The organism is Actinomadura livida (assembly GCF_014648675.1).
In the GTDB taxonomy this organism is placed as follows: domain Bacteria; phylum Actinomycetota; class Actinomycetes; order Streptosporangiales; family Streptosporangiaceae; genus Spirillospora; species Spirillospora livida.
In genome coordinates this window covers 364646-422316 of the sequence record NZ_BMRO01000006.1, presented here as the reverse complement: position 1 = coordinate 422316, position 57671 = coordinate 364646, and the positions used below count along the sequence as shown (strand labels likewise).

The window sequence follows — 57671 nt, the reverse complement described above, 5'->3', positions numbered from 1 at the left end:
CGCGCGCCCCTCGTTGATGTGGAAGGTCCCGGCGAACGCCTCCTCCGGCCGGACGGACGGGTCGCGCAGCCGCGGCAGCCGGGAGAGCACCATGTTCACCTTCAGCTGCGACCCCTCGGGCCCGTCCCCGTCCCCGTATCCGGCTTCGCCCGGCATGTTGACCAGCACCCACCGGGCGGAGACGGCGTGCTCGGCGCCCTCGGCGTCCCGGAACGCCACCTCGCCGGACGGGTCGACCGCCAGCACCTCCATCCCCGTCCGCAGCTCCGCGCCGGCCGCGCGGGCGGCGCCGGCCAGCGCCCCGCTCACCGCGCCCATCCCGCCGACCGGCACGTTCCAGTCGCCGGTGCCGTTCCCGATGACGTGGTAGAGGAAGCAGCGGTTGGCCAGCAGTGACGGATCGGCCGGATCGGCGAAGGTGCCGATGAGCGCGTCGGTGAGCACCACCCCGCGTACGGTGTCGCCGGCGAACCGCTCGTCGGCCACCTCCCCGATGGGCCGCTCGAACAGATCTCGCCAGGCGCCGGCGTCGTCCACGACGGCCCGCAGCCCGGCCCGGTCGCACAGCGGCTCCAGCAGCGTCGGCGCGACCCGGGCCGCGACCCGCCCGGCCGTCCCGTAGAACCGCCGCCACGCCTCGGCGTCGGCGCCGAGGGACGCGGCCGTCCGCGCCTCGTCGCCGTTGTCGATCAGCAGCCCGCCGTCGCCGACCGGCGTGTACGACGCGTACCGCCGTCCCCGCAGCTCGATCTTCAGCCCCAGGTCGCGGACGATCCGCGACGGCAGCAGGCTCACGAGGTAGGAGTACCGGGACACCCGCGCGTCCACCCCGGGGAACACCCGCGCCGAGACGGCCAGCCCGCCCAGGTGGCCGAGCCGTTCCAGCACCAGCACCCGCCGCCCGGCCCGGGCCAGGTAGGCGGCCGCGACCAGCCCGTTGTGCCCGCCGCCCGCGATCACGACGTCGTACATGCGCTCAGCCAATCACAGCGGGACGAGAAACGCGTTGGCCGCTGCGCGCCCGGGCGGGATCATGGGGCGCGTGAAGATCCGTCTCGCGTGGGGTGTGGTGGCCTCTGGCCTCGCCGCCTGGGCGGACCGGCCGTCCGGGCCGGTCCGGCTGCCGTGCGGGGCCGACGCGCGCCCGGGGGAGCCCGTCGCGCTCGGACCGGAGGACGCCGCCGAGGCGGACGCCGCGCGCGCCGTCGCCGAGCTCGCCCGTCTCGTCCGGGCCGGGGGAGCGGTCGCGGCGGGGGCCGGCGTGGACCTCGGGGCGGGCTTCCGGTCCGCGCGGCTGGACGGGGCGCGCGGCGACCAGCGGGACGCCGTCCTGGCCGCGCTGCGCGTCCTCGGCCTCCGCGGCGCGGGACGCCTCGGCGACCGGGCCGGGTTCCTCGTGGCGCTGTTCGGGCCCGCGGTGACCAGGCGCGTGGGCGCGGCGGCGGCGCGCGCCGTCGAGGAGGAGCGGTGGGCCGCGCTGCGGCTGGCGGTGGCGGCCAGCGACGTGCTCGGCCCCGAGCAGCTGGAGCGGATCCTCGCGGTGGACGCGCCGCGGGACGTCGACGCCGTCCCGGGCGACCTGCCGTCCGTGCTCGCGCAGCACCTGCGGCGGGTGCTGGAGCCGCTGCCGCGCCCCCGCAGGCTCGACCTGCTCCTCGACCTGTGGGCGCGGGTCCTCGACCACCACGCCGGCCTCGCCCGGCGGAGGCGGCGGCTGGCGACGCAGAGCAGCCGGGACCGGGTCGCCGCCCTGCGCGAGCGGCGCCGCCACCACGATGACGAACGCGTCCTCGTACGGCTCAGGACGGCCCTGGGCGGTATGGCGGAGATCTCGCTCGCGGACGCCGCGCGGTGGACGCCGGGTGCGGACTACTGGCGCGAGCGGCTCGACTGGATCCTCCGGGACGCGCTCGGCGCCACGGCCCTGCTGCGCACCGCGGCCGCGGTCGGCGACCACGGACCGCACGACGGCCTGGCGCGCTCGGCCGCCCTGATCAGCGCGGCGGCGGCGCAGGTGGACGACGCGGTCGCGGCGCACGCGGCGCGGCGCGTGCCCGGCCGCACCGGCATTCCGGCCCGTCCGGCGGCCCACGTCCGGGACCTGCACCGCAAGCTGTCCGGCGACGCGCCGAGAGACGCCGGGTTCGCCGCCTACGTCCGGCCCCGCCTCACCTCCGCCCGCGCCTACGGCCTCGTGGTCATCGAGGACCTTGCGCGGATCATGGACGAAATGATCGGCACCCAGGACGAGCCGCTGCGGACGTGGGCGGCCGCCGGACTGCGGGACTGGCGGGACGCGACCGGATACCGGCGCGCCCCGCACGAGTGGGCCGGCATCCCGCCCTGGTCCGGGCCGCTGCTGGACGGCGCCGAGCCCCTCTACGCGCGGCTCGCCGCCGGGCGGGACCCGGCGGACGCGGAGCTGGTCGGCGATCTGCTCTGGTACGCCGACCTGGTCGACGCGCTCGCCGAGCTGCACGGGCACGACCGGGCGCGGGGCGTGCCGGGGACCGGGGCGCCGTGGCTCGACCACGACCCGGAGCCGGACGCCGAGCCGCCGCCGGCCCCGCGGACGGACTCGGTGACCGGCGCCGTCTCGGGCGCCGGGCAGCTCACCGCGCTCGGCGGCGTCCCGCCGCGCGGCGCGAAGACCTGGGCGGAACTCGTCGGCGGCCTGCTGGCCGGGACCGCGATCGCCGAGGCGCTGACCGGCGGCTTCGCCGTCCCGCCGGTGCTGCTCGCCCGGGACGGCGAGGCCGTGCCGGGCGCGGGCGTCCGCGTGAAGGTGGCGCGCGGTGCCCGCGACCTGGCCGAGTGGTCCGACTACATGGGCAACTGCATCGCCGACCCGTACTACCTGGAGTACGGGGCGAAGGGCCGCATCGCCTTCATGGGGCTCTACGACGCGCACGGGATGCTGGTCGTCAACGCCGAGCTGGCCCCGCTGCGCCCCGCGTCGCGCGGCTGGCGGGTCAACGAGATCGCGGCGAGGTTCAACGCCGACCCGGACCAGGAGCTCGCGCGGCGGTTCCGCGACTGGGTCGCCGCGATTCCCGGCCCCGGCGGGGAGGGGCCGGCCCCGCCGGACGAGCTCCCGCCCGCCCGGCCCGCCCGGCGCCGCCCCGCGCCGCGCGTGGTCGAGGACGCGGGGCCGCCGCTGCGGACGCTCGCGCGGCGCGCCCTGGACGACCTCGCGCCCGGGACGCTCGACGCCTACGCCGCCGTCGCCGCGACACCGCCGGACGCCGCGCCCGTCCGGCTCCGCCGGCTGGGCGCCGCGCAGCTGGCCGCCGCCGTCCGGCGGGCGCTCGACACGGGGACGGCCGACCTGACCGGGCTGTGGGAGGCGACGGGCCGCCGCCCCCTCGCGACCGCGCTGGACGCCCTGGACCCGGCGCTGCGCGACCGCTTCGACCAGCTGCGGCTCCTGCTCGGCGAACCGCCGCTGCCGGGGCAGCTGCGCAGGCTCGTCCGGCTCCCCGTCCTCGCCGACGCCTACACCCTCGACCTCGCGGGGCGCCGGACGCGCCGGGCGATCGGCCGGCTGGCCCGCGCGGACGACCCGGTCATCGCCCGCGCCCTCGCCCGCCGCGCGACCGAGCCGCTGCTGTGCGCCCTGATCGTCGCGGTCAACTGCGACGCCCCCGGGACCGAAATGGCTCCCCTGACGGCGCCGCGGGGTATCCGGGTGCCCGGCTACCCCGCCACCGACCTCGAGAACGAGGACGGCCCGTGGCGGCGCGCCCTGCCCGCCGCCCGCGAGCTCGGCGCCGACACCGCCGTCTTCTGGGACGAGGTCGCCGCGCACGGCCTGCGCGTCCCCGCGTCCTGGCTCGCCTCAGGCGGCTGGCCCGCACTCTGGTCCCGCGCCCACACCCACCGGCACTGACCCGCTCCCGCCGGATCCGGCGGGAGCGCGGGCAACCGTTCGCGGGGTCTCGGCGGTAGTAGTCGGCAGGAACCGTTCAGGAGGTCGGATGCGGGAGAGACCGGACTACGCGGCGTACGTGACGGAGCGGTCGCCGCGGCTGCTGAGAACGGCCTACCTCACCTACCGCTGTTCTTCGGCGTTCACGGTCCCTCTGGTCGACAAGGGCTTCCTGAGAGGCGGCGGCTGCGGGGCGAACGACGGTGCGTCGGCGTACCTGCGGACCACTCCGGGAGTCCCGGTCGCGTTCGAGGTGGTCGCGCTTCCGCTCCCCGTGACGCCGCAGGGACCGGAACGGCCCTGGATCGCGGCCGAGCTCGACCGGTTCCTGGCCGGGTTCCAGCCGGTTCCGGGGAGCTGGAGCGTCCGGGCCTACAGCGGCGAATGCACGAGCGAGACGTGCGCGGACCCGCCCGACGGCCGGGCTACGGGCGGCGGAAGATCGTGATGGAGTGGCCGACGTCGCCGATCGGCTCGGCGGTGGCGATCAGGGGGGTCAGCCGCGGGTCGGACTTGGCGATCAAGGTGTTCGACACCACCAGCAGCCCGCGGACCCGGCCTGGCGGGACGGTGAGCGGGTCCGACGCGCGGATGCCGTAGTAGGAGGGGACGCCCTGGCCCTTGTAGGCGAGCCAGACCTTCTCGCCCGCGTGCCGTTCCCGGAGGCGGTTGGCGAGGCGGCGGAGGTCCTGGCCCCAGTCGACGTTCGAGTCGTGCAGGTGAAGGTGGGTTTTGGCCGGGCCGCCGAACGCCTCGTTGGAGTAGGGCAGGTAGTACGGGTACGTCCGCAGCGAGCTGACCGCTGTGAACAGCACTAACGCGCCCGCGATCGCCGGTGTCCAGCGCCACCGGACGGCGGCCAGGCCGGCCGTCGCCACCGCGAGGAACATCGGGAGGAAGACGGCGTAGCGGACGCCGAGGTCGCGGTCGCCGGTCATGGCCGCGGCCAGCAGCACGGCGGCGGGCAGCAGCACGTACGGCGCGGCGGGGCGGAGCCGCGGCACCGCGAGGAGCGCGGCGCCGCCCGCCGCCCACAGCGCGAGGGTCCCGAGCGGCGTCTTCACCAGCAGCGCGGCGGGGAGGTAGTACCAGAGGGAGCCCTGGTAGACCCGGCCGAACAGGAAGCCGGTCCACTGCAGATCCTCGAAGCCGAACTGGACGCGCATCCCGTCCCGGAACGGCGCCGGGAACGGCAGCAGGCCGGCGGCGAGCCCGCGCAGCCCCCCGATGGACGGCACGTCCGCCGGTGCCGTCCAGCGCAGCCGCGGGTCGACGGCCAGGTAGCTCGCCCACACCACCGCGACCACGAGCACGGTGATCCCGGCGGCCGACGCGGCGCAGGCCGCGAGGAGGCGGCGGCGGGAGACGGCGCGTTCCCGTCCCGCCGACCACACCGAGAGCGCGGCCAGGCCCAGCAGCAGAGGGATCGCGGGCAGCGCGCTCATCTTGGTCGCCACGGCCGCGCCGAGCGCCAGGCCCGCGAGCGGAAGGCAGAGCCGCGGCCGCCGCCGCGCCCGCCACAGCAGCCATGCCGCCGTCAGCAGGAACCCGGCCATCGGCACGTCGAGCGTGGCCAGCGACCCGTGCGCGATGACGTCGGGGGAGAAGGAGTACAGGGCGAGCGCCCCGAGCCCGCCGAGCGGCCCGGCGAGGTCGCGGGCGAACGCGAAGACGACGAGGCCGAACAGCAGCGTCAGGACGACGACCGGGAGTCGCGCCGCCAGCAGCACCCGCTGCGCGTTGTTGCCGGAGCCGTACAGGAAATGCCGTCCGGCCGCGTACTGGCCGCCGGTGTAGGCGGCGTCGAGATGCGCCCCGCTGAGGGCGACCCCGACGCCGATGAGCAGTTTGCCCAGCGGCGGATGCTCGGGGTTGTAGCGCAGGTCGTGCTCGTACACGTAGTACGCGCCCGTCCCCGCGTACACCGGCTCGTCGTTGGTCGGGGACTGCCGCGCGGCGGCGGTGAGCATCGCCGCCGCCATCTGGGCCAGCAGCACCGCGGCGGCGAGGGCGGTCAGCCACCGCCGGTACCGCCGCAGCGCTCCGAAACGGCCCGCCGGCGTCTCGCGCGGAGACGCCGGCGGGTGCCCCTGCTCGGTGGACAGCGAGGTCACGCCACCACTTTCGCATCGGGACGGTTCACGTCACGCCCACATCAGGTCACCACGGCGTCAAGCCGATCGCGGCGGAGGCCGGGGAGCCGTCGTGCACGAGGGACTCGAACCCGCCGACGTCGTCGAACGGGAATCCGTAGGCCCTGCCGTCGGCCATGTTCGCGTGGACGATCCGCGAGTAGTGGTTGGTGACCTCCCGCGTGTAGAACTGCCCGGCGTCGTAGGTGGGCTGGGTGTCCAGGTGGCCGAGCGTCGAGCGGTGCAGTGCCGCGCACAGCGTCCGCGCGATCGGGCCGACCACGTGGTCGTTGGGCGCGTGGAGCCTGCCGTCGCAGCCGAACACGTCCTTGGTGGTGGGCTTCTGGAACGAGGCCACCACGGCGCCCGTGCCGTCGGTGAAGTGCATGACGCCAGCGGCGTCGGTCCGGCCGGAGAACCGCTTCTGCGGCTCGTGCTGGAATGGCACGACGGTCAGCGTGCGCGTTCTGTAGGCGTCCCAGGCACTGCCGATGTACCCGTCGAGGTAGGTGGAGCCGAAAACGCCCGCGTCGATTCCCTTCGCCGGGGAAAGGACGCGGAGCCGCAAACCGTCCGCGCGTGTCGTGACCAGACTGGTCCAGTCTCCGGCCTGGCCTTGTACGGCGTTGAAGATGCGTTCCCGGCCATTCGGTACGAGTACTCCCGTCCGTGTCGTTGCGCCCGCGCCGTTCGTGACCGCGACGGAATGCGGGATGCTGAACATGTCGACCTGGGAACTGTTGAGCCAGAGCCCGTCGGCGTTGAACGTGAATTCACTCCAGTCGAATACGACGTCGTGGTTGGGATCGCTCGGATTCCACGGCGCCGGCTGGACGAGTCCGTCGGGAGTGAGGAAGAAACTGATCTTCTCCCCGATCGAGAAGTACACCCGCCCGGAAAGGCCGCGCGGAATGCGGATCGTCTTCGCCGCGCCATTGGCGGGGCCGCTGATCGAGACGTCGGGAGCGGGGCTCGGCGGGATCGAACCCGCAGGCCAGGGCGTGAACGTCCCCGCCTCGTCGCCATATCCGAGCCGGCCGGTGCCGAGGTTCACGCCGACCACGTACAGGTGCACCTGCCCGGTGCGCCCGGAATTGTTCGTGATGGTCATCGGCAGTACGTCGCGCACCGCCGCGCGCACCGGTGTGAGCGGCGCCTGTAGGAGCACGCCCGCGAGTACGGCCGCGAGGACGACTGCGAGCAGACGGGATTTCCGGGGGGAGCGGGAATGGGGTCGCGGGGGTGGGTACGGCATGCTGGGCCTTCCACAGGAGTTGGCGGGGGGTGGGTCGGGCACCTGCGGATTCTGATCGTCATTGACCATTCCCGGAATGCCGTCCCGCCAATCGGATCAGCCGCCGAAAGCCGTGAGGAATCGGTCGCGAAACGCGTGCATCGGCCAGACCGGGCTGTTCTTCGCGGGCTTGAGCCCGTCCTGCCAGCCCCACCCGGAGATCTTCGCCAGGACCGCCTCGTCCTTGGCGACGACCGTGATCGGCACGTCCCGGCTCGCGCCCTGGCCCGCGAGGACCGGGGACGGCTGGTGGTCGCCGAGGAAGACGAGCACGGTGTCGTCGTCGCCGTAGGTCTCCACGTAGGAGATGAGCGTGTTCAGCGTGTACTCGATCGACTTGCGGTACTCGCCGCGGATCTCGTCCGGCGGGGGCCACGGCGCGTCGTCGCCCTTGCCCATGCCCTGGAAGACCGAGCCGTCGCCGACCTGGTCCCACGGGACCTGGCGGGGGATCGCGGCCCACGGCGCGTGGCTCGACACCAGGGCCGCCTCCGCCATCACGGGGGCGCGGTCGTCGGCCGCGAGCTCGTTGCGCTGGAGGACCGACAGCGTGTACTGGTCGGGCATCGTGGCGAACGCGAAGCGCGGCCCCCGGTAGCCGGTGTTGCGGCTGTCGTACACCTTGTCGTAGCCGAAGAAGCCGCCCTCGGGCCAGGTCCGGGTGATGGCCGGCATGAGCGCGACCGTCCGGGAACCGGCCCGCTGGAACGCCTGGTTGAGGGTGAAGCGGTCGCTGTTGACGAGGGTCCGGTAGCGCTGCTCGTTGTCGACCCACAGGCCCGACAGCAGGGTCGCGTGCGCCAGCCAGCTCCCGCCGCCCGTGGTGGGCGAGGTGAGCCAGCCGCTGCGCGCGGAGAACCCGGCCTCGTCCAGCCGCCGCGTGCCCGCGTCCAGGACGCCGCCGACCTGCGCCGCGTACTCGGGGTGCTCCAGCGCCGAGCGACCGTAGCTCTCCACGAAGGCCAGGACGACGTCCTTGCCGCGCAGCCCCGTCAGCAACTGGTCGGTGGGCGTGCCGCGGAAGGCGTCGACGGCGGCGGCCTCGGCGAACTCCTCCCCGTCGTTCAGGCTGGACCGGACCTGCACGGTGTGGTCGTAGGCGAGCACGGCGGTGCTCCTCGACGCGACCGGCAGGCCGTCGGCCGCCTGGACGCCGAGCGCCGCGCACAGGACCCACACGGTGCCGAGCGCGGCGGCGGCGCGTACCGACGTCCTTCGGTGCCGGGCGGCCACGCGGGCCAGCCGCAGCGCCGACAGCGCCATGAGCACGGCCACGGCGACGGCCAGCACCACCGCGAGGACCAGCACGCCGATCGCGCCCGTCCGGCCGGACGACTTCTCGACGAACTCGACGGCGGGCCCGAGCAGCGGCCAGTCGAGGACGAGGTCGAACGGCCGGAACATCACGGCCTCGAAGCCGATGTCCATCACCTTCAGGACGAGCAGCAGCCCGAGCACGGCGCCCGCCGCCCCGGCGACGTACCGCCGCGCCCTTGCCGGCACCAGGAGGATCAGGGCGACGCCAACGATCCCCTCGACCGGGATCCGCGCGAACGCGGCCGGGGTCAGCCGGGTGAGCTCGGCCGGCGCGACGAGCGCCGCCAGCACGAACAGGAAGGCGGCGGCGGTGCAGGCCCGGCCCGCGATCCGGCGCCACCGCCGCCCGCGGCCCGGCTCCCGGTCCCCGGGCTCCCGGCCGCCGGCCTCCTCCGCGGGCTCGCCGGCGTGCCCGCCGCCGGCGCCCTCGTCGTCCACCCGCTCCATGCGGCTATCGGTGGTGGTGGTCAGCGCGTCCTCCCCTGGTCCGGTCCCCGCCGCAGACGCGACACCTACTGCACGCGGACCGGGCGGAGACCGGTTCAACGTTTCCATGTTCCACCCCGTGGCGGCCATCACGCACCGCCGGTACGACGCCGATGAGCTGTTCGCGTTCAGCCGCGCGCTCGACGGGGCGCGAATTGACCGCCCGGTTTCCTTCGCGGGCATGTCGAGAACGTGCGGGCCGCTCCGACCAATGGGTGAGCGGCGCCGGAGGGGCGCCCAAGGGAGGGATCGACATGAGCAAGGTGACCTGCGACATCGGGATGTCCGTCGACGGCTACGTGGCCGGGCCGAACCAGCGGCTGGACGAGCCGCTCGGCGACAACGGCGAGCGGCTGCACCGGTGGATGTTCGAGGAGCCCGACGCCCACACCGAGGTCATCGAGGCCATCACGGCGGCCGGGGCGTTCGTCATGGGCCGCAACATGTTCGCCTCGGGACGCGGCGAATGGGACCTGGCCTGGAACGGCTGGTGGGGCGAGGAGCCGCCCTACCACGCGCCGGTGTTCGTCCTGACGCACTACCCGCGCGAGCCCGTCCCCATGAAGGGCGGCACGACGTTCAACTTCGTCACCGGCGGCATCGAGGCCGCGCTGGCGCAGGCGAGGGAGGCCGCCGGCGACCAGGACGTCGCGATCTGCGGCGGAGCGCAGACGGTGAACCAGTACCTCGCGGCGGGCCTGATCGACGAGCTGCGCCTGCACATCGCCCCGATGGTCCTCGGCGCGGGGGAGCGGCTGTTCACCGGCGTCGGCGACCTGCGGCTCGAACCGGCCGCCGTGTCCGGCACCGGCATGGTGACCCACGTGACCTACCGGATCGCCCGGTAGCCCCTACCTCGGCGGGCCGCCGCCGCACCCGCCGGTGCGGCGGGCGCCCGGCCGGGATGGAGTTGCTAGTATTAGCAATTGCCATATTTGGTAAGCCGATCACCCAATCAGCAGAAACGCCGTCGGGTGGACCCAGTATCACCGGCCGGCCGCTGCGGAGACCCCGAGGGGCCGCCTGCCGTGAGCACGCCGCTGTACCAGCTCAAGGCCGAGTTCTTCAAGACGCTCGGGCACCCGGCCCGGATCCGCGTGCTGGAGCTGCTGAGCGAGCGCGACCACGCGGTCGCCGAGATGCTGCCGGAGGTCGGGATCGAGCCGGCCCACCTGTCCCAGCAGCTCGCCGTGCTGCGCCGGGCGGGACTGGTCGTCTCCCGCAAGGAGGGGGTCACGGTCATCTACTCGCTGACCAGCCCCCAGATCGCCGACCTCCTCGCGGTCGCGCGGTCGATCCTCACCGGGGTGCTCACGGGGCAGGCGGAGCTCCTGGACGACCTGCGCGCCGACCGCCCGCCGGGCGAGCGCCGGTCCCGGTAGCGCGGGCGGGTCGCGCCCGCCCGTTCGTTGCACACCTCAACGATTGCTAATATTGGCAATTGCGCAGGATGCGAAGATTCTCGCAGCCGCGCGGACCTGTCCGCCATCGCACGTCGGGGAACCCGGTGAGAGAGCTGCTCCGCAAGATCATCAGGACCGGTCGGGTCGCCGAGGACCCGCCCGCGCGCCCCCGGGGCACCGTGCCCGGGGCCGCGGGCGAACTGCGGGGCTCGGTCCAGATCCGGCACGTGGACGCCGGGTCCTGCAACGGCTGCGAGGTCGAGATCGCCTCGGCGTTCGGGCCCGTCCACGACGCCGAGCGCTACGGGGCGCGGCTGGTCGCGTCGCCCAGGCACGCCGACGCGCTGCTGGTGACCGGGCCGGTGACCCGCAACATGCGGGTGGCGCTGCGGCGCACCTACGAGGCGGTGCCGGAGCCGAAGGTCGTGGTGGCGCTCGGCGACTGCGCCCGCGGCTGCGGCGTGTTCGCCGAGGCGTACGGGGTGGCGGGCCCGGTGGACGACGTCGTCCCGGTCGACGCCGAGGTGCCCGGCTGCCCGCCGGAGCCGGAGGCGATCGTCGCGGCGCTGCGCGGGCTCACCGGCCGATGACGAACCCGACCGGTGCCGCGTTCTGCGCGGCACTGGCGCTCGGACTGCTCGCCGCCGCCGCTGCCGCGCTCCCGCGCCGGGTCCGCCCGGCGGCGGTGGGCGGGGCGACGGCCGCCGCGGGGGCAGCCGCGGTCGCCGCCGGCCTCTCCGCGATGGCCGGCCGCCCCTGGTCGGCGTGGCTGCCGGACCTGCTGCCCCTGGCCGGCGTGCGGCTGGCGGTCGATCCGCTGGGCGGGCTGTTCATCGCCGTGACCGGCGCGGTCGCGGTGTGCGCCGCCGTGTACGCGGCCGGCTACAGCCGTCCGGGCCGGGACGGGCCGGACGCCGGGCACGGGCTGGACGGCGGGCACGGGCTGGACGGCCGGGCCGTGCAGGCCATGCTGCCGCTGTTCGTGCTGGCGATGCTGCTGGTGCCCGCCGCGGCGAGCGTGACCACGTTCCTGCTCGCCTGGGAGCTCATGGCGATCACGTCGCTGCTGCTGGTCGTCGCCGAGCACCGGCGGCGCGCGTCGGTGGGGGAGGCCGGGCTCTGGTACGCGGTCATGACCCACCTTGGGCTGGTCGCGATCCTCGCGGGCCTCGCCGGATTCGCCGCCGCGTCCCACGGCGAGTCGTTCGACCGGCTGCGGGAGGCAGCGGACGGCCTGCCCCCGGCCGTGCGGAGCGCCGTCTTCGTCGCGACGCTGGCCGGGTTCGCCTCCAAGGCGGGCATCGTGCCGCTGCACGTCTGGCTGCCGCGCGCCCACCCCGAGGCGCCCAGCCACGTGTCCGCGCTGATGAGCGCGGCGATGGTGAACATGGGCGTGTACGGGATCGTCCGGGTGGGGCTGGACCTGCTCGGCGGCGGGCCGGCGTGGTGGTGGCTGATCGTCCTCGCGGCCGGTGCCGTGTCGGCCCTGTACGGAATCCTCCAGGCGGTGGTGGCCACCGATCTGAAGCGGCTGCTGGCCTACTCGACCTGCGAGAACATGGGCCTGGTCCTGGTCGGCGTGGGCGCGGCGGGCCTGCTGTCGGTCTCGGGCGCCCGCACCATGGCGGCGCTCGCGCTGACCGCGGCGATGCTGCACGTGGTCAACCACGCGGGCTTCAAGACCCTGCTGTTCCTCGCCGCCGGGTCGGTGCTGCGCGCGACCGGGACCCGGGACCTGGACGCCCTCGGCGGCCTGCGCTCGCCGATGCCGGCCACGACCGCGCTGTTCGGCGTCGGGGCGCTGATGGCCTCGGCGCTGCCGCCGGGCAGCGCGTTCGTCAGCGAGTGGCTGCTGCTGCAGAGCCTCGTCCACGCGCTCCCCGAGGGCGGCACGGTCGCCGCCGTCACCATGCCGGTCGCGGTCGCGGTGGTGGCGCTGTCCGCGGGCCTCGCCATCGCCGCGTTCACCAAGGCGTTCGGCGTCGGGTTCCTGGCGCGTCCCCGCGGCGCGGGCGCCGAGCGGGCGCACGAGAGCCCCCCGGCGATGATCGCCGGGATGGTCCTGGCCGCCGCGGGCTGCGTCGTCGCCGCGCTGGCGCCGGGGCTGATCGCCGACGGGCTGTCCCGCGCCGTCGGTGTCGCGGCGGCGGTGGCCGGGCCGGCCGCCGACCCCGTCACCGGCCCCGTCGTGCTCCGGCCGGCCGGGATGCCGAGCACCATGTCCCCGCTCCTGATCACCGTCGCGCTGCTGGTCGCGGCCGTCGTGCTGATCGGGGTGCTGCGGGCGGCCGCGGCCGGCCGGGCCCGCCGCCGGGCCCGGCCGTGGGACTGCGGCGCCGGACCGGCCTCCGCGCGGATGGAGTACACCGCCACCTCGTTCGCCGAGCCGCTGGTGCGGGTGTTCGACGACGTCCTCGCGCCCGATACCGACCTGGACGTCACCCCGGTCGAGGAGTCGGCGTACCTGATCGACAGCGTCCGCTACCGGACCGAGGTCGCCGACCGGGTCGAGCACCGGCTGTACCGGCCGGTGCTGGCGGCGGCCCGCTGGACCGGCCGCGCCGCCCGCCCGCTGGCGAACGGCAGCGTCCACCGCTACGTCGGCTACGGCTTCTACGCCTTCACCGCGATGCTGATCGTCCTGGCGGTGACCCGATGAGCGCCGCGGGGACCGTCGGCGCGGTCGCCCAGGTCCTGCTGGTGGCGGCGGGCGCGCCGCTGCTGGTGGGGGTGATGCGGCAGGTCCGGGCACGGCTGGAGGGACGCGCCGGGGCCGGCGTCGCCCAGCCGTGGCGCGACCTGCGCAAGCTGCTGCGCAAGGAGCCGATCGCCCCGCACGGCACCGGCGTGCTGTTCCGCGCGGCGCCGCTGGTGCTGGCGGGCGCCGCGCTCGTCGCCGCCGGGGTGGTCCCGCTCGTCACCACCGCCTCGCCGCTGGACGGCATCGCGGACCTGTTCGCGGTGATCGCGCTGCTGGCGCTCGGCACGGTGTTCCTCGCGCTCGCCGGCCTGGACACCGCGACCGCGTTCGGCGGCATGGGCGCCAGCCGCGAGATGGTCGTGCTGGCGCTGGTGGAGCCGACGATCCTGCTTTCGGTGTTCGCGCTGTCGGCGCGGGTCGGCTCCACGAACCTCGGTGAGATCGTCACCACCACGCTCCACGACCCGCAGCTCGTGGTGTCCCCGGTGAGCCTGCTCGCGGCGGTGGCGCTGGCCATCGTCACGATCGCCGAGACGGGGCGCATCCCGGTGGACAACCCGTCCACCCACCTGGAGCTGACGATGATCCACGAGGCGATGGTGCTGGAGTACGCCGGGCCGGACCTCGCCCTCGTCGAATGGGCGTCGGCGATGCGGCTCACGGTGCTGCTCGGCCTGTTCGCCAACCTCTTCGCGCCCTGGGGCATCGCCGGGACGTCGCTGCTCATGCTGCCGGTCGCGCTGCTGGCGTTCAGCGCCAAGGTCGTCGTCCTGGGCGGCGCCCTCGCCGCCGGTGAGGTGTTCATGGCCAAGCTGCGGATGTTCCGCGTCCCCGAACTGCTGGCCGGCTCGTTCCTGATGGCGCTGCTCGCCGTCGCCGCCTCGTTCTTCCTGGCGGGGCCATGAGCGGCGGCCTCTACGTCCACGCCCTCGACATGGCCGTCGGCGCCCTGCTGCTGGCGGGCGTCCTCGCGCTGTGGCGGCGCGACCTGGCGGCCATCGTCCGGCTGTTCGCCGTCCAGGGCGCGGCCCTGGCCGCCCTCGTCGCCGTCCTCGGGCTGCACGAGGGCCACGCGGCGACGGTCGCGCTGGCCGCCGGGATCCTGGTGCTGCGCGCCGCCGTGCTGCCGCTGATGCTGCGCCGGGCGATGCTCGCCGGCGGGGCGTTCCGGGAGACCGAGCCGCTGGTGAACGTGGCCTCGTCGCTGGTCGCCGCCGCGCTGCTGGCGCTGCTGTCGTTCGCCGTGACGCGCCCGGTGGTGGAGCTGGCGCCGTCCCCGGCCACCCGCGCCGTGCCGGTGGCGCTCACCGTCGTCCTGCTGGGGTTCTTCGTACTGGTCACCCGGCGCCGCGCGCTCTCCCAGGTGGCGGGGTTCCTGATGATGGACAACGGCATCACGGCCGTCGCGTTCCTGACCACCACGGGCGTGCCGTTCATCGTGGAGCTCGGCATGTCGCTGGACGTGCTGCTGGCGGTGCTGGTGCTCCAGATCCTCACGTCCCGCATCCGCGACGTGTTCGGCGACAGCGACCTGGACGACCTGCGGGAGCTGCACGACTGATGATGACGACGATCCTGCTCACCGCCCCGGTCGCCGTGCCGGTGCTGGCCGCCTGCGGGTACGCCGCGCTCGGGTGGCGCCGCGGCACGGCGTGGCTCGCCCCCGCCGCCGCGGCCGGCGTGCTGGCGGCGGCGGTCTGCCTCGCGGTCCTGGCGGCGGACCGGCCGCGCACCGGGCTCGGCGGGCTGCTGCGCGCCGACGCCCTCACCGCGCTGATGCTGCTCGTGATCGGCGCGGTGGCGCTGCCGGCGATGCTCGCGAGCCCGTCCTACCTGGCCGCCGAGCGGGCGGCGGGTCGCGCCACCCCCGCCGACGCGCGCCGGTACGGGGTGCTGACGCAGGGGTTCATCGCCTCGATGGCGCTGGCCGTGCTGGCGTCCAGCCTCGGTGTCCTGTGGGTCGCGGTGGAGGCGACCACGATCGTCACCGCGTTCCTCGTCGGGCACCGCCGCACGCGCAACGCCGTCGAGGCCGCGTGGAAGTACGTGGTGATCTGCTCGGCCGGGATCGCGCTGGCGCTGCTCGGCATCGTCCTGCTGCACTTCGCGGCGCGGCACGCGCACGTCCCGTCGTCCGGCGCGCTCGACTGGGCCCGGCTGACGGCGCACGCCGCGTCCCTCGACCCGGACGTGACCCGCATCGCGGTGGCGCTGCTGATCCTCGGGTTCGGCGCCAAGGCCGGGCTCGCCCCGCTGCACGCCTGGCTGCCGGACGCGCACGGCCAGGCCCCCGCCCCGGTGTCCGCGCTGATGTCGGGCGTCCTGCTCTCGGTGGCGCTGTACGCCGTCCTGCGCGTGAAGGTGATCGCCGACGTCGCGCTCGGCGCCGGCTTCGCCCGGACGCTGCTGCTGATCGTCGCCCTGGCCTCCGTGGCGGTGGCGGCCGCGCTGCTGCTCGCCCAGCGGGACCTCAAGCGGATGCTCGCCTACTCCAGCATCGAGCACATGGGCCTGCTGGCCCTCGGCACCGCGATCGGGACGCGGCTCGCCATGGCCGCGGTCCTGCTGCACATCCTCGGCCACGGGCTCGCCAAGGCGGTCTCGTTCCTGGCGGCGGGCCGCGTCCAGCAGTCCTTGGGGACCAGCCGCATCGACGCCGTCCGGGCCCTGGGCGGCCGGGCACCGGTGCTCTCCTTCTTCCTCGGCGCCGGGCTGCTGGCCCTGCTGGGATTCCCGCCGTTCACCCTCTTCGCCACCGAGGTCGCGATGGTGCGTGCCGGGTTCGCCACCGGCCTCGGCTGGGCCGTGACGGCCGCGCTCGTGCTCACACTGGTCGTCATGGCCGCCGTCTCCGCCCGGATGGCCGGAATGCTGCTGGGCTCCCGCCCCGACGCCCCCGGAGCCGCCGCGCTCCCCGCGACCGGGTCGGCCGCCACCGGGCTCCGGCCGCCGCGCGTGCTCACCGCCGCGATGGGCGCGGGCCTCGCCGCCTGCGCGCTCATCGGCGTGACCGCCTGGCCGCTCCGCCCGCTCCTCGACGCCGCCACCGACATCGTTACGGGGGTCTCCGGATGACTTCGGACGAACGCCGCACGACCGACATCGACGCCGGTGCCCTCCCGGAGCGGGCCGCCGCGCTCCTCGGCCGCGGCGACCGGCTCGCGCTCACCGCCGCCCACCACGACCCCGACGCGCTGCGCGTGGTGTACCTGTTCACCGGGGCGTCCCCGGACCGGCGCACCGAGCTGCAGGTCCGGCTCGACCCCGGCCGGCCCTCCCTGCCGAGCCTCGCCGGGCTCAGCTTCCCCGCCGGGCGGTTCGAACGCGAGATGCGCGACCTGTACGGGATCGTCCCCGAGGACCATCCGCTGCCGCGCCGCCTCGTCCGGCACCACCACTGGCCCCGCGGCTGGTACCCGATGCGCGCCGACGCCGGGCCGCCGCCGGAGTTCGGCGACCCCGAGGGCCCCTACCCGTTCGTCACCGTCGAGGGCCCCGGCGTGTACGAGATCCCGGTCGGGCCCGTCCACGCGGGCATGATCGGCCCCGGCCACTTCCGGTTCTCCGTCGTCGGCGAGAGCATCCTCAAGCTCAAGGCGCGGCTGTGGTTCGTGCACCGGGGCCTGGAGAAGCTCTTCCACGGCCGCCTGCCCGGCGACGCGCTGCCGATCGCCGAACGCGTCAGCGGCGACACCACCGTCGGCCACGCCCTGGCCTTCTGCATGGCGGTCGAGGACGCCACCGGCATCGAGGTCTCCCCGGGCGCCCGGCGGATGCGGGCGATGCTCCTGGAGCTCGAACGCCTCTACAACCACGTCACCGACCTCGGCGCGCTGTGCAACGACGTCGGCTACTCCATCATGAACTCCCAGTTCGGCCGCATCCGCGAAAGCCTGCTGCGCCTGAACGCCGAAGTCACCGGGCACCGCCTCCTGCGCGGCGGCGTCGTGCTGGGCGGCGCCGCCCTGCGCACCATCCCCGCGCCCGCGCGGCTGACCGCCATCGCCGAGGACGCCGCCGAACTCGCCCGCCTGGCCCTCTCCCACACCGTGGTCGCCGACCGCTTCACCGGCACCGCCGAACTCCCCGCCGAGGCGGCCCGCGATCTGGGAACGCTCGGCTACGTCGCCCGCGCGAGCGGCCTCGACACCGACGCCCGCCGCGACCACCCGTTCACCGACCTCCGCCCCTCCCTGCGCGTCGCGACCCGCGGCACCGGCGACGTCCTGGCCCGCTTCCAGGTCCGCGCCGAGGAGATCGCCGTCTCCGCCGCGCTCATCGGGGACCTGGCCTACGGCATGTCGCCGGGCGTGGTCACCTACTGGCCGCCGCTGGCCCCGCCCGCCGCCCCCGTCTCCGGCGTCGGCATCGTCGAGGGCTGGCGCGGCACCATCGTCCACCGGGTCGAACTGGCCCCCGGCGGCACCCTCACCCGCACCAAGATCGTCGACCCGTCCTTCTTCAACTGGCCGGCCCTCCCGATCGCCCTGAACGGCGTGATCGTCCCCGACTTCCCCCTGGTCAACAAGAGCTTCAACCTCTCCTACGCCGGCAACGACCTGTAGGACGCTCCCGGATCGCCGGCCGAGGCCGAGCCGATGACGGGATGATTAATGCCCGCACAGAGGGTATGGCGCTGACCACGTTCGGTGATCGCGCCGCCGCCGTGCGGGGTCGTGCGCGGTCGCGGCCGATAGGAGTCTGCTCATGACCGTGGGAGCCGGGGAGCCCATCCCCGCGGCGAGTCCGGTGATCGGCGACGCGGAGATCGAGGCGGCGGTCCGCGTGCTGCGCGGCGGACGGGTCGTGCAGGGGCCGGAGGTCGCGGCGTTCGAGGACGAGTTCGCCGGGCTGGTCGCCGGGCGGTACTGCGTCGCGGTCAGCTCGGGGACGGCCGCGCTGCATCTGGCGCTGCTGGCGCTGGGCGTCGGCCCCGGGGACGAGGTGATCGTGCCGTCGTTCACGTTCGCGGCCACCGCCAACGCCGTGCGGCTGGTGGGCGCCACGCCCGTGTTCGCCGACATCGAGGCGGATTCGTTCTGCCTCGATCCGGACGCCGCCGCGGCCGCGGTCGGGCCGCGCACGGCGGCGATCATGCCCGTCCACCTGTACGGGCACCCGGCGGCGGTGGACCGGCTCGTCCCGCTCGCCGAGCGGCACGGTCTCGCGGTCGTGGAGGACGCGGCGCAGGCGCACGCCGCCGCGCTGCACGGCATTCCGGCGGGTGCCCTGGGCACGGCCGGCTGCTTCAGCTTCTACCCGACCAAGAACATGCACGCCCTGGAGGGCGGCATGGTCACCACCGCGGACGCGGGGACCGCGCGGACGCTGCGGCTGCTGCGCAACCAGGGCATGGAGCAGCGGTACGCGAACGAGATCGTCGGCGTGAACGCCCGGATGACGGACGTGGCCGCCGCCGTCGGGCGCGAGCAGTTGAAGCGGCTCGCGGACTGGACGGAGCGGCGGCGCGCCAACGCCGCGTTCCTCGACGCGAAGATCACCGGTGCCGTGCCGCCGCCGGTCGCGGCCGGCGCGCGGCACGTCTACCACCAGTACACGGTCCGCGTCCGCGGCCGGGACGGGGCGCGGCGGCATCTGGACGAGCGGCGCGTGGGGAGCGCCGTCTACTACCCGGCGCCCGTGCACCGCCTCGCGCCCTTCCTGCGGGACGGGCGGCCGGATCCGCGCTGGGACCTGCCCGAGACCGATCGCGCGGCGGCGGAGGTCCTGTCGCTGCCGGTGCATCCGGCCCTCACCGGGGAGGAGCTGATCCGGGTGGCGGACGCGGTGAACGAGGCCGGAGGGGTTCCGTGACCCCGCTGCGGGCGGGCCTGGTCGGGCTGGGGGCGATGGGCCGCAACCACGCCCGGGTGCTGTCCGCGCTGGACGGCGTGGAACTGGCCGGGGTCGTGGACCCGGCGGGGCGGCCGGAGACCGCCCCGTACGGGGTGCCCCTCGTGGGCTCACTGGACGAACTGCTCGCGCTCGGCATCGACTACGCGGTGGTGGCCTGCCCGACGGCACTGCACGAGGAGGTCGGGCTGCGGCTGGCCGAGGCCGGGGCGGCCGCGCTGATCGAGAAGCCGCTGGCGGACTCGGTGGCGGCGGCGGAGCGGCTGACGACGGCGTTCGAGTCGCGGGGCCTGGTCGCGGGCGTCGGGCACATCGAGCGGTACAACCCGGCGCTGCAGAGCCTGCGGGCCCGGCTGGAGGCGGGCGAGCTGGGCGAGGTCTTCCAGGTGGTCACGCGCCGGCAGGGGCCGTTCCCGCACCGGATCGCCGACGTCGGGGTCGTCAAGGACCTCGCCACCCACGACATCGACCTGACCGCGTGGGTCACCGGCCAGGAGTACGTGTCGATCTCCGCGCACACGGTGGCGCGCAGCGGGCGCCCGCACGAGGACATGGTCGCCGCCGTCGGCCGCCTCGCGGACGACTCGATGGTGAGCCACCTGGTGAACTGGCTGAGCCCGCTCAAGGAGCGCACCACGGTCGTCACCGGGGAGCGCGGCTGCTGCGTCGCCGACACCCTCACCGCCGACCTGACGTTCTACGCGAACGGCGAGATCGGCACCCAGTGGGAGGCGCTGCGGACGTTCGTCGGCGTCTCGCAGGGCGACATGATCCGGTACGCGATCCCGAAGCCGGAGCCGCTGCTGACCGAGCACGAGCGGTTCAGGGACGCCGTCCGCGCGGGCACCGGAGCCGCGGGCGGCGTCTCGGGCGCTCCCGCCGCGGGCATCGTGTCGCTGCGGGAGGGGCTGCGCACCGTGCAGGTCTCGGTGGCCGTGCTGGAGTCGGCGAAGCTCGGCGGGACGGTCTCGCTGCAGGACGGGGAGGTGCTGGGTGTCGGCTGAACGCGCGAACCGTCCGGCGCGGGGCGTCATGGGGGACGAGCGGTGATGCGGATCTGCGTGGTCGCGCTCGGCAAGATCGGTCTCCCGCTGGCCGTGCAGTTCGCGAGCAAGGGGCACCGGGTGGTCGGCGCCGACGTGGACGAGCGGGTCGTCGCCGACGTCAGCGCGGGCCGCGAGCCGTTCCCCGGGGAGGACGGCCTGGGCCGCCGCCTCGCCGCGGCGGTCGCCGACGGGAGGTTGGCGGCGACGACGGACACGGCGGCGGCCGTCGCGGAGTCCGAGGCGGTCGTCGTGGTCGTGCCGCTGTTCGTCGACGCGGCGGGCGTCCCCGACTTCGGCGGGATGGACGCCGCGACGCGGTCGATCGCGGAGGGGCTGCGCCCCGGGACGCTCGTCAGCTACGAGACGACGCTTCCCGTCGGCACCACCAGGAACCGCTGGATGCCGATGCTCGCCGACGGATCGGGGCTGACCGCCGGGGCCGGCTTCCACCTGGTGTTCAGCCCCGAGCGGGTGCTGACCGGCCGGGTCTTCGCCGACCTGCGCCGCTATCCCAAGCTCGTCGGCGGTGTCGACGACGCGTCCGCGCGGCGCGGCGTCGCGTTCTACGAGCAGGTCCTCGATTTCGACGAGCGTCCGGATCTGGAACGCGCCAACGGGGTGTGGGACCTCGGCTCGGCGGAGGCGGCCGAGCTGGCCAAGCTCGCCGAGACGACCTACCGCGACGTCAACATCGGCCTCGCCAACCAGTTCGCGCGCCACGCCGACGCCATCGGGGTGGACGTCGCCAAGGTGATCGAGGCGTGCAACACCCAGCCGTACAGCCGCATCCACCGGCCCGGTATCGCGGTCGGCGGTCACTGCATCCCTATATATCCGCGTATGTACCTCTGGAACGATCCGGACGCGACCATCGTCCGCGCCGCGCGCGACGCCAACGAGGCGATGCCCGAGTACGCGGTCGGCCTCCTCGCCGGCGCCTACGGCGACCTCACGGGCGCGGCGGTGCTGGTCCTCGGCGCGGCGTACAGGGGCGGCGTCAAGGAGACCGCCTTCTCCGGCGTCTTCCCGACGGTCGAGGCGCTGCGCGCACGTGGGGCCGCCCCGTACGTCTCCGACCCGATGTACACGGCGGAGGAACTCGAAGGTCTCGGCCTGCCGCCGCACCGGGGCGAACCGGTCGCCGCCGCGATCGTCCAGGCCGACCACGCCGAGTACCGCGATCTCGGCGCCGCCGACCTGCCCGGCGTCAAGGCGCTGGTGGACGGACGCCGCGTCACCGACCCGGCCGGCTGGAGGGGCGTCACCCGCGTCGTCATCGGCGCCCCGGACGGGGAGGGCGATGCCCGGACGTCCCGCTGAGCGGGGCCCGCGCCCCGCCGACCGACCCGGGCCGGCCGGCCGCGGCGCCGTGGTCGGCGACGCATTCCACGTCCGGGACCAGGTGGTCCCGGACGACCCAGGCTGGAGGGGCGCATGCTGACCGAAGACAGGCCGAGGGAAGACAGGCCGAGCGAAGACAGGCCGACCGAGGACGGGAAGACCGAGGACGGGAAGACCGAGGGGCAGCCGGCGCCCGCCGTGTCGCGCGGCCGCGTCGTCATGCTGGTCGACAACGACGTCGTGCACGACTCCCGGGTGCAGAAGGCGGCGGCGTCCGCCGCCGCCGCGGGCTGGGAGGTGCACCTCCTCGGCTGCGTCCTGGGCAGGAGGGGCCGCTCCTGGACGCTGGGCGGTGCCCGGGTGCGCCTCCTTCCGCTGCGGCACACGCTCCGCCGGACCCGGCACAGCGTCGTGCGCGCCACGCTGCGCCGTCCGCTCGCGTACGCGCACCCGAGCGTGGCGAACTACCGGCGCCGGCTCGTCCAGTCCCGGCGGGCCGACCTCGCCGCGAGCCGGATCGCGCCCGGGGGCGGCCCGGTGCGCGAGGCGTGGCTGCTGACGCGGCGGGTCTCGGCGAGGCTCCAGGCGCGCTGGGTCGCGGTGCGCGCGCACCGGACGGAGTCGCTCACGGCGGCCCGCAACGACCCGCGCTCGCCCCTGGAGCGGTCCGCGATCAGGTTCTGGCAGGCGCTCCTCGGCGACCGCGCCTGGCGCGTCCTCGACCGCAACCTGTGGGACTGGGACAGCGCGTACCGGCGCGTCATCGACGAACTCGAACCGGACATCATCCACGCCAACGACTTCCGGATGCTCGGGGTCGGGGCGCGCGCCGCGCGGCGGGCGCACGCCCGGGGGCTGCGGACGAAGCTCGTGTGGGACGTGCACGAATTCCTGCCGGGCATGAAGCCGTGGGGCGGCGTCCAGCCGCGCTGGCTGCCCGCCATGTGCGCGTACGAGCGCGAGTACGCGGGCGCGGCCGACGCGGTGCTGACCGTCTCGGACGTCCTCGCCGACCGGCTCGTCGAGCGCCACGGACTGCGGCACCGGCCGACCGTCGTGCTCAACGCCCCGCTCACCGGGGGCGATGCGGACCGCACCGAACCCGTCCCGGACCTGCGGGAGCTGTGCGGGGCCGGCCCGGACGCCCAGATCGCCGTCTACAGCGGCAGGGCCTCTGCGCAGCGCGGCCTGGACGTCATGATCGAGGCGCTACCGCGGCTGCCAGGGCTGCACGTCGCGCTGGTCGTCTCCACTGCCCGGTCCGAGTACCTGCGCGGGCTGCGCGCCCGCGCGGTGGAGCTCGGCGTCGCCGACCGGGTCCACATGCTGCCGTACGTGCCGTTCGACCAGGTCGTCCCCTTCCTGGCGGCGGCCGACATCGGCGTCATCCCGATCCACCACTGGCCCAACCACGAGATCGCGCTGATCACGAAGTTCTTCGAGTACTCGCACGCGCGGCTGCCGATCGTCGTCAGCGACGTGCAGGCGATGGGCGGCATGGTGAAGGCCACCGGGCAGGGCGAGGTCTTCCACGCCGAGGACGTCGACGACTACGTGCGGGCGGTCGAGGCGGTACGGGCCGACCCGCACCGCTACCGCGCCGTGTACGACGACCGGCCCGAACTGCTGCACGAGTGGTCCTGGGAGGCGCAGGCCGAGGTTCTGGACGGCGTCTACAGCGCGCTGCTGCCCGCCGCCGCGAGGACGGCGTCTCCGGCGACGCCCGCTCCGCCGCTGTCCGGCGGTGACCTCATCGGCGCCCAGGAGGAGGGGTGACGCCGACCCGCGCGGCCGGCCGGTACGCGGCGGGCAGGGACGTGGCCGTCGTCGCGCCCTGGTATCCCAACCCGGTGCAGGAGTGGGCCGGGGCGTTCGTCCAGGCGATGGTCGAGGCGACGGCGCCGGGCTGCGACTCGGTCACCGTCTACCACACCGAAGCGTGGTGGCTGCGGCCCGGGCCGGAGTACGCGGCGGCGTGCGCGGCCCACCGGCGGCTCCTGCCGGTCGCGCTGCGCGACGAGCCGGCGGTCGCGGGCGCCCGGCTGGTGCGCGTCCCGGTGCCGGCCGTCCCGGGCCGCACCTTCGCGGAGCAGGCCCGGGAGCACGCGTCATGGCTGCGTGAGGCGCTGGGCGGCGAGCCGATCCCGGCGCGGGTCGTGCACGCGCACGTGGGGCTGCGCGGGGGATGGACGGCGCTGGAGAACGCCCGCCCGGACGCCCGCGTGTTCGTCACCGAGCACGCCTCCTACCTCGACCAGGTCCTCGCGCAGCCCGACTCGCGGGACATGTACGAGCAGGTCCTGCACCGCTGCACCGGCTTCTTCGCGGTGACGGACGTGCTGCGCGACCGGCTCGCCGAAGCCTTCCCGGCGCTCGCCCACAAGATCGAGACGATCTCCAACCCGGTCTCCTTCGAGTCGCCGCGGCCGCGTCCCGTCACCGGGCTGCGCCGCTGGCTGTACGTCGGCACGCTCGTCGAGCGCAAGGGCGTCGACCTGCTGCTGGAGGCGTTCGCCGAATGCCGTGCCGAGGACCCCGGGCTGACACTGTCCATCGCCGGGTCGGGCGAGCTGGCCGGACGGCTCGCGGAACGGGCCGCCGGGCTCGGCGTCGGCCGCGCGGTGTCGTTCCTCGGCGCGGTCGCCCCGGACGAGGCCGCCCGGCTCATGCGGGAGCACGATCTCCTCGTGCACGCCGCCCGGTGGGAGACCTTCGGCGTGACGATCGTCGAGGCGGTCGCGGCCGGCCTGCCGGTGCTCGTCACCCGCTGCGGCGGCCCCGAGCGGACGCTGGCCGGCATCGAGAGCGCCGCGGGGGAGATGATCGACGTCGCGGAGGACGCGGCGTCGATCGCCGCGGGCTACCGCCGGTTGCGCGACCGCTTCCCGGACGGCCTCGACCTGGCGAAGGCCCGCGAGGTCCTGGACGGGCGCTTCGGGTATCGCGTGGTCGCCGACGTCCACCACCGGTACTGGTTCCCCGAGCCGGCGGCCGTCGGCGCGGACGACAGCGCGGATGACGATGTGCCCCCCGATGGGGGGAGCGGCACGTGAACGTGCTCTTCGTGGCCCTCGGCGCCTCCCGCCGGCCCGCGGTGATCCGGGAATCCGCGCGGGTCGTCGCGGAGCGCGGCGACGCGGCCGTGCTCATCCGCGGCGCGTCGGCGTGGACGGGGGACCCGCTCCCGGACGGCGTCGACGCCATCGAGCTGCCCGCGCTGGAACGCCGCTACCGTCCCGCCGCGATACGGCTCCTGCTGTACCGGATTCCGCGGCTGCTGCTGCACGTGCTCCTCCCCGGACCGCTCCGCGGGATCGGCGACCGCGTCGATGCCGGATACCGGCGGCGCGTCGCGAACCGCGTCGACGACCGGCTGGCCCGCCGCTACCGGCGCGACCGCGCCGCGGTCCGCCGGCGGGTGATCGAGCGCGAGCTGCGCACGCGGTCCGTCGGCCTCGTCGTCGTCGCGGACCCGCAGTCGCTGGTCACCGTGGCCGAGCTGGCGGACGTGATCGCCGGCGCGGGTGCGCGGCCGGCCTACTCCATCGCCTCCGCCGCCGGGCGGCCGCCGGCCGGCCGCACCCGGGGATGATTCCGATGACCGAGCGCCGCCCGCGCCTGCTGTACCTCGCCTTCTACTTCCCCCCGTCCCGCGCCAGCGGGGTGTTCCGCCCCCGGGCGACCGCCAACCGGCTGGCCGAGCTGGGCTGGGACGTCACGGTCTTCGCGGCGCCGCTGCCGTTCCTGCACGGGACGCTCGGCTCGGTCGACGACAAGCTGATGGAGACGATCGACCCGCGGATCACCCTGGTGCGGCCCGAGCTGAACCGGTTCGCATGGCAGACGGACCTGCGCGAGTACAGCGCGTTCCGGGGGACGTTCCCGCAGCTCGCCCAGTCGCTGTACACGTGGGGACAGGAGCACGTCTTCCCCGAGCACTACGCGTCGTGGGCGCGCGCCGCCGTCCGGCGGGCGGTGCGGATGCACGCGCGGCGCGGGTTCGACGTGGTCCTCGCGACGGGGAACCCGTTCGCCTCGTTCGCCGCCGCGTGGCTGTTCCGCAAGCTGACCCGCACCCCCTACGTCCTCGACTACCGGGACTCGTGGACTCTCGACCAGTTCAGCGAGGAGCCGAGGTTCGAGGACGGGCATCCCGCGTGGCGCTGGGAGCGCCGGGTGCTGGAGACCGCGGCGAACTCCCTGTTCGTCAACGACGCCCAGCGGTCCTGGCACGCCGACCGCTACCCGCGGGCGGCCGGCCGCATGATGACGGTCCTGAACGGCTGGGACGCCGACACCCTCCCCGAGACCACCGAGCCCCCGCCGGCCGCCCGTGCGGAGACGGGCGGGCACGCGCCCCGGTTCTCCTTCGTCGGCACGATCACCGGCCAGCAGCCCATCGAGGAACTGGTCGAGGGGTTCGCCCGCGCCCGCGAGCACTCCGACATGGTGCGCGCCGAACTCGACCTCTACGGGTACTTCGGGTTCTTCAAGGGCGCCGAGACCGTGCTCCGGCGGCGGTTCAACGCCGGAACCGCCGGCGGGGACGGCGATGAGCGGGTGCTCGCCCCCGGGGTGCGCCATCGCGGGGCCGTGTCGAAGACCGACCTCGGCGACGTCTACCGGGACTCCGACGTCCTGGTGTTCCTGAACGGCGGTGGCCGCTACGTCACGTCCGGGAAGATCTTCGAGTACATGGCGGCGGGCCGTCCCATCGTGTCGGTCCACTCGCCCGGGTCGGCGGCCGAGGAACCGCTGCGGGGCTATCCGCTGTGGTTCAACCCCGGAGGGCTCGATCCGGCGGACATCGCCGTCTCGATGGTCGAGGCCGCGAAGGCGGCGGCCGGCCTGGGCGAGCGGCAGGTGGCGGAGGCCCGCGCCTACGCCGGCCGCTTCGAACGGAACCGCACGCTGGAGCCGCTGGTGCGGCGGCTGGCCGAACTGGCCGCCCGTGGACGCCGCGCGGGAGGCCGCTGATGCCGGGAGGCGGCATGGACGGTGCGCGGGCCCCGCGGGTGCTGGTCGTGGCGATGGACCCCGGGCTGACCATGGACCCCAGGCCGAACGTGAAACCCGTCCGCCAGTACCGGCGGATCATCGGGCTGGCCGGTCACTTCGCGGCGGCCGAGGGGGCGCGGGTCGAGCTGCTGACCGCCGAATCGGACGGCTGGGACGACCTGGACGGACGGGTCCGCCTGCACCGGCTCGACCGAGCCGAGGCCGGGCATCCGCTGCTCTGGCTGGAGCGCACGCTGGTCTTCAGGCTGCCGCGGCTCGTCGTGCGGCCGGTCGCGCGGCGCGGCCGGCGGGGCGCACGGCTGGACCGCGCGCGGACCATGGCCTCGCGCCGCGTCCACCGCCGGCTCTTCGTGCCGTTCTACCGGCACGTCCGGCCGCTGCTGCTGGCCCGTATCGCGCGGCGGCACGTCCTGCGCGACGTCGACCCGGCCGGGCTCGCCCGGGTCGTCGTGATGGACCGCACGTCGGTCCCGTTCGCCCGGTGGCTGGCCCGCCGGAACCCCGGCCTCATCGTGACGACGCGGCAGGACAGGAGCCTGGACGCCGCACCCTGAGCGGCTCAGCTCGTCGCGGCCATGACCGTCGCTCCGGAGCCGTCGGCGGCGGGCGACGCGATGTAGCGCTCGCCGGTCTCCGGGCACTCCCACGTGCCCGGCTCGCCCGGCCGCTCGGCCAGCCGGGCCCCGGCGCGGCCGACCCAGCCGATCCGCCGGGCGGGCACGCCCGCGACCAGCCCGAAGTCGGGAACGTCGCGGGTCACGACCGCGCCGGCCGCGACCATCGCCCAGCGCCCGACGCGCACCGGCGCGACGCACACGCTGCGCGCGCCGAGCGAGGCGCCCTCGGCGACGTGCACCCCGGCGGCCTCCCAGTCGGCGGCCCGCTTCAGCGTCCCGTCCGGGGTCACCGAGCGGGGCGCGCGGTCGTTGGTGAGGACGACCGCGGGCCCGACGAACACGCCGTCCTCCAGCACGGCCGGCTCGTAGACGAGCGCGTGGTTCTGAAGCTTGACGTTGTCGCCGATCCGCACGCCCGCGCCCACGTACGCGCCGCGCCCCACGATGCAGCCCGCGCCGAGCCGCGCGCCCTCGCGGACCTGGGCGAGTCCCCACACGGTCGTCCCGTCGCCGAGTTCCGCGGACGGGTCGACCTCGGCGTTCGGCAGGATGCGGTGGCTCATCGGCGTCCCTCCGTGGAAACTCCCCCCGGGCCCGGCCACAGTGCGCTGCGGTCGAGCGGACATGCGAGCGGCGCGGCGACGCCAGCGACGCCGTCACCGGACCGAGCATGCCCTACCCCTCCGGCGGCCGCACGCCGACGCGCCAGGCCCCGGCATGGAACGCTCATCGAGTCGCGTGTCGAGGCGGGCGACCGGCCCATCGACGTCCTGGGCAAGATCATCAATTCGGACGCCGAGGCGCTCCGGGACATCGGCTCCACCATCGACGCGGAGCAATCGGACAGCGCGGTCGACGCGCTCCACGGGGCCGAGCGGATCCTGCTCGTGGGGGTCGGCACGTCGGCTCCGCTAGACGACCTCCGGCACGGCGGCGGTATCCGAAAGCCGTCGTGTCAGAGCTCCCTGGCCAGGACCTCGGTGAAGGCGCGGATCGCCGCCTCGTCGCGCTTGTAGTACTGCCAGGCGCCGACCTTCTTCCGGGTGACGAGGCCGGCCTGGTGCAGGACCTTCAGGTGGGCCGAGACAGTCGGCTGGGACATGCCGGCGCGCTCCTGGATGACCGACACGCACACCCCCTCGACGTCGAAGTCGCCGACCGCCTGGTGGCCGAAGTTCGCGGCGGGGTTCTTGAGCCAGCGCAGGATGTCCAGCCGCGCCCGGCTGGACAGGGCGCGCAGCACCTCGAGATCGACCCCCTGCACCACCTCGCTCATGCAGTCAGCGTAGCCGCAGCCAGGGGGCGCCCCCGACCGCCGACGAGGGGAAGTGCATAGGCAAATTGCGATTTAGCTATATAGCGGTGTACGTTGATCACATCCCGGCCGGCCCGCGTTTCCGCGGAGGGTCGCGACCGTCCGGGACGGCGGACACGACAGAAGGGAACCGCAATGAAGATCGGCATTCTCGGCACGGGACGGATGGGGGTGCGGCTCGCGGCGATGTACGCCCGCGCCGGACACGACGTGGTCCTCGGCTCCCGCGACACCGCGCGGGCCGACAAGATCGCCGCCGGCCTCGGCCTCCCCGGTCTCACCTCCGGCGACCGCGCCCGGGCCCTCGACGCGCCCGTCGTGCTGCCGGCCATCTTCCTGCGGGACGGCCTGCTGGCACAGCTCGAACCGCTGCGCGAGACCCTGCGCGGCAGGATCCTCATCGACATCACCAACCCGTTCAACGCCGACTACAGCGACTTCATCACCCCCTGGGACACCAGCGGCGCCGAGCAGATCGCCGCGACCCTTCCGGACACCCGCGTCGTCGGCGCCTTCAAGAACGTCTGGTGGGAGGTCTTCGACAAGCCGGACTTCGGCGGCCTCGTCAGCGACGTCTACGTCGTCTCCGACGACGCGGACGCCAAGCGGCAGGTCATCGATCTCGGCGCGGGCACCCCGTTCCGCTACGTCGACGCCGGCCGGCTTGCCAACGCCCGCACGGTCGAGCGCATGACGCTGCTGAGCGGCGAGCTCGGCACCCGGCTCGGCTACTTCCCCCGCATGAACTACGCGCTGCTGGGGGAGAGGTGGCAGCCCGGCCAGGCCGACCGGGTGGGCGGGCTCATCGCCCGGCCCACCGGATGAGCGCCCCGGCCGCACGCCTGCGAGCCGCGGGACTGCACCTGCCCGAACCGCCCCGGCCGCTCGGCGGCTACGTACCGGCCGCAGCGGCGTCGGGCCTGCTGTTCCTCAGCGGGATGCTGCCGCTGCGCGACGGCGCCCCGCTCGTCACGGGACGCCTCGGCGCGGAACTCGGCACGTCCGAGGGCCGGGACGCGGCACGGGCGGCGGCCCTCAACGCCCTCGCCGTGATCGACGCGGCCACCGGCCTGGAGCAGGTCACGCGCGTCGTGAGGCTTGCCGTCCACATCGCCTGCGATCCCGGTTTCCGCGACCACGCGGCGGTGGCCGACGGGGCCTCGGAGGTCTTCGACACCGCCTTCGCGCCGACCCGCCACACCCGGCTGGTCTTCGGCTCGGTCGCGCTTCCCGGCGGGATGCCGCTGGAACTCGACCTCATCCTGGAGTCGACCGGCGAGCCTTCCTGACCCGCCTGCAACCGGTCCCGCAGCGGCCCGGGGCGCCCGTCCAGTTCCGGCGAGTCAGTCCACCCATCCGTCGAATTCGGAAGGCATCCTCATGAGCGATCTGCTCTGGTTCGAAGCGACCGCACTGGCTCTGATCGGCCACGACGTCGCCCTGGTCCCCGACTCCGCGATGGCGAGTCCGACCCCGTGCGACGGGTGGACGGTCACCGATCTGCTCAACCACATGAACGAGCGCCATGAGGCCATCGCGCGGGCGGTGCTGCCGCCCTTCGAGGCGAACGGCGACCCCCGGGACGACTTCGCCCGTATCGCGGCGCGCTGTTTCGCCGTCCTCGAACAGGCCGGCGAGACGGTGCTCATCCCGTGGCTGGGGGAGGTGCCGACCGAGATGGTGCTGGGCGTCCACGCCGTGGACATGCTGGTCCACCGCTGGGACCTGAACCGCGCCCTCCACACCACGCCCGGCGTCCCGGCCCGGCTGGCCGAGGCGGCGCTGCCGCTGGCCCGGGCCAATACCGCACCGGGCAGCCCCCTCAACGGCCCCGGCGGCGTCTACCGCGCACCCCTCGCCGAAGATCCGGCCCGCCCCGCGATCGACAACATCGCCGCGCTCCTGGGCCGTGATCCAGCCTGGTCCCCACCGGCCTGACCCGGTGCCCCGCGTCCCTTCCCCCGATCGGAGCCGTCCCGTGCGCCGCCGGCCATTCGCTTTCGCGAAACACATGCTCTCCGCCGCCACCACGAGCCGTACAGAGAACCGGACACTGTGAATCCATCCGGTTACGGGCGGATACCGCAACGCACGGTGAACAGATCAACTCGATGCCCACATAATTGCGCCGTGCGAGATCGGATCGCGCGCTATTCGAATGCTTGATCCGGGCTATCTCGCATGGCATAGTCAAACTTATGCATTTATTGCCTTCGGCTCACGTTGACCCGTTCTGTCGAGACAATCTTCCGCCCGCGCAACAGTGGCCGGAACTGCTTTTCGGGCTGCCGGAGCTGCAATATCCGGAACGCCTGAACTGCGCGGCGGCGCTGCTGGACGCCTCCGTGGCCCGCCACGGAGGGGACCGGCCCTGCCTGCTGACCGGTACCGAGACCTGGACCTACGGCGACCTGCTCCGCCGCGCCGACCAGACCGCCCGGGTGCTCACCGAGGACTTCGGCCTGGTGCCCGGGAACCGGGTCCTCCTGCGCGGCCCCAACACCCCCTGGCTGGTCGCGGCCTGGTTCGCCGTGCTGAAGGCCGGGGGCGTGGCGGTCACCACCATGCACCTGCTGCGCAGCGGCGAGATCGGCGCCCTTGCCGCGCTCACCGAGCCGGACCTCGCCGTGTGCGACCACCGCTATACGGCCGAGCTGTCGGCTGCGGTGCCCGGTCTGCCGACCCTGGTGTACGGCGGCGGTTCCGGTGACGACCTGATCCGTCGCAGCGAGGCCAAGGACCCGGGTTTCCCCGCGGTCGCCACCTCGGCCGACGACGTGGCCCTGCTCGCCCCCACCTCGGGGACGACCGGCGTCCCGAAGATCACGGCGCACTTCCACCGGGACGTCCTCGCGATCAACGACACCTACGGCCGGCACGTCCTCGGCGCCCGTCCCGGCGACGTCTTCGCCGGCACCCCGCCGCTGGGGTTCACCTTCGGCCTCGGCGGGCTCGTCGTCTTCCCGCTGAGCGCGGGCGCCGCCGTGCTCCTGATCGAGCAGGCCACCCCGGACGGGCTGGCCGACGCCATCGCGGACCGCGCGGTGACCACGCTGTTCACCGCGCCCACCATGTACCGGGCGCTGCTGGCCACCGGGAAGGCCGAGGCCCTGGCCGGCCTCCGCACCTGCGTGTCCGCGGGGGAGCACCTGCCGGCCGCCGTATGGCGGGAGTTCCACGCCGCGACCGGGGTGGAGGTCCTCGACGGCATCGGCTGCACCGAACTGCTGCACATCTTCATCTCCGCCGAGCGGGACCGGATCCGCCCCGGGTCCACCGGGCGGACGGTACCGGGCTACCGGGCGGCCGTCCTGGACGAGGAGGGGCGCCCGGTGCCGGACGGGGAGGCCGGACGCCTCGCCGTCCGGGGCCCGACCGGCTGCCGGTACCTCCGCGACGAGCGGCAGCGCGGCTACGTGGCCGACGGCTGGAACATCACCGGGGACACCTATGTCCGCGACGCGGACGGCCATTTCTGGTACCAGGCCCGCAGCGACGACATGATCGTCTCGTCCGGCTACAAGATCGCCGGGCCGGAGGTGGAGCAGGCCCTGCTCAGGCACCCGGACGTCCTGGAGGCGGGCGTGGTGGCGGCCCCCGATCCGCTGCGGCAGTCGATCGTGAAGGCGTACGTCGTGCTCCGGGACGGCGCGTCCGCCGGTCCCGGCAAGACCGCCGAACTGCAGGACTTCGCGAAGCAGGAGATAGCGCCGTACAAGTACCCCCGGTCGATCGAGTTCGTCGACTCCCTGCCCCGCGGCCTGACCGGGAAGCTCCAGCGCTACCTGCTGCGCGAGTCGGCGGCCAAGCAGGTGTAGCGGTCCCCGCCGCCCGCACCTCGGAGCACGCCCGCCAGACCGGCCCGGAGATGGTCCGGCCACCGCGCCGGGCGGCCGTCGTCGCCGATGTGCACGACGGTGTGCCTGCCGCTGACACAGGTCTGCCCGCCGCTGACGACCGTCCAGCCGAAGGTGACGGAACTGGTCTTCATGCGCTCGATTCCGATGCGCACCTCGAAATTCTGCCCGAATCGCAGCGGCCGGTGATAGGCGGCCTCCGTCGAACGCCGCGGATAGGTGCCCGCTTTCTCGGTATCCCAGCCGAGTGCGCGGAGAAAGGAATGCTCGGCGGCTTCGGCCCAGCGGAAGACCGCCGACCAATGGATGCGCCCTCCGGCGTCCGTGTCCGCCCAGCGCACCTGCATTTGCTCGACGTGCAGTGGTTCGACCATTGGTCACCGCCAATCAATCGGCAGCGCGCGAAGGCACCGGCCCGACGCGCGCATGGTGAGCCGCGGGCGGATAGTCGCCGCGCGGGGCGCCGGGAGAGCGCGAGCGCATCCGCTCCCGGCACAGATCGAGCACGTTGGCGATGATCCGGTGCCCGGCCCGGCCGGACGCGGTGAGGATCGACTCCGGATGGAACTGCACCGCCCAGCGGCCCGCCGCCGGATCCTCGATCGCCATCGCTGCCCCGTCCGGGGACACCGCCGTCACGGCGAACCCGCCGCGCACCTCGTCCGGCGGTGCGTACAGCGAGTGGTACCGCCCGGCGGTGAACTCCGGGCCGAGGCCCTTCAGCAGCGCGCCGCCGGACACCCGCACCAGCCCCCTCTTGCCGTGCTCGGGTTCCGGCAGCACCGACAGGGTCCCGCCCTCGTACTCCACCATCGCCTGCAGCCCCAGGCACGTCCCCAGCACCGGAAGTCCCCGCCGGTACACCTCGTCGAGCAGCCCGGCGCATCCGAAGTCGGACGGCCGCCCCGGCCCCGGCGACAGCACCACCAGGTCCGGCGCGTACTCGTCCAGCAGTTCGGGCTCGAACCCGTACCTGAGCGTGGTGACCCGCGCCCTCTGCTGCCGGAAGTAGTCGCCCAGCATGTGCACGAACGAGTCCTGGTGGTCGACCAGCAGTACGCGCACCGGCGCGGACCTCCCCATGCCGGACGGGTGCGCCCCCATGGCGGCACCGATGGAGCGGCCGGCGCCGGGTCCGCTCCGCGGGCCCGCTTCCGCCAGCGCCTCCAGCAGAGCGCGCGCCTTGATGCGCGTCTCCTCCTCCTCGGCCTCCGGCACCGAGTCGAACAGCAGCGTCGCCCCGGTCCGCACCGCGGCGACGCCGCCGGTGATGTGCGCGGTCCGCAGCGTCAGGCCGGTGTCCAGCGACCCGTCGAACCCGATCCGCCCGACCGCGCCGCCGTACCACCGCCGCGGGGCGTCCTCGTTGTCCTCGATGAACTGCATCGCCCACGCCTTGGGCGCCCCGGTCACGGTCACCGCCCACATGTGGGTGAGGAACGCGTCCAGCGCGTCGAACTCCGGACGCAGCCGCCCCTCGACGTGGTCCACGGTGTGGATGAGCCGGCTGTAGACCTCGATCTGCCGCCGCCCGATCACCTGGACCGACCCCGGCAGGCAGACCCGCGCCTTGTCGTTGCGGTCCACGTCGGTGCACATGGTCAGCTCGGACTCGTCCTTCGCCGATCCGAGCAGCGCGGCGATGTTCGCCGCGTCCTCCAGCGGTCCCTCGCCGCGCCGGATCGTGCCCGCGATCGGGCAGGTCTCCACCCGGTCGCCGGTCACCCGAACGTACATCTCCGGTGACGCGCCGACCAGGTGCTCTCCGGCCCCCAGGTTGAAGAGGAACTCGTAGGGGGCGGGATTGCGGCGGCGGAGCGACCGGTAGAGGGCCGCCGGCGAGCCGCATCTCCCGTAGAACACGTGGCTGGGCACCACCTCGAACAGGTCGCCGCGGGCGAACCGCTCCCGCGCCCGCTCGACGAGCGCGGCGTACGCCCCGGGCCGGGGATCCGCGCGTCGCGGCGACCTGTTCGCCGGGGCCGGCGGCGGCCCGCCAGGACCCGTCGGCGCTGTCTCCCTCGGGAGGCCGGACGTGGAGGTCCCGCCCACCTCGAACTCGTAGGAGTAACGCGTCGCCTCCTCCCGCCCGTGCTCCGCCACCCAGATCTCGTCCGGCAGGTGGAGCACCATGTCGCGCTGGGCCGCCGGACGTTCCAGCCGTTGCCGCACCGGCTCGAACTGGAACGCCAGGTCGTACCCGAACGCCCCGTAGAGGCCGAGGTACGGGTCGTCGAACCGGAACGCCGCGGCGATGGCCCGCAGCGCGCTGAACACGGTCGGCCGCCGGGTGCGCTCCTCCTCGGGGACCATGCGGTCCGGTTCCGGGATCACGACGGTGTGCTCGCCCGGCTGCCCGCCCGCCTGCCCGCCGGCGTCCCGGCCGGCCCGGCGCATCGCCGCCACGATCACGGGCAGGACCACCCGGCCGCGCTCGTTCAGCGCCCGCGCCGTGCACCGCCGCCCGGACGCGACGATCTCGACCGGCGGGTCGGTGTACGCCACGGCCCGGCGGCGGTAGCGCCCCGGATACTCCATCCCGGAGCTGAGCGCGCCGCCGCGCCGCGAGTCGGCCAGCCCGGCGATCCGCTCCAGCTCGGCCGGATCGCAGGGCGACGCCCTACGGGTGATGTCGATCAGCATCTTGTCGGCTCCAACGTGGTCCCGCCGCCGGTCCCCGCGGGCGGGAGGTCAAAGGGAGAAACCGCCGTCGATCCCCAGGACCTGCCCCGTGATGTAGGAGGAGCGTCCGGAGATCAGGAAGGACACGAGGTCGGCGACCTCGTCCGGGGTCCCGGCCCGGCGGAGCGGGATCCGGTCGAGCTGCCCCTTGCGCTTCTCCGGCCCGAGTTCCTCGGTCATGTCCGTCGTTATCAGGCCGGGCGCCACGCAGTTGGCGCGGACGCCGAACCGGCCGAGCTCCTTCGCGATCGACTTCGTGAAGCCGACGATCCCGGCCTTCGACGCGGCGTAGTTCGCCTGGCCGACGTTGCCGTAGATGCCGGCCACCGAGGAGATCGTGACGACGGCTCCGCTGTCGTGCCGCATCAGCGACCGGGCCGCGGCACGGCAGATGTGGTAGGTGCCGTCGAGGTTCGTGCGGATGACCGCGTCCCATTCGTCGTGGGTCATCCGGGCGAGGGGGCGGTCGCGCACGATGCCGGCGTTGGCGACCACCGCCGCCAGCGGGCCGAGCTCGTCCTCCGCCTCGGCGACGAGCTCCTCCGCCTGGCCCGTGACCGAGACGTCGGCCTTGCGGGCGAGCACCCGGGCGCCGTAGCGGCGCGCCTCGGCCGCGACCTCGGCCGCCTTGTCCGGGCTGGACAGGTAGCAGAACGCCACGTCGAAGCCGTCGGCGGCCAGGCGGACGACGGTGGCGCGCCCGATGCCGCGGGATCCGCCGGTCACGATCGCGACCGGCCGCCGCTCGTCCGCCATCAGCCCGTCCCGACCTTGGCGGCGATGAACCGGTGGATGACCGACAGCGAGGTGAAGGTCGAGATCTCCTCCTCGTCGATCTTGATCCGGTACCGCTTCTCCAGCTGGACGGCGATCTCCATCGCCGCGAGGGAGTCCACTTCGAGGTCGCCCGCCAGGTCGGCCTCGTCGGTCACCTCCTCGACCGGAAGCTCGATCTCCTCCGCGATCAGCGCGCGGATGTCGTCGATGTCGACCGCGGCGGCCTGGTTGTCTGACACGGTGCGGCTCCTTCTGATCTCGGTTCCTGCGCTGTCCTCATCGGACGAGGGCCTCTCCGCCGTCGACTCCGATGACGTTCCCGGTGAGCCATGACGAGTCGCTGGACGACAGGGTGACGATCGCCTCCGCCACGTCCTCGGGACGCGTCAGCCGCCCGCCGGGATTGATCTCGCGGCACTGGGCGATGATCTGGTCGCTGCCCGGGATCTTCCGCAGCGCCGGGGTGATCGTGGTGCCGGCCCGGATCGCGTTCACCGCCACGCCCCTGGGCGCGAGTTCCACGGCCAGGTGGCGGACGTGGGACTCCAGCACCGCCTTCGCCGCCGCCACCGGCGCGTAGTTGGGCAGCACCCTGGTCCCGCCTGTGCTGGTCATGGCGAAGATGTTGGCCCCGCGCGGCAGCAGGTCCGCCTCCAGCAGGTCCTGGGTCCAGTACACGAGGCTGTGCCCCATGACGTCGACGGTCATCGCGAGCTGCTTGGCGGTGGTGCCGGGCTCCCGGCCGTCCGGCGACGGGAGGAGGGACGTCAGCGTCCCGTAGGCGACCGAGTGCACGACGACCCGGAGCCCGGCGCCGGCCGTCAGCTCGCGGATGACGGGGACGAGTTCCGCGCGGGCCTGCTTCGACGCGATATTGCGATTGAAGAAATGCGCCGCGACGCCGAGGTCGCCCAGTTCCCCGGCGTGCTGCTCCGCCTCCTGCCGGCCCTCGGCGAGGTCGAAATGCACCCCGATGATGCCGCAACCCGCCTCGGCCAGTGCCCGCGCGGCCTCCAACCCCATGCCGCTGGACACCCCGAATATCAGGGCCCACGCACCCTTGAGCGGAACGAACATCAGTTCTCCTTCCCCTTCGCGGCCGCCCCGCGCGGCGCCACGGTCAGCTCCGCGAACGCGACCGTGCCCTGGTCGGAGGCGGCCAGGACCCCGCGCCGGACGGGGGCCGTGTGCTCCTGGGCGAACAGGCCCAGGACGCGCTGCAGCGGGACGAGGCAGCCGGCCTGCGCCGTGCTCGGGACGATGACGACGGCGACGCCGTGCTCGCCGGTCAGGCGGTCCAGCCACCGGGCGGCGGCCGTCCCGACCGCGGAGTCGTCCAGCACGGCGTCGATCCGGTCCGGCGGGTCGTCGCCCACCAGGGCGGCGAGGACGGCGGCGGCGTCGCTCGCGGCCGCGGCGGGATCCAGGAACGTGCCGCGCGCCCTGCACGTGCCATAGCGGGCCTCCCCTTCCCCGGGAGGCTCGCAGTGCAGCACGACGGCGCCCGCCTGCAATCCGTTGGCCGGCGACTGGGCTGATGACGACTGGGCTGATGACGACTGGGAGGGTGACGACTGGGAGGGGGAGAGCGCCTCCTCGACCGCGCCCACGAGAACCGTCCGGGCCCGTCCGGCGGCGACGGCGCGGACCGCGGTCTGGATCGCGTCGAGACCGGCCGTGAGCGGGGAGTTCACGGTGAGGTTGAAGCCGGTGATGTCGTGCTCCATCGACAGCCGGCCGGCGAACGAGCTCATCGCTCCGAACGGCGTGCTGGAGGGCGGCAGCTCCTCGGCCCCCTTGTCGACGATCGTGCGGTCCAGCTCCTCCAGCAGGGCGGCGCCCGTGTTGTTGATGGCCACCACCGCGCCCCGGTGCTCGCGCGGGGTCTCCGCGAAGCGGCCCCCGGCGTCGCCGACCGCCAGCCTCGACGCGGCGAGCAGGTACTTGGACGCGTCGGGCAGCCGCCGGTAGCCGCGCCCCGGCAGCGCGACCTCCGTACGGAACCAGCCGGGCGGCGCCGGCGCGGCCGGCGCCAGCGCGTCCTCCGGCCCGGAGACGCCCGGCGCGACGATCCCCAGGCCGGCGACGGCAAGCTCCCCGGAACTCATGGCGCCCCCTCCGCATCCCCGGTGAACTCCCTGACGACGAAGGACGTGTTGTTGCCGCCGAACGCATAGGTGTTGACCATGACCGCGGGCTCCTGCAGCGGAACGGCGCGGTCCTGCGGAAGCCAGACGTCGCACTCGGGGTCCTGGTCGATCGGGACGTTCGCCGGGCTCCTCCGGTGCCGCAGCATGAGCGTCGCCGTGAGGCAGGCGAAAACGCCCGCCGCGCCGGTCGTGTGGCCGATCATGGCCTTGAGCGAGAAGAGCGGCAGCTCGCGCGTCCGTTCGCCGAACACCCTGTGCAGGGCCCGGCTCTCCACCACGTCGTTGAGCGGCGTCCCCGTGCCGTGGGGGATGACGCAGCCGATGTCGGAGCCGCTCATGCCCGCGTCGGCCAGCGCCTCGGTCATCGCGCGGACGATCTGGTCGCCCGACGGATCGGGAGCCGTCGCGTGGTAGGCGTCGCAGCTCCAGGCCGCGCCGGCCAGCTCGGCGTACGGCTCGGCGCCGCGCCGCCGGGCGTGCCCGGCCGCTTCGAGCACGACCACGGCCGAGCCGTCGCCGAACATCGTGCCCGCCCGGTCGCGGGCGAACGGCCGGCACCGCACCGGGTCCGCGGCTCCCAGGCGGTTGAACGCGCCCAGCCCGACCCGGGTGATCCCCTCGGCACCGCCGACCAGGACCGCCGCCGCCTCGCCCGCGCGGATCATGTCCAGCGCGATCGCGAGCGCGTAACCGGTGGCCGAGCACGCGTTCCCCACGCTCGTCACCGCGGCCCGCGAGCCGATGGCCGCGCCCACGACGGCGGCCGTGGGCGCCAGCGGCGTCCACACGGGGTCTCCGGCGCTGCGCCGGGTCTCCTGGACGTCCATGTTGCCCATCTCCACCCCGAGCAGCACGGGGACGTCGCCGCACGCCCCGGGCTCCAGGCCGGCGTCGGCGAGCGCCTGCCCGGCCGCGGCGACCGCCAGGCGCGGGCCGGTGCCCAGCGCCGCCCCGGCGTGGTGGGACGGCTCGGCGGGCACCTGCGCCCGGTCGACGAGGTACATCTTCTTCGCCCGCATGTTGAGGTGCGGCATCGGAACCTCGACCGGTTCTCCGCCGCCCGCGAGCAGGCCGTCCCAGTACGCGTCGACATCGGTGCCCGCACACGAGATCGTGCCGAGACCGGTGATCACCGCACGCCGGTCGCCGTCGGACGGGTTCATGCGGGCCTCCCCTGGGGTGGCGTGAGCACAAGTGCCGCGACGGACGACCCGTCGCCCTCCTCGGTCCCGGCGCCGGCCACGGCGAGCACCGCCCGCGGTTCCGGTCCCGCCACGGCCTCCAGTTCCGCCACGGCCATCGCGCACTGCACCACGCCCAGTGCGCCGGAGCACCGCCCGTACCGCGCGTTCGGCTCGCCGCCGAGCCGCCGCCGCACCGCCGCGCCGCCCGCGGCCTCGACGGCGGACCGCTCGTCGTCCGCCCTGCCGAAGCCGGCGATCTCCGCGCGGATCCGCGCGCCCCGGTCCGCCGCGTGCCGCACGGGCTCGACCACCAGGCCGACGGCCCCGTCGATCCACCCGGTGCCGCCGGCCTCCCGGTGCAGCCTCGCCACCGGCGGCGTGTCCGGTTCCATGCCGATGACCAGGGCGGCCGTGGCGCGGCCCGCCGCGATCAGGTTCCGGGCCCAGGCGACGGCGTCGAGCCCGCCCGAAGCGCCGCTGGACAGCGTCAGGTTCGGGCCGCGCATCCCGTGGTCGAGCGCGACCCAGGTCGCCGCGGCCGCGCTCGACAGGTGCGGCACGCGCATCGGGCTCGTCCCGGCGCTGCCCTCGCCGTCGATGGTCGCGACGAAGTCGCAGACCGGGCCGAGGTTCCCGAAGTTGCAGGACACGACCACCGCCGCCCCGTCCAGTTCGGGGGCGTCCAGCAGACCGGCGTCGCCGAGCGCCCGCCGCGCCGCCCGCAGCGCGAACCGCGAGGAGCGGTCCTTGTGCCGCATGCCCCGCACGGCCAGTTCGGTCTCCGGGTCGAAGTCCGGTCCCGGCACCGCCCAGCCCACACCGGTGATCGCCGTCCGCACGGTGGCCGGGGCACTCATCGCGCGGCCCCTTCCACGATCGCCACCGCGTTGATCCCGCCCATGCCGACGGCGTGGACCTGCGCGGTGCCGAACGGCCCCGTGGCCGGTCGCCCGGACACGAGCCGCAGGTGCCCCGCCTCCTCGATCGGGTCGGCGAGACCGCTGATCGGAGGCAGGGTCCGGGAGCGGATCGACTCCAGGGCCACGACGAGGTTCAGCAGCCCGGCCCCGCCGGAGACGTGCCCCGTGCCGCCCTTGACCGCGGTGACGAGCGGGCCGGGATCGGCGGCCTTGAACACCTGTTCCAGCGCGACCGCCTCGGCCAGGTCGCTCTGCGACGTGCCGCTCCCGTGCACCACCACCAGGTCGATGTCGCCCGGAGCGAGCGAGGCGCGTTCGTGCGCCTCCTCGATCGCCCGGACGATCCCCGCGGGATCCGGCGCCGTCGCGTGCGCGGCGTCGCAGTTCATGCCGACGCCCCGGACCCGGCCGCGCACCCGTCCGGGATCGGCGCCGGCGCGCCGCAGCACCACCGCCGCCGCGCCCTCGCCCATGATCATGCCGCGGCGGGACCGGTCGAACGCGCGGATCGTGTCCGGGGGCCGCGGCTGGATGCGGTCGAAGCCGCCGAACGAACTCTCGGTGATCGAGTCGGTGCCCGCCACCACCACCGTGTCGGCCTCGCCGGACGCGATGAGGTCGGTGGCCATCCCGAGGCCGTACAGCGAGGCCGCGCAGGCGCTGGTGACCGTGTGGACGTTGTGCAGGCCCAGGGCGGAGCGCAGGGCCGGGGTGAAGTGGAGATCGGCGGGGGAGAGGGGGGCTTCGCGCCGCCACCAGAGTTCGGCGGTCCGCATCTCCCGGTGCGTGGTCCCGACCAGCACCGGCGTCCGGGGCTCCGGTTCCGGCAGTCCCGCCTCGGCCAGGGCCTCCCGGACGACGCGGACCAGCCAGCGGGTCGCCCGGAGCGGCTCGTCCACGCCGGGACGCGCCCGGTCCGGCACCTCGTACGCGGCTCCCGCGCGGTACCTGGACGAGTCGAACGCCGAGAGCGGCGCCAGGCCGGACCGCCCCGAGCACAACGCCGCATGGATCGCGGGAACGGTGTCCCCCAGCGCGCATATCGCGCTCATCCCGACGAGATCCCAGCTCACCGGCGCACCTCCCGCGGGCCGGTGCCCGGCTCCGCCGGGGGCGCCGGCGGACGGTGCGCGGGGGTGCCGCTCATGTCCCGGCCCGCGGATCGCCGGCGGGGGCGCCCGCCGCGCCGCGGAGGCGGAAGCGGGCCAGCTTCCCGTTGACGGTGACGGGGAGCTCGCCGATGACCTCGACCCGGGACGGCCTCTTGTACGGCGCCAGGCCCGCCCGCAGCGCCGCCCGCACCGCCCTGCGGACCTCGTCCGGTCGGGCCGGGTCGCGCGGCACGACGTACACCGTGGCCTGCTCGAGGCCGGTGGAGTCGGTACTTCCGGCGACGGCGCAGTCGGCGACCGCGGGGAGCTCGCGGACCACCAGTTCGATCTCGGCCGGCGCGATCTTGTAGCCGCCGAGCAGGAGCATGTCGTCGGACCGGCCGACGTGGTGGAAGCCGCCGCCGGCCGCGCGGAACGCGATGTCCCCGGTGTAGACGCCGCCGTCGGCGAAGGTGCGGTCGTTGTCCTCGGGCCGGTTGAGGTAGCCGAGCGCGGCCGACTCCGCGGAGATGTGCAGCCGTCCGGGGACCTCGTCGCCGACCGGCCGTCCGGCGTCGTCGCGGACGGTCGCGGTCACCCCGGGGACCGGGAGCCCGATCGATCCGGGGTCGCCGGCCTTCCCCGGGCCCACGGCGGCCGCCACGACCGTGTGCAGGACCTCGGTCGCGCCGAACCCGTTGAGCAGGGGGACGTCGAAGGTCTCGGTGATGCGGGCGGCCAGGTCTTCCGGCAGGCGCTCCCCGGTGGCGACGGCCAGCCTCAGCGAGCCGGTCCCGATCGCCTTGCCCTGCTCCACGAGGCCGAGCAGACCGGCGTAGAGCCGGGGCACGGAGAACAGCACGGTCGGCCGGTGCTCCTCCAGCGCGGCCGCCACGGTGTAGGGATCCACCGGCCCGTCGAGCAGGACCGAGCTCGCCCCCGCCGCGTAGGGGAACAGCAGCGAGTTGCCGAACCCGTACCCGAAGGACAGTTTCGCCGTGGACAGCACGATGTCGTCCGGCGTGAGCGCCAGCACGCTGCCGACGCCGCGCAGGACCGCGTGGAACGCGCGCAGGCAGTGCCGCACGCCCCGGGGCCTGCCGGTGCTGCCGGAGGTGTACTGGACCAGCAGCTCGTCGGTCTCGCCGAAGCGGGCCGGGGGGACCGCGGCCGGGCCCGCCTGCGCGGGGCCGAGCTCGGTGCGCAGCCCGATGCGGCGCGCCGCCCGCCGCTCGGCGTCGATGGCGTCCAGCTCGGCCCGCAGCGCCGCCCGGTGCCCGGGGGAGACGTTCAGCTCGGCGAACTCCGCCTCGCTGTCGCGCACGATGAAGCCGATCTCCGCGGGCCGGAGCATCGGGTGGACCAGGATGGGCACGCACCCGTGCCACCACAGGGCGAGCACGGCGGTGACCGCCGCGACGCAGTCGTCGGAGACGACGACCGAGCGGCAGCCGGGCCGCACCCCGGCGGCGCGCAGGCGCCCGGCGTACGCCGTCACCGCCTCCCGCATGTCCGCGTAGGTGACCTCGCCCGCCCGGCGGTCCACGCCGCAGACCCGGTCGCCGGCGTGGCCGAGCAGCAGCGACTCGACCGGGTTCGTGATCCTGGTGGACTTCATGGCACCCGGTGCCGCTCGTCGAGCAGCCGCATCACGTCGCGGACGCTGTCGATCTCCGCCGCGTCCGCCGGGGCGAACTCCGCGTCGCAGGCGCGCTCCAGTGCCACGATGAACTCCGCCTTCTGCAGCGAGTCCATTTCCAGTTCCACATGGAACGACGTTTCGCTCTCGACTTCGGTGACATTGACCTCCAGGACGTTCGCCACCATTTCCCGCACATCCCGGTCGGTTATCATCGACATCTTCTTCTCCTTCGCCGCGACGGCGCCGGCGCGCAGGTGACGGTCCGGCGGATCGAGCACCGGGGGCATCCGGGTCATCGCTGAGCTCTGATGATGGCTTCGCTGACGAACGACTCGCTGGTCACGCTCCCGCCCTGCAGCAGCGAGACCCGCACATCGGCGGAGCGCTCGCTCATCGAGTCGAGTTCGGCTTCCGCGCACACGTCTCCCGGACGCGTCGGCGCCTGATAACGCACGTCCAGCCGGGTCGTGGCGAACATCATGTCGTCCTGCAGCAGGGTGTACATGACGAAACCGGCGGCCTGGTCATGGATGCTGGAGACGTGGCCGCCGAAGACCACGCCAGGTTCCACGCAGAGATCTTCGGGAATGGCGAAATTGACCCTGACGAACCCTTCCCGCCATTCCATCGCGACGACCTGAAGGGACAGGCGCCGCACGAAGGCCGGGATCGGGACGGTGCGCGCCGCGATCTCGTCGAGCATCTTCTGCCGCGCCGTCAGGGCGCCTGACCGCGAGGATCCGTCCACGGGCGTTCCCGCCTTTCCCGTCATGAGGCCGACCCGTGGCCGCCGGTGCGGCCACCGTGTGCGAGGAGGAGGACGAGCGCCGACGCCAGCGCGAAGGCCGTCATCGCCACGGCCGTGCCGAGCATCATGTCCGTCCGCAGTGCCGGATATCCCAGCTCCGCCAGCTCTCCGCGGAAGCCGCGGAAGAAGGCCAGCCCGATCACGGCCACGCCCAGCGAGGAGCCGATCTGCTGCGCGGTGGAGAGCACCCCCGACGCCGCTCCGGTGTCGTCGTGCCGGACCCGGGCCAGCACGAAGTTCAGCAGGGGGCCGATCACCAGCCCCAGCCCGAGGCCGGTGAACAGCATCGCCGGGGTCATGGCCGCCCCGAGGCGCCGGCCCGAGCCGCTCAGGCCCATCGTGATGATCATGAAAGCGCTCCCGGCGGCGCAGATGACGCAGCCGGCGAGCAGGGTGCGCAGCGCGGTGAAGCGCGCCACGATCCGCGCCGAGCACAGGGAGGTGACCGTGCTTCCCAGCGCGTACGGCGCCATCGCCGCGGCCGTCGCGAACGCGCCGTACCCGAGCCCGTACTGGAGGGTGATGGAGTAGTAGAGGAAGAACGGCACGACCGCGGAGAAGAACACCAGGTACATGGCCACGCCCACTCGGAAGGCCGGATCGGTCCACAGGCCCGGTCGCAGCAGCGGTGCCTTCCCCTGCCGTTCGAGCGCCGACTCCAGCCGGAGGAAGACGCCCAGCAGCACGGGGGCGCACAGCAGGAGCAGCCACCCCCACAGCGGCCAGCCCCGGTCGCGGCCGATCGTGAGCGGCACCAGGAGGGCGACCAGCAGCAGGACGACGGTGAGCGAGCCCGCGTAGTCCAGCCGGAGGCGCATCCCCTTGTGCGCCGGCACCATCCGGGGCGCCAGCGCGATCAGCACGAAGCCGACCGGGAGATTGATCAGGAAGATCAGGCGCCACTGCGTCCCGGCGATGTCCGCGGCGATGAGCAGCCCGGCGATGATCGGGCCGGCGATCGTCGCGGCGCTCACCACCGCGCCCAGCAGCGCGAACGCGCGCCCGCGCCGCTCCTCGGCTATCGCGATGCGCAGGGTCGCGATGATCTGCGGATACAGCACGGCCGCGGAGAGGCCCTGCCACACCCGGCCGGCGATCAGCTCGCCCGGCCCCTGCGCCACGCCGCACGCGAGGCTGGCCAGCGTGAAGGACACGGCGCCGATCATGAACATGCGCCGCCTGCCGTACAGGTCGCCCAGCCGCCCCCCGGTGATGAGCATCACCGCGTAGGCGACCACATAGCCCGCGACCATCAGCTGCACGTCCGGCACGCTCGCCCCGATGTCCCGCTGGATGCTCGGGATGGCGACGTTCACGATCGAGGTGTCGGCGAGCAGCATGAAGGCGGCGGCGAGGACGAGCGTCACCGCCCTTCTCTCCGGCGGCGGGAACCGGCCCGACACCGGGACGCCCGACGCCACCGGGCCGCTCATCCGGCGGCCCCGTGCGACGGGAGCCGGTGCCGCCGGACCTTCATCGTGCCGGTGAGCGGGAGCTCCTCCCATGGCCGGTGGTCGACCCGGGTGCCGTCCGGCAGTTCCGCCGCGCGGCGGGCGCGCCGCCACCGGTCCTCGTCCAGCGGCTTGCCGTCGGCCGTGGCCACCACCGCGGTGGGCGTCCCGTCCACGGCGACGATCACGACCTCGGCCAGCTCCGGCAGCTCGTCGAGCAGGACGTCCTCGGCGCGGAGGGTGCTGGGCACGCCGGGGACCCGGTCCAGCCGCCGGTCGTGCAGTTCCAGCCGCCCGTCCGGGCGGAGCAGGCCGATGTCGCCCATGGGCCACCACGTGTCGCGGCCGGGCAGCGGTGCCCGCCCGAGCATCGACTCGGCGCGGGCGGGGGTGCGGACCTCGATGTGCCCCTGTGTGCCGGCCGGAAGCTCCGCCCCGGTGTCGTCCACGATGCGGAGCTCCATCCCGGGGAGTGCCGCGCCCACGACCCGCGAGTCCCGCAGCCCCAGCTCCCGGACGTCGGAACGCGTGGTCGTCAGCAGCGTGACCGGGCCGGTCTCGGTCTGCCCGTACGCCTGGACGAAGGTCGGATTCGGATGGTCGGACGCCTCCAGCAGCGTCCGCAGCGTCCGCGGGTGGATCGCGTCGAAGCTGCTGACGTAGCGCTCGACCGTGCTGAACGGATTCGGCGCCTCGCGTGCCAGCCCTTCCCAGCGCAGGAACATGTTGGGCTGGGCTTCCAGCGTCTCCGGCCGGTACCGCAGGAGCGCCTCGCGGACCGAGGACGGCTCCGAGGAGCAGATGCCGAGGAACGGCAGTCCCGCGTTCAGCGCCGTGAGGAGCCCGGTCGACATCCGCACATGCACGAAGGACAGGCACTTCGCGCTGATCCCGGCGTATTTCAGCGACCGCACCACGTTCATCTGGGGGGCCACGTGGGCGTACAGGGAGTCCACCGTGTGCACCAGCATCTTGGGCTTTCCGGTGGTCCCGGACGAATGCGTGATGAGGGTCGGCGCCGTGCCGTCGCGGACGGTCACCTGGTGCGGCGCCGACTCGCCGAGCTCGACCGCCCCCGGCAGTGCCGTTCCGGGGGTGAGCGTGAGGACGCGGGAGACGACCGCACCGAGCCGGTCCCGCCAGGGACGGAGGACCTCGGCGCCCTCCGCGTCGACCAGGAGGCAGGGCCGCTTCAGGTCCTTGAGGGAGTCCAGCAGATGGGCCGGTTCCATCTTCGCCGACAACAGCGCGGGCAGCGCGCCGATGCGGACGGCGGCGCACTGGATCGCCTGGATGTCGAAGTGGTTCGACTTGACCAGGGCGACCACCTCGTCCGGCCGCACTCCCGCGCACCACAGCCGGTCGGCGTAGTCCGCGACCACGGCCGCGAAGTCGGCCACCGTCTCGGGGGTGCGGCAGGCCGAGACCCACGGCGAGTCCGCGCACAGGGTGGTCGCGCCATGGTGCTCTGCGGAGCTTTCCGGCAGGACGCCGAGATCTGCGATGGGTGGCACGGCATTTCCTCGCTACGACGGTTCCTTCAACAGGGACTGGTCCGGTGTCCCGCACGGCGCGGGCCTGAGTGAATCCTCCGCCTGCCGGTCGACCACGCACAGGTCCGCGTGCCCCGCCAGGACGATCGTGTCGACATCGGCCGCGGAGATCGAGCCCTCCGCGATCACGGCGAAGCCGCTCCGGCGCCCGGCCTGGTTCCGGATCCGGTCGGCGTACACGTCCCCGCCGGCCCGCGTGCCGGAGGTGACGTGCACCGCCGTCGCGCCGCGCGCCGCGAGCTCGTTGGCGGTCTCGGCCAGCGCGTCGGCGCCGTCCCCGCCCGGGTACCGCCCCGCCGGCGAGATGCGCACGCTGACCGGCCGCTCGGCGGGCCATTCGGCGCGTATCGCGTCGAGCACCCCGAGCGGGTAGCGGAGCCGGTCGCGCGGCGCGCCGCCGTTCCCGCCCGGTTCGCCGGCGGGCGGGGACGGCAGCGGGGAGAGCCGGCGGTCGTCGGCCCAGTCCAGTTCCAGCAGGTCGAACACGGCGGCGGCCCGCCGGGCCGCGGCGGCGAACGCGCGCTGCAGGTCGGCCAGGGGCACGGCGGCGCCGTCCGGGCCGTAGTAGCCGAGCTGCACACCGATCTTCGCCCGCGAGTTCGCGTGGACGAAGCGTGCGATCCGCCGCCACTCGGCCGCCTGCTCACCGGTGTACAGCCCGGCCCCGCCGGTGGCGGCCGCGCCCTCGGCGGACACGGCCACCGGACCGGCCAGCATCAGCCCGGCGCCGCGCAGCGCAGCGCCGCCCAGGTGCACGAGATGGAGGTCTCCCGGCACACCGTCCCGGACGGGGCGCGCCTCGCCGGGGGCGACCACGACGCGGTTGGCCAGCTCCAGGCCGCCGAGCGTGCACGGCTGGAGCATCGGCGGGCCCGGCCGCCCGCCGGCCGCGCGGGCGAACCACCGCTCCGCCCGCGCGACGAACCCGGGGTCGCGCCGGCGCATCCCCGCGTACGACACGCGGCGGCTGCGGGTCAGGAGGTTCACCGCGAACTGCTGCGGGTGCTGATGGGTGTAGCGGTCGATGCCCTCGAACCACTCCCGGCTGGCCCGCGCCGCGCGCTGGAGGGAGCCGACCGCCGGGCGGCGTGCGGCCTCGTACGCGGCCAGGGCGGCCTCCGCGTCCGGCTGCTCCCGCAGGCTGCCGGCCAGTGCCGACGCGTCGTCCATCGCGAGCTTGGTGCCGGAGCCGATGGAGAAATGCGCCGTGTGCGCCGCGTCGCCGAGCAGCACGACGTTGCGGTGCCGCCAGGTCTCGCACCGCACGGTGGGGAACCGCAGCCAGCGGGAGTTGTTCCCGGACAGTTCGTGTCCGTCCAGGATGTCCTTGCACAGCTCGGCGATGATGCCGATCGACCGCTCGTCGCTCTCCCCGGGCGGGAGCTGCGCGGCGGCGGCGTCGGCGAACCCGGCCGCGCGCCAGGCGTCCTCGGACAGCTCCACTATCAGGGTGCTGCTCTGACCGGAGTCAGGGTAGGCGTGCACCTGCACGGCCCCGCCCGGCGTGTCCACGACGTAGAACTTGAAGGAGTCGAGCGCCAGGTCGGTGCCCAGCCAGATGTACCGGCATCTCCCCGTCTGCACCGTCGGACGGAAGGTTTCGGCGTATCGCGCCCGGCTCGGCGAGTTCACCCCGTCGGCGGCGACGACGACGTCGTGGCCGGCGGCGAGGGCGTCGACATCGGTGATCTCGCTGCCGTAGCGCACCGGTACGCCGAGTTCGGCGCAGCGCCGCTGCAGGACGGTGAGCAGCCCGGTACGGCTCATCGCGGCGAATCCGTTCCCGCCCGCCGTGAACGCGGTGCCTCGGTAGTGCACGTCGATGTCGTCCCAGCGGGCGAGCATCGGACGCATCGCGGGCAGGAGGGCCGGATCGGCCAGCTCGATCGCGTCCAGTGCCTGGTCGGACAGCACCACTCCGAACCCGAAGGTCTCGCTGGGAGCGTTCCGCTCCCAGACGGTGATCTCGCGCGCGATGCCATGCCGGCGGGCCAGTGCGCTGAAGTACAGCCCACCGGGACCCCCGCCGATTACAGCGATCCGCACCTCGACCTCCTCCGCACTGGTACCCACGCCGCCTTTGGCCACGGTGCTCCGGTCGCCTGCCTGCTGCCCGCGGCCGACCGGAACGGCCAGCCGCCTCCGCTCGGACAGGCGACGGGGAGTCCGTTCACGTGCCGCCCGCCGGAGACGACGCGGCCGGCGATGCCCGGCACGCCTCGATCATCTGCTGGGGGACGGTGGCGTCGTCGAACCACCGTCCGCCGAGCGGCCGGGGGACCGGCATGATCTGGTCGTTGGTGTAGGCCAGGATCTTGCGGTTGTAGCGGCGGATCTCGTCCCGCAGCGCCGCCGGCAGCCTCTTGTCGAGTTCCAGGGCACGTTCCATCTCCGCGAGGAGCTGCCGGGTCTCGTCGATGGTCCGCAGGACGGCCTTGCAGAACCCGACCGGGAGTACCCCGTGCTCGCCCTTGATCTCCACGAGGCGGGCGATCGCGTCGTAGGAGACGTCCTGGAGCTGGCGCCTGTCCAGCCAGCGGGTCTCGTAGTTCAGGCGCCGGTGCCACAGCGGCTCGACCATGGCCCGCCGGTGCTCCTCCAGCGTCCGGTGGTGAATGCGGTAGCCGTGCTTTTCCGGCTCTTCGAAGAACTGGGAGCCCGGGTCGAGGAACGGCACCATCGGGCAGATGAGCGGCAGGGCGGCCCAGCCCCCGAACTTGCGGATCAGCCGCTCGGCGTAGGAGATCGTGTCCATCACCGACTGCCGGTCCTGGTACGGCATTCCGATGAAGAACCAGATCATGATGCCTTTGACGCCGGCGTCCAGGGCGCGGGGAATCCACTCCTCCATCTGCTCCATGGTGTAGTTCCCGCGACCGGCCGCCGCACTGATCTTCAGGTCGTGCGACTCGGGGGAGAGCATGATGTACGCGTCCGTGGACTCGCCCATCTTCTTGAGGATGTCGGGCGGCGTCAGGCTGAACTGCTCGAAGTGCACGCTCTTGTATCCGAGTTCTTTCACGGCGTCCAGGTACTGGTGCATCCGGGTCCGGTTCTCGGAGTAGCACTGGAGCGCGTATATCGAGCTGCGCTTCGCCGCCTCCCTCATCGTGCGGAGCTCTTCGATGACGAGGTCGTTGTCCTTCTGTATCAGCGTCTTGCGGACGCCCATCATGTTCCGGTACGCGAACCGCGATCCGCCGCACCAGCCGCAGTCATGCGCGCAGCCGGTGTTGGGCAGGGTCATGATGAGCTTCGACTCCGACGAGCCCGCGCCCGGCGCGTCGCGGTAGTACGACCAGTCGTTGCGCACATTGTTGTAATCGGCGTCCGGCTTGTGCGAGAAGCCGGTGGCCTGGACCTCGCCGCCGGCCTTGTACAGCAGGTTCGGGATGGAGCGGAAGTCCCTGCTGCCCTGCCGGACTTTGGTGACGAGCTCGGTCACGGGTTCGAGGGTGTCGTAGCCCTGGACGACGACGTCGACGCTCGGGTATTCGATCAGCTGGTCGGCGTAGTAGGTCGCCGAGATGCCGCCGAAGACGGTGAGGGCCTCGGGGTGCACCTTCTTCACGAGCGCCGCGAGTTCCACCGAGCCTTGGCAGTGCGCCATCCAGTGCAGGTCGAACCCGAAGATCGGCGCCTCGAAGCGGGCGAGCAGGCGCTCGACGTCCAGCCCGGGATGCATGAGCATCAGCGAGGCGACGTTCACGATCTTGGTGTCGAAGCCGTGCTCGGCGAGCCGCTGCTGTATCGAGAACCAGCCGATCGGGTAAATCTCGTAGACCGAGGTGACATTGACGCTGTCGCTGTCGCTCAGATAGGCGAACAGCATGTCGTCGCGCTCGCGGAAGTCGAAGACGCTGGGCGCGTGCAATAAGAAGAGGTCGGCTTCAAGTCGTGACGTCGATTGCTGGTTCATAAGAGTTTTCGCGCTCTCCGTGGTCGACGATCACTCAGCATGGGATTGACTATTCTTCGCTGGACTGAGCTTGTCAAGGGCCCCCGGGCAAGCTGTTCGAATGATCTTAAGGTGGCACTTCTGGGCTGCGATGATACGCACTTTGAAGATCATTTGGACAAATCCAATGGCACCGTTTGATCGGAGAGTCGCCGCCGTCGCACAATACGTGGTTTCGGATCCCCGGTGGATCTGCCGGGTTCTCGACCTGATCACGCTGGTCACGGACTTGTCGCGGTGGCCAGGTTCAGTCAGTGACGCGGTGGGGCCCATGTTGGCCCTGAAGTCGGCAGAAGCCCGGCATTGCCGGATGGCTCTGTTGTTGTGCCGCGGCACAACGCTGATAACCCCATTTTGGGCGGTGTCACATCGCCGATATGCCGACGCCTTCGCCCGCGGTGAACGGCGGGTGCCGCCGCCCGGTCATCGGGCGGCCGCACGCGGGCGGGCCGACTGGGACGGGCCGGCTGGGACCGGGGGAGCGGCGTGCTCCCGATCGGCCCCCGGCTTCCGTGGGACGACGAAGCCCAGGCCGGCTGGAGCCTGACCTGGGCTGGTGTGGTGGGCGATACTGGGATTGAACCAGTGGCCTCTACCGTGTCAAGGTAGCGCTCTCCCACTGAGCTAATCGCCCGCACGCGGCCTCGGGGGGAGACCCGGCGTTGAGGTGGAGACGGGATTTGAACCCGTGTACACGGCTTTGCAGGCCGTTGCCTCGCCTCTCGGCCACTCCACCAGAAGGAGACCCTCTGGTTCACAGCCTGAAAGGCCCCTCAGAGCGGAAGACGGGATTTGAACCCGCGACCCTCACCTTGGCAAGGTGATGCTCTACCCCTGAGCCACTTCCGCGTGCGCCCTGCGGCGACGGGAAAACCTTAGCGCGTCCGGCGCGGTTCCCCAAACCGGTTTCCGGCGGGGCGTGCCGGATCCTTCGACGGCGGTCGAAGGATGGGGCGCCTAGGGTCGGTCTTATGGAGCGAGCCCGGGGTGTGGACATCGCGCCGGTCGCGGCGCTGCTGGGCGACCGGACGCGCGCGGCGATGCTGACGGCGCTGCTGGACGGGCGCCCGCTGGCCGCGGGGGAGCTGGCGCGGGCGGCCGGGGTGAGCGCGCAGACGGCGAGCGCCCACCTGGGGCGGCTGCTGGACGGCGGCCTCGTCACGGTGGTCCGGCAGGGGCGGCACCGGTACTACCGGCTGCGGGGCAGGGAGGTCGCGCAGGTCATCGAGGCGCTGTCGCGGATCGGCCCGCCGGTGGAGGTGCGCAGCCTGCGGCAGTCGCGGGACGCGCGGCGGCTGCGCGAGGCGCGCACCTGCTACGACCACCTCGCCGGCGAGGCGGGGGTGGCGCTCTTCGCGGCGCTGGTCGGCGGGGGCCTCATCGAGCCGGCCGGGCCGGACGCGTACGAGGTGACCGCGAAAGGGGAGGAGCGGCTGACCGCGCTCGGCCTCGACCTGGCGGCGCTGCGCGGGGCGCGGCGGCGGTTCGCGTGGGAGTGCCTCGACTGGACGGAGCGGCGCCCGCACCTGAACGGCGCGCTGGGGGCGGCGCTCACCGGGCGGATGCTCGAGCTGGGCTGGTTCGAGCGCGGGACGACGCGCCGGGCGCTCGCCGTGACCGAGGCGGGGCACCGGGGCCTCGCGGACTCGTTCGGCTGCGTGCTGGCGTGAACCTGCCCGAAGAACTCGAACCCGTCCCCTGAGGACCGTACTGTGGGGCCGTACGGCCGGGTCGACGCGGACTCCCGCCGCACCGGACGGAGGCCGGCCGGCATCGGCCCCGGCATCGCACGGGCGCGTTCGAGCCGCCTGGCGAGCGGCAACGGAACCGGGCCGGAGGCGGCCCGGCAGGGAGGTGGCTTCCGGTGACGGACCAGGCCAGGATCTGGCTGAACGGGGAACTGCTCGAACCCGAGCGGGCGGTGGTGTCGGTCTTCGACCACGGCATGCTCGTCGGCGACGGGATCTTCGAGACGGTGAAGGCGACGAACGGGGAGCCGTTCGCGCTGACCCGGCACCTGCGGCGGCTGGCCCGTTCGGCGGCCGGCCTCGGCCTGCCCGAACCCGACCACGACACGGTGGCCCAGGGGACCCTGGAGGTGCTGGCGGCGGCGCCGAAGTGGCCGCTCGCCCGCATCCGGATCACCTACACCAGCGGCCCCGGGCCGCTCGGCTCGAACCGCGGCGACGCCGGGCCGACCCTGTCGATCATCGCGGGACCGCAGGACCCGTTCCCCCCGGCGGCGGACGTGACGGTCGTGCCGTGGCCGCGCAACGAGCGGGGCGCGCTGTCCGGCCTCAAGACCACCTCGTACGCGGAGAACGCGCTGGCCCTCGCCTACGCGAAGGAGCGCGGCGGCGGCGAGGCGATCTTCGGCAACCTCGCCGGGAACCTGTGCGAGGGGACGGGCAGCAACATCTTCGTCGTCCTCGGCGGGCGCCTGGTCACGCCGCCGCTGTCGTCGGGCTGCCTCGCCGGGGTGACCCGCGCGCTGACCCTGGAGTGGTTCGGCGGCGAGGAGGAGGACCTCGCGCTCGACGACCTGTACCGGGCCGACGAGGCGTTCCTGACGTCCACGACGCGGGACGTCCAGCCGATCCGGGCCGTGGACGGAACGGTCCTCCCGGCCGCGCCGGGCCCGGTCACCGCGAAGGCGATGGAGGCGTTCGCGGCCCGCTCCGCCGAGCTGATGGACCCCTGACGGGGAGGTTTCCGCGCCTCGTCCCGCAGGGCACGTAGCCGGTACACGGTGAGCCACGAGAACGAGGTGATCGCGCTGTGCCGGTGAACGCGGAACGGGCCCCGGAGATCGTCGTCGTTCCCCACACCCACTGGGACCGCGAGTGGTACCTGCCGTTCCAGCGCTTCCGGCTCCGGCTGGTGTCGCTGCTCGACGGCGTCATCGGCGGCATGGAGGCCGACCGGCGCTGGCGCTTCACGCTGGACGGGCAGATGGCGGCGGTCGACGACTACCTGGAGATCCGTCCCGAACGGCGCGAGCGGCTCGAGGCGCTCGTCCGGGAGGGGCGGCTCGCCGTCGGCCCCTGGCAGATCCTCCACGACGAGTTCCTGTGCTCCGGGGAGAACATCGTCCGGAACCTGGAGACGGGGATGCGCCGCGCCGAGGAGATGGGCGCGGTGATGATGGTCGGCTACCTGCCCGACCAGTTCGGGCACTGCGCGCAGACGCCGCAGATCCTCCGGGGCGCCGGCATCGAGCACGCGTGCGTGTGGCGCGGCGTCCCCGGCGAGGTCCGGGCCAGCGCGTTCGCGTGGGAGGCCCCGGACGGGACGGCGGTCCGCACCCAGTACCTCCCCGAGGGCGGCTACGGCAACGCCGCGTCGATGTTCGAGGAGTTCCCGGGCGGCGCCGCGCCGGCGCTGCCCGGCCGCGTCGCGGGGTTCGCGGAGTCGATGGGCCGCTGGTATCCGCGCGGCGGCCCGCTGCTGGCCATGTACGGCGCCGACCACACCGCGCCCGCCCCCGACCTCGCCGAGCGGATCGCCGAGGCCCCGGGCATGCGCATGGAGACCCTCGGCGGCTACTTCGCGGCGCTGGACCCGTCGGTGGACGGCCTCCCGCGCGTCCGCGGTGAGCTGCGGTCGCACGCGCGGGCGAACATCCTGCCCGGCGTGATCTCCGCGCGCGTCCACCTCAAGGAGGCGATGGGACGCGCCGAGCGGCTGGTCGAGCGGTACGCCGAGCCGCTGGCCGCGCTCTGGTACGCGGGGGACGCGCGCCGGTTCCTCGACCTGGCGTGGCGGCGGCTGATCGAGGTGAGCTGCCACGACTCGGTCACCGGCTGCGGCAGCGACGAGACCGCCGAGCAGGTCGCGGCCCGGATGGCGGAGGCGGAGCAGCTCGGACGCGCCGTCTGCGACCTCGTCACCGCCGAGCGCGCCGCCGCGGTGCCGCTCGGCTCGCATCTCGTGTTCAACCCGACCCCGGCCCCGCGCACCGGCCTGGTCACGCTGGACGTCCCGGCGGACGGCGAGCCCGGCCTGGTGACCGGCGACGGCCGCCCGGTGCCCGTGCAGACCCTTGAGGTCGCGCCGACCGTGCTGGACGACGCCGTCCACCCGGCGTCCCGCCTGCCGGTCCTGCTGGAGCGGGTCTACGGGAGGGTGCTGTTCGGGCAGGAGATCCGCGACTGGACGGTGTCCAGGGAGGACCGGACGCTCACCTTCCGCGTGACGGCCCGCTCCACCGTGCCGTTCGACCTAGGCGCGGTGCGGGAGGCGCTGCGCGGCGCGGAGGGGGACTGGCGCGTCAGGATCCTGGCCGACCCGCGCCGCACCGTCGCCGCGCTGGTGGACGTGCCCGCGCTGGGCCTGGCCACCGTCCGGCCCGTCCCGCCGGCGAGCGCCTCGCCGGACACCCCGGTGGTCGCGGAGGGGAACGTCCTGGACAACGGCCTTCTGCGCGCCGAGGTGAACGCCGACGGGACGCTCCGGGTGCGCACCCCGTCCGGCGGGGCCGTCGAAGGCATCGGGCGGATCGTGGACGGCGGCGACCTCGGCGACACCTACAACCACGCCCCGCCCGCCGCCGACCGCCTCGTCGAGGACCCCCTCTCGGTGGCCGTGCGGCCCGTCTGGAGCGGTCCCCTCGTCGCCGCCTGCGACATCGTCCGGACCTACCGGTGGCCGGCGTCCGGGGACGCGGAGGCCGATGCCCGGTCCGCGGCCGAGGAGGACGTCACCGTCACCATTCGCGCCGAGCTCCGCGCCGGTGAACCCTTCCTGCGGCTGCGCGTCACGTTCGACAACCGCTGCGAGGACCACCGCGTCCGGCTGCACCTGCCGCTGCCGCGCCGGGCCGCCACGTCGTTCGCCGAGGGGCAGTTCGCGGTCACCGAGCGGGGGCTGACGGCGGAGGGCGGGTTCGGGGAGCGTCCCGTCCCGACGTTCCCGGCGTCGGGGTTCGCCGCCGCGGGCGGGCTCGCGGTCCTGCTGGAGCACGTCACCGAGTACGAGGTCGTCGGCGGCGGGCGCGAGATGGCGCTGACGCTGCTGCGGTCCGTCGGCTACCTGTCGCGGGACCGCAACGCCTACCGCGACCAGCCCGCCGGGCCGCAGCTGCCGACGCCGCGGGCCCAGTGCCGCGGCGAGCGCACGGCCGCGTTCGCGGTCATGCCCTACGCCGGCGAACGGCCCGGCCCCGCCGTCCTGCGGGCCGCCGAGGCGTACCGGCACGACCTGCTCACCGCCACCGGATACGGGCACGCCGCCGCGGCCGCGCCGCCGTCCCGGGAGGGCGTCGCGATCACCGGCGACGGCGTCGCCATGACGTCCCTGCGCGGCCGCGACGGCTGGATCGAGACCCGGGTCGTCGCCCTGCGGGACGAGCCGGCCACGGCCGTCCTGCGCGGCCCGTTCACCGAGGCGGCCCGCGCCGACCTGCGCGGACGCCCCGGCGAACCGCTCGACGTGCAAGACGGCACGGTCTCCCTTGCCCTGCGCCCATGGGAGATCGCGACCGTACGGCTGAAAACGGCCTAGCGCTTCCGGCGGGCGGCCTTCTGCGCGTCGGCCGCCGCCATCGCGGCGCCCACGATGCCCGCGTGGTTCACGAGCCGCGCCGCGACGATCTCCGCCCGCACGCCCTCGATCAGCGGGAGGAAGCGCTCGGAGCGCTTGCTCACCCCGCCGCTCACGATGATCAGCGACGGGGAGAGCAGCGCCTCCAGCCGGGCCATGTACGTGCTGAGCCGCCCGGCCCATTCCGCCCAGCCGAGCTCCTCCTCGTCGCGGGCCTTCGCCGACGCGCGCAGCTCGGCGTCCTCCCCGTCGATCTCGATGTGCCCGAACTCGGTGTTCGGCACGAGGACGCCTTCGGTGAACAGCGCGCTGCCGATGCCCGTCCCGAGCGTCAGCAGGAGCACGGTGCCGCCCCGGCCGCGGCCCCGGCCGAGCCGCATCTCCGCCAGCCCGGCCGCGTCGGCGTCGTTGAGCAGGGTGACCTCCCGGCCGGTGGCGTCGGCGAGCAGCGACGCCGCGTCCAGCCCGATCCACTGCTTGGCCACGTTCGCCGCCGACATCGTCACGCCGTCCACCACCACGCCGGGATAGGTGACGCCGACCGGGCCGTCCCACCCGAAATGCCTCACGACCTCGGCGACGACCTTCGCGACCGCCTTCGGCTTGGCCGGCCGCGGCGTGGCGACCCGGTAGCGCTCCTGGACGAACGAACCGTCCGAAAGGTCGACCGGGGCACCCTTGATCCCCGACCCGCCGATGTCGATCCCCAGCATCTCCTTGGTCATGCACCTACTCTGCCCCAACCAGGGCCTGGCGGTGCGGTCTCAGTTCTCCCCGAGCTGGAGCCCGACCACGCCGACGAGGATGAGCGTCAGGCAGAGCAGACGGGTCGGCGACGTGCTCTCGTTCAGCGCGAGGATGCCCACCAGCGCGACGCCGACGGCGCCCAGGCCGGTGAACACCGCGTAGGCCGTGCCGATCGGCAGGTCGCGCAGCGACAGCGTCAGGATGACGACGCTCAGCAGCGCCACCGTCAGCCCGATGACGGTGGGCCAGAGCCTCGTGAACCCGTCCGACTGCTTCAGCGCCGTCGCCCACACCATCTCCATCAGCGAGGCGACCAGCAGATATATCCAGGCCATCACGCCGTGTATCCCCCGTCGACCGGGATCGACGCACCGGTCACGTAGTCGCCTCCCGGGCCCGCCAGATGCGCCACGACCGCCGCGACCTCCCCGGGGTGCCCGTACCGCCCGAGCGCGGTGAACCCGCGCTCGAACTCCGCGTCCGCGCCGTCGGCCGGGTTCATCTCGGTGTCGGTCGGGCCCGGCTGCACCACGTTCACGGTGATTCCGCGCGGGCCGAGGTCGCGGGCCAGCCCCCGGGTGAGCCCGCTCAACGCGGCCTTGCTCATCGCGTACAGCGTCCACCCGGGGTAGGGGACGCGCTCGGCGAGGCTGCTGCCGATGTTGACGACGCGCCCGCCCGGCCCGAAGTGGCGGGCCGCGGCCTGCGCCGCGACGAACGCCGCCCGGACGTGGATCGCCAGCGTCCGGTCCAGTTCCTCGGCCCCCACCTCTTCCAGCGGCCCGAACGGCGCGATCCCGGCGTTGTTGACCAGGATGTCGAGGCGCCCGAACGCGGCGGCCGCCCGGTCCACCGCGG

50 protein-coding genes and 3 tRNA genes (1 of these 53 cut by a window edge) are annotated in these 57671 nt (G+C 74.0%); 25 read left to right on the top strand and 28 right to left on the bottom strand.

What is annotated here, in order from left to right; translation table 11 throughout:
• Positions 1-972, bottom strand: the 5' portion of a protein-coding gene (locus tag IEZ03_RS17025; RefSeq protein ID WP_184883382.1) for a phytoene desaturase family protein. 525 nt of this gene lie to the left of the window's left edge; the window shows 972 of its 1497 coding nt (coding positions 1-972); its start codon is at positions 970-972; its stop codon lies off the left edge, out of view.
• 70 nt (positions 973-1042) lie between these two features.
• Between IEZ03_RS17025 and IEZ03_RS17020 the strand changes: the two genes are divergently transcribed.
• Both IEZ03_RS17020 and IEZ03_RS17015 read left to right on the top strand, forming a co-directional pair.
• On the top strand, positions 1043-3889 hold the full coding sequence (locus tag IEZ03_RS17020) for a hypothetical protein (protein WP_184883384.1): 2847 nt from the start codon (positions 1043-1045) through the stop codon (positions 3887-3889).
• Positions 3890-3977: 88 nt separating this feature from the next.
• Positions 3978-4376 (top strand): hypothetical protein, encoded by a 399-nt coding sequence (locus tag IEZ03_RS17015; RefSeq protein WP_184883386.1) that lies wholly within the window; start codon positions 3978-3980, stop codon positions 4374-4376.
• Here IEZ03_RS17015 and IEZ03_RS17010 read toward each other — a convergent pair.
• The 3 genes from IEZ03_RS17010 to IEZ03_RS17000 form a co-directional block, all read right to left on the bottom strand.
• On the bottom strand, positions 4354-6042 hold the full coding sequence (locus IEZ03_RS17010; protein ID WP_221480664.1) for an ArnT family glycosyltransferase: 1689 nt from the start codon (positions 6040-6042) through the stop codon (positions 4354-4356). The genes IEZ03_RS17015 and IEZ03_RS17010 overlap by 23 nt on opposite strands.
• Before the next feature lie 46 nt (positions 6043-6088).
• Positions 6089-7228 (bottom strand): beta-1,3-glucanase family protein, encoded by a 1140-nt coding sequence (locus tag IEZ03_RS17005; RefSeq protein ID WP_221480665.1) that lies wholly within the window; start codon positions 7226-7228, stop codon positions 6089-6091.
• Between the two features lie 183 nt (positions 7229-7411).
• Positions 7412-9118, bottom strand: coding sequence for a sulfatase-like hydrolase/transferase (locus IEZ03_RS17000; RefSeq protein WP_184883390.1), 1707 nt, complete (start codon positions 9116-9118; stop codon positions 7412-7414).
• 293 nt (positions 9119-9411) lie between these two features.
• Here IEZ03_RS17000 and IEZ03_RS16995 point away from each other — a divergent pair, with 293 nt between their 5' ends.
• From IEZ03_RS16995 to IEZ03_RS16920, 16 genes are all read left to right on the top strand, one after another.
• On the top strand, positions 9412-10005 hold the full coding sequence (locus IEZ03_RS16995) for a dihydrofolate reductase family protein (RefSeq protein ID WP_184883392.1): 594 nt from the start codon (positions 9412-9414) through the stop codon (positions 10003-10005).
• Positions 10006-10185: 180 nt separating this feature from the next.
• Positions 10186-10539 carry an ArsR/SmtB family transcription factor gene (locus IEZ03_RS16990; RefSeq protein WP_184883394.1) on the top strand — a complete coding sequence of 118 codons (354 nt, stop codon included), beginning with the start codon at positions 10186-10188 and terminating at the stop codon, positions 10537-10539.
• Positions 10540-10664: 125 nt separating this feature from the next.
• On the top strand, positions 10665-11150 hold the full coding sequence (locus IEZ03_RS16985) for an NADH-quinone oxidoreductase subunit B family protein (RefSeq protein ID WP_229808340.1): 486 nt from the start codon (positions 10665-10667) through the stop codon (positions 11148-11150).
• Complete coding sequence (locus IEZ03_RS16980) at positions 11147-13219, top strand: proton-conducting transporter transmembrane domain-containing protein (protein WP_184883397.1); 2073 nt, start codon at positions 11147-11149, stop codon at positions 13217-13219. Before IEZ03_RS16985 ends, IEZ03_RS16980 begins: the two co-directional genes overlap by 4 nt.
• Positions 13216-14166 carry a respiratory chain complex I subunit 1 family protein gene (locus IEZ03_RS16975; protein ID WP_184883399.1) on the top strand — a complete coding sequence of 317 codons (951 nt, stop codon included), beginning with the start codon at positions 13216-13218 and terminating at the stop codon, positions 14164-14166. The genes IEZ03_RS16980 and IEZ03_RS16975 overlap by 4 nt, the downstream gene beginning before the upstream one ends.
• Entirely contained in the window at positions 14163-14822 is a 660-nt protein-coding gene (locus tag IEZ03_RS16970; RefSeq protein WP_184883401.1) for a hypothetical protein, read from the top strand. Before IEZ03_RS16975 ends, IEZ03_RS16970 begins: the two co-directional genes overlap by 4 nt.
• Positions 14822-16336: a proton-conducting transporter transmembrane domain-containing protein gene (locus IEZ03_RS16965; RefSeq protein ID WP_184883403.1), complete on the top strand. Its 1515-nt coding sequence runs from the start codon at positions 14822-14824 to the stop codon at positions 16334-16336. The genes IEZ03_RS16970 and IEZ03_RS16965 overlap by 1 nt, the downstream gene beginning before the upstream one ends.
• Positions 16333-17826 carry a hydrogenase large subunit gene (locus IEZ03_RS16960; RefSeq protein ID WP_184883405.1) on the top strand — a complete coding sequence of 498 codons (1494 nt, stop codon included), beginning with the start codon at positions 16333-16335 and terminating at the stop codon, positions 17824-17826. Before IEZ03_RS16965 ends, IEZ03_RS16960 begins: the two co-directional genes overlap by 4 nt.
• Before the next feature lie 142 nt (positions 17827-17968).
• Positions 17969-19075 (top strand): DegT/DnrJ/EryC1/StrS family aminotransferase, encoded by a 1107-nt coding sequence (locus IEZ03_RS16955; RefSeq protein ID WP_184883407.1) that lies wholly within the window; start codon positions 17969-17971, stop codon positions 19073-19075.
• A complete protein-coding gene (locus IEZ03_RS16950) occupies positions 19072-20118 on the top strand; it encodes a Gfo/Idh/MocA family protein (protein WP_184883409.1) in 1047 nt (348 codons plus the stop codon). Before IEZ03_RS16955 ends, IEZ03_RS16950 begins: the two co-directional genes overlap by 4 nt.
• 45 nt (positions 20119-20163) lie before the next feature.
• Complete coding sequence (locus IEZ03_RS16945) at positions 20164-21480, top strand: nucleotide sugar dehydrogenase (protein WP_184883411.1); 1317 nt, start codon at positions 20164-20166, stop codon at positions 21478-21480.
• Between the two features lie 114 nt (positions 21481-21594).
• Positions 21595-23277 (top strand): glycosyltransferase family 4 protein, encoded by a 1683-nt coding sequence (locus IEZ03_RS16940; protein WP_221480666.1) that lies wholly within the window; start codon positions 21595-21597, stop codon positions 23275-23277.
• Entirely contained in the window at positions 23274-24554 is a 1281-nt protein-coding gene (locus IEZ03_RS16935; protein WP_221480667.1) for a glycosyltransferase family 4 protein, read from the top strand. Before IEZ03_RS16940 ends, IEZ03_RS16935 begins: the two co-directional genes overlap by 4 nt.
• Positions 24551-25093 (top strand): hypothetical protein, encoded by a 543-nt coding sequence (locus IEZ03_RS16930; protein ID WP_184883413.1) that lies wholly within the window; start codon positions 24551-24553, stop codon positions 25091-25093. Before IEZ03_RS16935 ends, IEZ03_RS16930 begins: the two co-directional genes overlap by 4 nt.
• 5 nt (positions 25094-25098) lie before the next feature.
• Positions 25099-26478 carry a glycosyltransferase gene (locus tag IEZ03_RS16925; protein WP_221480668.1) on the top strand — a complete coding sequence of 460 codons (1380 nt, stop codon included), beginning with the start codon at positions 25099-25101 and terminating at the stop codon, positions 26476-26478.
• A gap of 14 nt (positions 26479-26492) precedes the next feature.
• On the top strand, positions 26493-27074 hold the full coding sequence (locus IEZ03_RS16920) for a hypothetical protein (RefSeq protein WP_184883417.1): 582 nt from the start codon (positions 26493-26495) through the stop codon (positions 27072-27074).
• 5 nt (positions 27075-27079) lie between these two features.
• On the opposite strand, the gene IEZ03_RS16915 is transcribed toward IEZ03_RS16920, so the two are convergent.
• Both IEZ03_RS16915 and IEZ03_RS16910 read right to left on the bottom strand, forming a co-directional pair.
• Positions 27080-27700, bottom strand: coding sequence for an acyltransferase (locus IEZ03_RS16915; protein WP_184883419.1), 621 nt, complete (start codon positions 27698-27700; stop codon positions 27080-27082).
• Positions 27701-28092: 392 nt separating this feature from the next.
• Entirely contained in the window at positions 28093-28413 is a 321-nt protein-coding gene (locus IEZ03_RS16910) for an ArsR/SmtB family transcription factor (protein ID WP_184883421.1), read from the bottom strand.
• A gap of 174 nt (positions 28414-28587) precedes the next feature.
• Here IEZ03_RS16910 and IEZ03_RS16905 point away from each other — a divergent pair, with 174 nt between their 5' ends.
• From IEZ03_RS16905 to IEZ03_RS16890, 4 genes are all read left to right on the top strand, one after another.
• The gene (locus IEZ03_RS16905) at positions 28588-29277 is read left to right on the top strand and encodes an NADPH-dependent F420 reductase (protein ID WP_184883423.1); all 690 of its coding nucleotides are present in this window, start codon (positions 28588-28590) and stop codon (positions 29275-29277) included.
• On the top strand, positions 29274-29741 hold the full coding sequence (locus IEZ03_RS16900; protein WP_184883425.1) for a RidA family protein: 468 nt from the start codon (positions 29274-29276) through the stop codon (positions 29739-29741). Before IEZ03_RS16905 ends, IEZ03_RS16900 begins: the two co-directional genes overlap by 4 nt.
• A 91-nt stretch (positions 29742-29832) precedes the next feature.
• Positions 29833-30390: a TIGR03086 family metal-binding protein gene (locus IEZ03_RS16895; protein ID WP_184883427.1), complete on the top strand. Its 558-nt coding sequence runs from the start codon at positions 29833-29835 to the stop codon at positions 30388-30390.
• A gap of 407 nt (positions 30391-30797) precedes the next feature.
• A complete protein-coding gene (locus IEZ03_RS16890) occupies positions 30798-32270 on the top strand; it encodes an AMP-binding protein (protein WP_308427977.1) in 1473 nt (490 codons plus the stop codon).
• Here IEZ03_RS16890 and IEZ03_RS16885 read toward each other — a convergent pair.
• The 19 genes from IEZ03_RS16885 to IEZ03_RS16795 all read right to left on the bottom strand — a co-directional run bounded on the left by IEZ03_RS16885 (position 32234) and on the right by IEZ03_RS16795 (position 51374).
• Positions 32234-32683, bottom strand: coding sequence for an acyl-CoA thioesterase (locus tag IEZ03_RS16885; RefSeq protein WP_184883431.1), 450 nt, complete (start codon positions 32681-32683; stop codon positions 32234-32236). The two genes, IEZ03_RS16890 and IEZ03_RS16885, sit on opposite strands and share 37 nt — an antisense overlap.
• Before the next feature lie 13 nt (positions 32684-32696).
• Positions 32697-34952 carry an anthranilate synthase component I gene (locus tag IEZ03_RS16880; RefSeq protein WP_184883433.1) on the bottom strand — a complete coding sequence of 752 codons (2256 nt, stop codon included), beginning with the start codon at positions 34950-34952 and terminating at the stop codon, positions 32697-32699.
• A 48-nt stretch (positions 34953-35000) separates the two neighbouring features.
• Positions 35001-35747 carry a 3-oxoacyl-ACP reductase FabG gene (fabG, locus tag IEZ03_RS16875; RefSeq protein WP_184883434.1) on the bottom strand — a complete coding sequence of 249 codons (747 nt, stop codon included), beginning with the start codon at positions 35745-35747 and terminating at the stop codon, positions 35001-35003.
• The gene (locus IEZ03_RS16870) at positions 35747-36007 is read right to left on the bottom strand and encodes an acyl carrier protein (protein ID WP_184883436.1); all 261 of its coding nucleotides are present in this window, start codon (positions 36005-36007) and stop codon (positions 35747-35749) included. The genes fabG and IEZ03_RS16870 overlap by 1 nt, the downstream gene beginning before the upstream one ends.
• Positions 36008-36044: 37 nt before the next feature.
• Positions 36045-36845 (bottom strand): SDR family oxidoreductase, encoded by an 801-nt coding sequence (locus IEZ03_RS16865; RefSeq protein WP_184883437.1) that lies wholly within the window; start codon positions 36843-36845, stop codon positions 36045-36047.
• The gene (locus IEZ03_RS16860; protein ID WP_184883439.1) at positions 36845-37876 is read right to left on the bottom strand and encodes a beta-ketoacyl synthase N-terminal-like domain-containing protein; all 1032 of its coding nucleotides are present in this window, start codon (positions 37874-37876) and stop codon (positions 36845-36847) included. Before IEZ03_RS16860 ends, IEZ03_RS16865 begins: the two co-directional genes overlap by 1 nt.
• Positions 37873-39081: a beta-ketoacyl-[acyl-carrier-protein] synthase family protein gene (locus IEZ03_RS16855; protein WP_184883441.1), complete on the bottom strand. Its 1209-nt coding sequence runs from the start codon at positions 39079-39081 to the stop codon at positions 37873-37875. Before IEZ03_RS16855 ends, IEZ03_RS16860 begins: the two co-directional genes overlap by 4 nt.
• A complete protein-coding gene (locus IEZ03_RS16850; RefSeq protein WP_184883443.1) occupies positions 39078-39959 on the bottom strand; it encodes a beta-ketoacyl synthase N-terminal-like domain-containing protein in 882 nt (293 codons plus the stop codon). Before IEZ03_RS16850 ends, IEZ03_RS16855 begins: the two co-directional genes overlap by 4 nt.
• On the bottom strand, positions 39956-41095 hold the full coding sequence (locus IEZ03_RS16845; RefSeq protein WP_184883445.1) for a beta-ketoacyl-[acyl-carrier-protein] synthase family protein: 1140 nt from the start codon (positions 41093-41095) through the stop codon (positions 39956-39958). Before IEZ03_RS16845 ends, IEZ03_RS16850 begins: the two co-directional genes overlap by 4 nt.
• Before the next feature lie 70 nt (positions 41096-41165).
• Positions 41166-42731: a class I adenylate-forming enzyme family protein gene (locus IEZ03_RS16840; RefSeq protein ID WP_184883447.1), complete on the bottom strand. Its 1566-nt coding sequence runs from the start codon at positions 42729-42731 to the stop codon at positions 41166-41168.
• The gene (locus IEZ03_RS16835) at positions 42728-43033 is read right to left on the bottom strand and encodes an acyl carrier protein (RefSeq protein WP_184883464.1); all 306 of its coding nucleotides are present in this window, start codon (positions 43031-43033) and stop codon (positions 42728-42730) included. Before IEZ03_RS16835 ends, IEZ03_RS16840 begins: the two co-directional genes overlap by 4 nt.
• A 14-nt stretch (positions 43034-43047) precedes the next feature.
• Positions 43048-43503: a PaaI family thioesterase gene (locus IEZ03_RS16830; protein ID WP_184883466.1), complete on the bottom strand. Its 456-nt coding sequence runs from the start codon at positions 43501-43503 to the stop codon at positions 43048-43050.
• A gap of 20 nt (positions 43504-43523) precedes the next feature.
• Complete coding sequence (locus IEZ03_RS16825) at positions 43524-44996, bottom strand: MFS transporter (RefSeq protein ID WP_184883468.1); 1473 nt, start codon at positions 44994-44996, stop codon at positions 43524-43526.
• Positions 44993-46528 (bottom strand): AMP-binding protein, encoded by a 1536-nt coding sequence (locus IEZ03_RS16820; protein ID WP_184883470.1) that lies wholly within the window; start codon positions 46526-46528, stop codon positions 44993-44995. Before IEZ03_RS16820 ends, IEZ03_RS16825 begins: the two co-directional genes overlap by 4 nt.
• 12 nt (positions 46529-46540) lie before the next feature.
• The gene (locus tag IEZ03_RS16815) at positions 46541-48613 is read right to left on the bottom strand and encodes an oxidoreductase (RefSeq protein ID WP_184883472.1); all 2073 of its coding nucleotides are present in this window, start codon (positions 48611-48613) and stop codon (positions 46541-46543) included.
• A gap of 124 nt (positions 48614-48737) precedes the next feature.
• Positions 48738-50441 carry a B12-binding domain-containing radical SAM protein gene (locus tag IEZ03_RS16810; RefSeq protein ID WP_184890560.1) on the bottom strand — a complete coding sequence of 568 codons (1704 nt, stop codon included), beginning with the start codon at positions 50439-50441 and terminating at the stop codon, positions 48738-48740.
• Between the two features lie 643 nt (positions 50442-51084).
• Positions 51085-51159: transfer RNA gene (locus IEZ03_RS16805), tRNA-Val, on the bottom strand.
• A 31-nt stretch (positions 51160-51190) separates the two neighbouring features.
• A tRNA-Cys gene (locus tag IEZ03_RS16800) sits at positions 51191-51261 on the bottom strand.
• 41 nt (positions 51262-51302) lie between these two features.
• A tRNA-Gly gene (locus tag IEZ03_RS16795) sits at positions 51303-51374 on the bottom strand.
• A gap of 122 nt (positions 51375-51496) precedes the next feature.
• Between IEZ03_RS16795 and IEZ03_RS16790 the strand changes: the two genes are divergently transcribed.
• The 3 genes from IEZ03_RS16790 (at position 51497) to IEZ03_RS16780 (ending at position 56027) form a co-directional block, all read left to right on the top strand.
• Entirely contained in the window at positions 51497-52195 is a 699-nt protein-coding gene (locus IEZ03_RS16790; protein WP_184883474.1) for an ArsR/SmtB family transcription factor, read from the top strand.
• A gap of 194 nt (positions 52196-52389) precedes the next feature.
• The gene (locus IEZ03_RS16785; RefSeq protein ID WP_229808339.1) at positions 52390-53226 is read left to right on the top strand and encodes an aminotransferase class IV; all 837 of its coding nucleotides are present in this window, start codon (positions 52390-52392) and stop codon (positions 53224-53226) included.
• A gap of 77 nt (positions 53227-53303) precedes the next feature.
• The gene (locus IEZ03_RS16780) at positions 53304-56027 is read left to right on the top strand and encodes a glycoside hydrolase family 38 N-terminal domain-containing protein (protein ID WP_229808338.1); all 2724 of its coding nucleotides are present in this window, start codon (positions 53304-53306) and stop codon (positions 56025-56027) included.
• On the opposite strand, the gene ppgK is transcribed toward IEZ03_RS16780, so the two are convergent.
• The 3 genes from ppgK to IEZ03_RS16765 all read right to left on the bottom strand — a co-directional run.
• The gene (gene ppgK, locus IEZ03_RS16775; protein ID WP_184883476.1) at positions 56024-56791 is read right to left on the bottom strand and encodes a polyphosphate--glucose phosphotransferase; all 768 of its coding nucleotides are present in this window, start codon (positions 56789-56791) and stop codon (positions 56024-56026) included. The two genes, IEZ03_RS16780 and ppgK, sit on opposite strands and share 4 nt — an antisense overlap.
• Positions 56792-56830: 39 nt before the next feature.
• Complete coding sequence (locus IEZ03_RS16770) at positions 56831-57148, bottom strand: DMT family transporter (protein WP_184883479.1); 318 nt, start codon at positions 57146-57148, stop codon at positions 56831-56833.
• A partial coding sequence (locus IEZ03_RS16765; protein WP_229808337.1) for an SDR family NAD(P)-dependent oxidoreductase occupies positions 57148-57671 on the bottom strand: 524 nt, incomplete at its 5' end. The genes IEZ03_RS16765 and IEZ03_RS16770, both read right to left, overlap by 1 nt.

Excerpts from the sequence above, each read along its gene's own strand:
- IEZ03_RS17015 (WP_184883386.1), top strand. The coding sequence starts at position 3,978 with ATGCGGGAGAGACCGGACTACGCGGCGTACGTGACGGAGCGGTCGCCG.
- IEZ03_RS17000 (WP_184883390.1), bottom strand. The coding sequence starts at position 9,118 with ATGGAGCGGGTGGACGACGAGGGCGCCGGCGGCGGGCACGCCGGCGAG.
- IEZ03_RS16995 (WP_184883392.1), top strand. The coding sequence starts at position 9,412 with ATGAGCAAGGTGACCTGCGACATCGGGATGTCCGTCGACGGCTACGTG.
- IEZ03_RS16980 (WP_184883397.1), top strand. The coding sequence starts at position 11,147 with ATGACGAACCCGACCGGTGCCGCGTTCTGCGCGGCACTGGCGCTCGGA.
- IEZ03_RS16975 (WP_184883399.1), top strand. The coding sequence starts at position 13,216 with ATGAGCGCCGCGGGGACCGTCGGCGCGGTCGCCCAGGTCCTGCTGGTG.
- IEZ03_RS16970 (WP_184883401.1), top strand. The coding sequence starts at position 14,163 with ATGAGCGGCGGCCTCTACGTCCACGCCCTCGACATGGCCGTCGGCGCC.
- IEZ03_RS16965 (WP_184883403.1), top strand. The coding sequence starts at position 14,822 with ATGATGACGACGATCCTGCTCACCGCCCCGGTCGCCGTGCCGGTGCTG.
- IEZ03_RS16960 (WP_184883405.1), top strand. The coding sequence starts at position 16,333 with ATGACTTCGGACGAACGCCGCACGACCGACATCGACGCCGGTGCCCTC.
- IEZ03_RS16955 (WP_184883407.1), top strand. The coding sequence starts at position 17,969 with ATGACCGTGGGAGCCGGGGAGCCCATCCCCGCGGCGAGTCCGGTGATC.
- IEZ03_RS16945 (WP_184883411.1), top strand. The coding sequence starts at position 20,164 with ATGCGGATCTGCGTGGTCGCGCTCGGCAAGATCGGTCTCCCGCTGGCC.
- IEZ03_RS16940 (WP_221480666.1), top strand. The coding sequence starts at position 21,595 with ATGCTGACCGAAGACAGGCCGAGGGAAGACAGGCCGAGCGAAGACAGG.
- IEZ03_RS16925 (WP_221480668.1), top strand. The coding sequence starts at position 25,099 with ATGACCGAGCGCCGCCCGCGCCTGCTGTACCTCGCCTTCTACTTCCCC.
- IEZ03_RS16920 (WP_184883417.1), top strand. The coding sequence starts at position 26,493 with ATGGACGGTGCGCGGGCCCCGCGGGTGCTGGTCGTGGCGATGGACCCC.
- IEZ03_RS16915 (WP_184883419.1), bottom strand. The coding sequence starts at position 27,700 with ATGAGCCACCGCATCCTGCCGAACGCCGAGGTCGACCCGTCCGCGGAA.
- IEZ03_RS16910 (WP_184883421.1), bottom strand. The coding sequence starts at position 28,413 with ATGAGCGAGGTGGTGCAGGGGGTCGATCTCGAGGTGCTGCGCGCCCTG.
- IEZ03_RS16905 (WP_184883423.1), top strand. The coding sequence starts at position 28,588 with ATGAAGATCGGCATTCTCGGCACGGGACGGATGGGGGTGCGGCTCGCG.
- IEZ03_RS16900 (WP_184883425.1), top strand. The coding sequence starts at position 29,274 with ATGAGCGCCCCGGCCGCACGCCTGCGAGCCGCGGGACTGCACCTGCCC.
- IEZ03_RS16895 (WP_184883427.1), top strand. The coding sequence starts at position 29,833 with ATGAGCGATCTGCTCTGGTTCGAAGCGACCGCACTGGCTCTGATCGGC.
- IEZ03_RS16885 (WP_184883431.1), bottom strand. The coding sequence starts at position 32,683 with ATGGTCGAACCACTGCACGTCGAGCAAATGCAGGTGCGCTGGGCGGAC.
- IEZ03_RS16880 (WP_184883433.1), bottom strand. The coding sequence starts at position 34,952 with ATGCTGATCGACATCACCCGTAGGGCGTCGCCCTGCGATCCGGCCGAG.
- fabG (WP_184883434.1), bottom strand. The coding sequence starts at position 35,747 with ATGGCGGACGAGCGGCGGCCGGTCGCGATCGTGACCGGCGGATCCCGC.
- IEZ03_RS16865 (WP_184883437.1), bottom strand. The coding sequence starts at position 36,845 with ATGTTCGTTCCGCTCAAGGGTGCGTGGGCCCTGATATTCGGGGTGTCC.
- IEZ03_RS16860 (WP_184883439.1), bottom strand. The coding sequence starts at position 37,876 with ATGAGTTCCGGGGAGCTTGCCGTCGCCGGCCTGGGGATCGTCGCGCCG.
- IEZ03_RS16855 (WP_184883441.1), bottom strand. The coding sequence starts at position 39,081 with ATGAACCCGTCCGACGGCGACCGGCGTGCGGTGATCACCGGTCTCGGC.
- IEZ03_RS16850 (WP_184883443.1), bottom strand. The coding sequence starts at position 39,959 with ATGAGTGCCCCGGCCACCGTGCGGACGGCGATCACCGGTGTGGGCTGG.
- IEZ03_RS16840 (WP_184883447.1), bottom strand. The coding sequence starts at position 42,731 with ATGAAGTCCACCAGGATCACGAACCCGGTCGAGTCGCTGCTGCTCGGC.
- IEZ03_RS16825 (WP_184883468.1), bottom strand. The coding sequence starts at position 44,996 with ATGAGCGGCCCGGTGGCGTCGGGCGTCCCGGTGTCGGGCCGGTTCCCG.
- IEZ03_RS16790 (WP_184883474.1), top strand. The coding sequence starts at position 51,497 with ATGGAGCGAGCCCGGGGTGTGGACATCGCGCCGGTCGCGGCGCTGCTG.
- ppgK (WP_184883476.1), bottom strand. The coding sequence starts at position 56,791 with ATGACCAAGGAGATGCTGGGGATCGACATCGGCGGGTCGGGGATCAAG.
- IEZ03_RS16770 (WP_184883479.1), bottom strand. The coding sequence starts at position 57,148 with ATGGCCTGGATATATCTGCTGGTCGCCTCGCTGATGGAGATGGTGTGG.